Annotated in this window: 52 protein-coding genes and 1 pseudogene (1 of these 53 cut by a window edge); 36 read left to right on the top strand and 17 right to left on the bottom strand. The window is 71.6% G+C overall.

The annotated features are described in order from the left end of the window. Positions 1–1,029 carry the 5' portion of an ABC transporter substrate-binding protein gene (locus ABZ860_RS25120; RefSeq protein ID WP_357224404.1) on the bottom strand. Its footprint begins 300 nt before the window's first position, so the window shows 1,029 of its 1,329 coding nt (coding positions 1–1,029); its start codon is at positions 1,027–1,029; the stop codon falls past the left edge of the window. 2 nt (positions 1,030–1,031) lie between these two features. Continuing rightward, complete coding sequence (locus ABZ860_RS25115) at positions 1,032–2,294, bottom strand: ABC transporter substrate-binding protein (RefSeq protein ID WP_357224402.1); 1,263 nt, start codon at positions 2,292–2,294, stop codon at positions 1,032–1,034. 135 nt (positions 2,295–2,429) lie between these two features. On the opposite strand from ABZ860_RS25115, the gene ABZ860_RS25110 reads away from it, so the two are divergent. The 3 genes from ABZ860_RS25110 (at position 2,430) to ABZ860_RS25100 (ending at position 6,198) form a co-directional block, all read left to right on the top strand. Continuing rightward, a complete protein-coding gene (locus ABZ860_RS25110) occupies positions 2,430–2,936 on the top strand; it encodes a PadR family transcriptional regulator (RefSeq protein ID WP_357224399.1) in 507 nt (168 codons plus the stop codon). A gap of 156 nt (positions 2,937–3,092) precedes the next feature. Beyond that, entirely contained in the window at positions 3,093–3,848 is a 756-nt protein-coding gene (locus tag ABZ860_RS25105; RefSeq protein ID WP_357224398.1) for an ABC transporter ATP-binding protein, read from the top strand. Between the two features lie 76 nt (positions 3,849–3,924). Then, a complete protein-coding gene (locus tag ABZ860_RS25100) occupies positions 3,925–6,198 on the top strand; it encodes an FtsX-like permease family protein (RefSeq protein WP_357224397.1) in 2,274 nt (757 codons plus the stop codon). A 70-nt stretch (positions 6,199–6,268) separates the two neighbouring features. Here the strand turns inward: ABZ860_RS25100 and ABZ860_RS25095 are convergent, their stop codons facing one another. The 3 genes from ABZ860_RS25095 to ABZ860_RS25085 all read right to left on the bottom strand — a co-directional run bounded on the left by ABZ860_RS25095 (position 6,269) and on the right by ABZ860_RS25085 (position 10,668). Then, positions 6,269–6,859: a superoxide dismutase family protein gene (locus ABZ860_RS25095; protein ID WP_357224394.1), complete on the bottom strand. Its 591-nt coding sequence runs from the start codon at positions 6,857–6,859 to the stop codon at positions 6,269–6,271. Between the two features lie 166 nt (positions 6,860–7,025). Beyond that, positions 7,026–8,771, bottom strand: a complete 1,746-nt coding sequence (treS, locus tag ABZ860_RS25090) for a maltose alpha-D-glucosyltransferase (protein ID WP_357224392.1) — start codon at positions 8,769–8,771, stop codon at positions 7,026–7,028. 208 nt (positions 8,772–8,979) lie between these two features. Beyond that, positions 8,980–10,668, bottom strand: coding sequence for an asparagine synthetase B family protein (locus ABZ860_RS25085; protein ID WP_357224390.1), 1,689 nt, complete (start codon positions 10,666–10,668; stop codon positions 8,980–8,982). Positions 10,669–10,920: 252 nt separating this feature from the next. Between ABZ860_RS25085 and ABZ860_RS25080 the strand changes: the two genes are divergently transcribed. Beyond that, entirely contained in the window at positions 10,921–12,942 is a 2,022-nt protein-coding gene (locus ABZ860_RS25080) for a glycosyltransferase (RefSeq protein ID WP_357224388.1), read from the top strand. A 10-nt stretch (positions 12,943–12,952) separates the two neighbouring features. Here ABZ860_RS25080 and ABZ860_RS25075 read toward each other — a convergent pair whose 3' ends face one another. Continuing rightward, positions 12,953–13,882 (bottom strand): zinc-binding dehydrogenase, encoded by a 930-nt coding sequence (locus ABZ860_RS25075; protein WP_357224386.1) that lies wholly within the window; start codon positions 13,880–13,882, stop codon positions 12,953–12,955. Between the two features lie 116 nt (positions 13,883–13,998). On the opposite strand from ABZ860_RS25075, the gene ABZ860_RS25070 reads away from it, so the two are divergent. The 6 genes from ABZ860_RS25070 (at position 13,999) to ABZ860_RS25045 (ending at position 20,376) form a co-directional block, all read left to right on the top strand. Continuing rightward, on the top strand, positions 13,999–14,667 hold the full coding sequence (locus ABZ860_RS25070) for a TetR family transcriptional regulator (protein ID WP_357224384.1): 669 nt from the start codon (positions 13,999–14,001) through the stop codon (positions 14,665–14,667). Further along, positions 14,664–15,356, top strand: a complete 693-nt coding sequence (locus ABZ860_RS25065) for an anticodon-binding protein (RefSeq protein WP_357224381.1) — start codon at positions 14,664–14,666, stop codon at positions 15,354–15,356. The genes ABZ860_RS25070 and ABZ860_RS25065 overlap by 4 nt, the downstream gene beginning before the upstream one ends. A 176-nt stretch (positions 15,357–15,532) precedes the next feature. Next, the gene (lysA, locus tag ABZ860_RS25060) at positions 15,533–16,891 is read left to right on the top strand and encodes a diaminopimelate decarboxylase (protein WP_357224518.1); all 1,359 of its coding nucleotides are present in this window, start codon (positions 15,533–15,535) and stop codon (positions 16,889–16,891) included. A gap of 42 nt (positions 16,892–16,933) precedes the next feature. Further along, positions 16,934–18,241 carry a homoserine dehydrogenase gene (locus ABZ860_RS25055; RefSeq protein WP_357224379.1) on the top strand — a complete coding sequence of 436 codons (1,308 nt, stop codon included), beginning with the start codon at positions 16,934–16,936 and terminating at the stop codon, positions 18,239–18,241. Between the two features lie 520 nt (positions 18,242–18,761). After that, positions 18,762–19,361 (top strand): hypothetical protein, encoded by a 600-nt coding sequence (locus tag ABZ860_RS25050; RefSeq protein WP_357224376.1) that lies wholly within the window; start codon positions 18,762–18,764, stop codon positions 19,359–19,361. Continuing rightward, entirely contained in the window at positions 19,354–20,376 is a 1,023-nt protein-coding gene (locus ABZ860_RS25045; protein WP_357224374.1) for a hypothetical protein, read from the top strand. The genes ABZ860_RS25050 and ABZ860_RS25045 overlap by 8 nt, the downstream gene beginning before the upstream one ends. Before the next feature lie 37 nt (positions 20,377–20,413). Here ABZ860_RS25045 and ABZ860_RS25040 read toward each other — a convergent pair whose 3' ends face one another. Continuing rightward, positions 20,414–20,776 (bottom strand): GntR family transcriptional regulator, encoded by a 363-nt coding sequence (locus ABZ860_RS25040; protein ID WP_357224372.1) that lies wholly within the window; start codon positions 20,774–20,776, stop codon positions 20,414–20,416. Further along, complete coding sequence (locus ABZ860_RS25035) at positions 20,770–21,753, bottom strand: hypothetical protein (protein ID WP_357224370.1); 984 nt, start codon at positions 21,751–21,753, stop codon at positions 20,770–20,772. The genes ABZ860_RS25040 and ABZ860_RS25035 overlap by 7 nt, the downstream gene beginning before the upstream one ends. Positions 21,754–21,976: 223 nt before the next feature. Here ABZ860_RS25035 and ABZ860_RS25030 point away from each other — a divergent pair, with 223 nt between their 5' ends. From ABZ860_RS25030 to ABZ860_RS25015, 4 genes are all read left to right on the top strand, one after another. Continuing rightward, positions 21,977–23,458: a glycosyltransferase family 39 protein gene (locus tag ABZ860_RS25030; RefSeq protein ID WP_357224367.1), complete on the top strand. Its 1,482-nt coding sequence runs from the start codon at positions 21,977–21,979 to the stop codon at positions 23,456–23,458. Positions 23,459–23,662: 204 nt separating this feature from the next. Then, complete coding sequence (locus ABZ860_RS25025) at positions 23,663–24,373, top strand: polysaccharide deacetylase family protein (protein WP_357224364.1); 711 nt, start codon at positions 23,663–23,665, stop codon at positions 24,371–24,373. Between the two features lie 121 nt (positions 24,374–24,494). Continuing rightward, positions 24,495–25,610, top strand: coding sequence for a glycosyltransferase (locus tag ABZ860_RS25020; protein ID WP_357224362.1), 1,116 nt, complete (start codon positions 24,495–24,497; stop codon positions 25,608–25,610). Further along, on the top strand, positions 25,607–27,268 hold the full coding sequence (locus tag ABZ860_RS25015; RefSeq protein ID WP_357224359.1) for a glycosyltransferase: 1,662 nt from the start codon (positions 25,607–25,609) through the stop codon (positions 27,266–27,268). Before ABZ860_RS25020 ends, ABZ860_RS25015 begins: the two co-directional genes overlap by 4 nt. Positions 27,269–27,299: 31 nt before the next feature. On the opposite strand, the gene ABZ860_RS25010 is transcribed toward ABZ860_RS25015, so the two are convergent. Further along, a complete protein-coding gene (locus ABZ860_RS25010) occupies positions 27,300–28,850 on the bottom strand; it encodes a glycosyltransferase (protein ID WP_357224357.1) in 1,551 nt (516 codons plus the stop codon). 187 nt (positions 28,851–29,037) lie between these two features. Here ABZ860_RS25010 and thrC point away from each other — a divergent pair, with 187 nt between their 5' ends. The 22 genes from thrC (at position 29,038) to ABZ860_RS24900 (ending at position 51,572) form a co-directional block, all read left to right on the top strand. After that, positions 29,038–30,096, top strand: coding sequence for a threonine synthase (gene thrC / locus ABZ860_RS25005; protein WP_357044286.1), 1,059 nt, complete (start codon positions 29,038–29,040; stop codon positions 30,094–30,096). Positions 30,097–30,139: 43 nt separating this feature from the next. After that, positions 30,140–31,066 carry a homoserine kinase gene (thrB, locus tag ABZ860_RS25000; protein WP_357224355.1) on the top strand — a complete coding sequence of 309 codons (927 nt, stop codon included), beginning with the start codon at positions 30,140–30,142 and terminating at the stop codon, positions 31,064–31,066. Between the two features lie 413 nt (positions 31,067–31,479). Beyond that, on the top strand, positions 31,480–33,468 hold the full coding sequence (rho, locus tag ABZ860_RS24995; RefSeq protein WP_357224353.1) for a transcription termination factor Rho: 1,989 nt from the start codon (positions 31,480–31,482) through the stop codon (positions 33,466–33,468). 255 nt (positions 33,469–33,723) lie between these two features. Beyond that, complete coding sequence (gene rpmE / locus ABZ860_RS24990; RefSeq protein ID WP_079317149.1) at positions 33,724–33,942, top strand: 50S ribosomal protein L31; 219 nt, start codon at positions 33,724–33,726, stop codon at positions 33,940–33,942. A gap of 107 nt (positions 33,943–34,049) precedes the next feature. Further along, positions 34,050–35,096, top strand: a complete 1,047-nt coding sequence (gene prfA / locus ABZ860_RS24985; RefSeq protein ID WP_357224350.1) for a peptide chain release factor 1 — start codon at positions 34,050–34,052, stop codon at positions 35,094–35,096. A gap of 144 nt (positions 35,097–35,240) precedes the next feature. Next, the gene (gene prmC, locus ABZ860_RS24980) at positions 35,241–36,095 is read left to right on the top strand and encodes a peptide chain release factor N(5)-glutamine methyltransferase (protein ID WP_357224348.1); all 855 of its coding nucleotides are present in this window, start codon (positions 35,241–35,243) and stop codon (positions 36,093–36,095) included. A gap of 104 nt (positions 36,096–36,199) precedes the next feature. Next, positions 36,200–36,808, top strand: a complete 609-nt coding sequence (locus ABZ860_RS24975) for an L-threonylcarbamoyladenylate synthase (RefSeq protein WP_357224345.1) — start codon at positions 36,200–36,202, stop codon at positions 36,806–36,808. A 144-nt stretch (positions 36,809–36,952) separates the two neighbouring features. Beyond that, positions 36,953–39,790: a hypothetical protein gene (locus ABZ860_RS24970; protein WP_357224342.1), complete on the top strand. Its 2,838-nt coding sequence runs from the start codon at positions 36,953–36,955 to the stop codon at positions 39,788–39,790. 196 nt (positions 39,791–39,986) lie between these two features. Then, positions 39,987–40,376, top strand: coding sequence for a hypothetical protein (locus ABZ860_RS24965; RefSeq protein WP_357224341.1), 390 nt, complete (start codon positions 39,987–39,989; stop codon positions 40,374–40,376). A 102-nt stretch (positions 40,377–40,478) separates the two neighbouring features. Further along, positions 40,479–41,747 carry a serine hydroxymethyltransferase gene (gene glyA / locus ABZ860_RS24960; protein WP_357224338.1) on the top strand — a complete coding sequence of 423 codons (1,269 nt, stop codon included), beginning with the start codon at positions 40,479–40,481 and terminating at the stop codon, positions 41,745–41,747. Positions 41,748–41,804: 57 nt separating this feature from the next. Continuing rightward, positions 41,805–43,217: an MraY family glycosyltransferase gene (locus tag ABZ860_RS24955; RefSeq protein WP_357224335.1), complete on the top strand. Its 1,413-nt coding sequence runs from the start codon at positions 41,805–41,807 to the stop codon at positions 43,215–43,217. Positions 43,218–43,363: 146 nt separating this feature from the next. Continuing rightward, positions 43,364–43,786 carry a hypothetical protein gene (locus ABZ860_RS24950; RefSeq protein WP_357224334.1) on the top strand — a complete coding sequence of 141 codons (423 nt, stop codon included), beginning with the start codon at positions 43,364–43,366 and terminating at the stop codon, positions 43,784–43,786. A gap of 62 nt (positions 43,787–43,848) precedes the next feature. After that, positions 43,849–44,064, top strand: a complete 216-nt coding sequence (locus tag ABZ860_RS24945) for a hypothetical protein (protein ID WP_079320510.1) — start codon at positions 43,849–43,851, stop codon at positions 44,062–44,064. Between the two features lie 132 nt (positions 44,065–44,196). Continuing rightward, complete coding sequence (atpB, locus tag ABZ860_RS24940; protein ID WP_079320509.1) at positions 44,197–44,985, top strand: F0F1 ATP synthase subunit A; 789 nt, start codon at positions 44,197–44,199, stop codon at positions 44,983–44,985. Positions 44,986–45,068: 83 nt separating this feature from the next. Continuing rightward, complete coding sequence (gene atpE, locus ABZ860_RS24935) at positions 45,069–45,290, top strand: ATP synthase F0 subunit C (RefSeq protein ID WP_079320508.1); 222 nt, start codon at positions 45,069–45,071, stop codon at positions 45,288–45,290. Between the two features lie 29 nt (positions 45,291–45,319). Beyond that, the gene (locus ABZ860_RS24930; protein ID WP_357224332.1) at positions 45,320–45,865 is read left to right on the top strand and encodes a F0F1 ATP synthase subunit B; all 546 of its coding nucleotides are present in this window, start codon (positions 45,320–45,322) and stop codon (positions 45,863–45,865) included. Next, the gene (locus tag ABZ860_RS24925) at positions 45,865–46,674 is read left to right on the top strand and encodes a F0F1 ATP synthase subunit delta (RefSeq protein WP_357224330.1); all 810 of its coding nucleotides are present in this window, start codon (positions 45,865–45,867) and stop codon (positions 46,672–46,674) included. The genes ABZ860_RS24930 and ABZ860_RS24925 overlap by 1 nt, the downstream gene beginning before the upstream one ends. A 24-nt stretch (positions 46,675–46,698) precedes the next feature. After that, positions 46,699–48,348: a F0F1 ATP synthase subunit alpha gene (gene atpA / locus ABZ860_RS24920; RefSeq protein ID WP_357224328.1), complete on the top strand. Its 1,650-nt coding sequence runs from the start codon at positions 46,699–46,701 to the stop codon at positions 48,346–48,348. A 3-nt stretch (positions 48,349–48,351) separates the two neighbouring features. Next, positions 48,352–49,251, top strand: a complete 900-nt coding sequence (locus ABZ860_RS24915) for a F0F1 ATP synthase subunit gamma (RefSeq protein WP_357224326.1) — start codon at positions 48,352–48,354, stop codon at positions 49,249–49,251. A 1-nt stretch (position 49,252) separates the two neighbouring features. After that, entirely contained in the window at positions 49,253–50,680 is a 1,428-nt protein-coding gene (atpD, locus tag ABZ860_RS24910) for a F0F1 ATP synthase subunit beta (protein ID WP_357224323.1), read from the top strand. 71 nt (positions 50,681–50,751) lie between these two features. After that, positions 50,752–51,153, top strand: a complete 402-nt coding sequence (locus ABZ860_RS24905) for a F0F1 ATP synthase subunit epsilon (protein ID WP_079320504.1) — start codon at positions 50,752–50,754, stop codon at positions 51,151–51,153. Positions 51,154–51,173: 20 nt separating this feature from the next. After that, a complete protein-coding gene (locus ABZ860_RS24900) occupies positions 51,174–51,572 on the top strand; it encodes a DUF2550 domain-containing protein (protein ID WP_357224321.1) in 399 nt (132 codons plus the stop codon). A 16-nt stretch (positions 51,573–51,588) separates the two neighbouring features. Here ABZ860_RS24900 and ABZ860_RS24895 read toward each other — a convergent pair whose 3' ends face one another. From ABZ860_RS24895 to nucS, 8 genes and pseudogenes are all read right to left on the bottom strand, one after another. Further along, a complete protein-coding gene (locus tag ABZ860_RS24895; protein ID WP_357224319.1) occupies positions 51,589–52,206 on the bottom strand; it encodes a cob(I)yrinic acid a,c-diamide adenosyltransferase in 618 nt (205 codons plus the stop codon). Between the two features lie 77 nt (positions 52,207–52,283). Next, positions 52,284–52,724 carry a hypothetical protein gene (locus ABZ860_RS24890; RefSeq protein ID WP_357224527.1) on the bottom strand — a complete coding sequence of 147 codons (441 nt, stop codon included), beginning with the start codon at positions 52,722–52,724 and terminating at the stop codon, positions 52,284–52,286. Beyond that, a pseudogene (locus ABZ860_RS24885) lies at positions 52,725–52,892 on the bottom strand (helix-turn-helix domain-containing protein); the annotation flags it as partial. 213 nt (positions 52,893–53,105) lie between these two features. Continuing rightward, entirely contained in the window at positions 53,106–53,723 is a 618-nt protein-coding gene (locus tag ABZ860_RS24880; protein ID WP_357224515.1) for a response regulator transcription factor, read from the bottom strand. Positions 53,724–53,788: 65 nt separating this feature from the next. After that, entirely contained in the window at positions 53,789–55,078 is a 1,290-nt protein-coding gene (locus ABZ860_RS24875; protein WP_357224318.1) for a sensor histidine kinase, read from the bottom strand. Further along, complete coding sequence (locus ABZ860_RS24870) at positions 55,075–55,917, bottom strand: ABC transporter permease (protein WP_357224317.1); 843 nt, start codon at positions 55,915–55,917, stop codon at positions 55,075–55,077. Before ABZ860_RS24870 ends, ABZ860_RS24875 begins: the two co-directional genes overlap by 4 nt. Further along, complete coding sequence (locus ABZ860_RS24865) at positions 55,914–56,795, bottom strand: ABC transporter ATP-binding protein (RefSeq protein ID WP_357224315.1); 882 nt, start codon at positions 56,793–56,795, stop codon at positions 55,914–55,916. The genes ABZ860_RS24870 and ABZ860_RS24865 overlap by 4 nt, the downstream gene beginning before the upstream one ends. 87 nt (positions 56,796–56,882) lie before the next feature. Continuing rightward, complete coding sequence (gene nucS, locus ABZ860_RS24860; protein ID WP_357224313.1) at positions 56,883–57,557, bottom strand: endonuclease NucS; 675 nt, start codon at positions 57,555–57,557, stop codon at positions 56,883–56,885. Positions 57,558–57,671: the final 114 nt, after the last annotated feature.

Below are 57,671 nucleotides of genomic sequence, written 5' to 3'. Positions count from 1 at the left end.
CTCCACCAGCGCCTGCGCGCCCTTGTTGTCCTTCATCACCACGGCGACGTCGCCGCCGAGGATGACCGGAGCGGTGTCGCCGGCCTTCGGGAACGGCATGATCTTGGCTTCCTCGCCGACCTTGGCGCCCGACTGGCCCAGGGAGGCGGCGACGAAGTCGGCCTCGATGACCATGGCGGCCTTCTTCTGGGCGTACACCTGCGTGACGCAGGTCGGGAAGTCGGTCTGCAGCGCGCCCGACGAGCCGCCGAGCATGAACTCCTTCTTGCCGAAGATCTGCGCCAGCTTCTCCAGCGCGGTCTTGACCGAGGCGTCGGTCCACGGGATCTCGTGCTTGGAGAGCTTGTCGTAGTTCTCCGGGCCCGCGGTGGACAGGTAGACGTTCTCGAACAGGTCGGTCAGCGTCCAGCCGGAGGCGGCGCACAGCGCGAACGGCGAGACGCCGGAGTCGGACAGCGTCTGGGCGTTCTTGATCAGGTCGTCCCAGGTGGACGCGGGCTGCGCGCCGGCGTCGTCGTAGGCCGACTGGCGGTACCAGACGAGGGACTTGTGCGCCGCCTTGACGAGCACGCCGTACACCTGGCCCTTGGCGGAGCCGAGCTCCTTCCAGTACGGGGTGTAGTTCTGGTCGATCTGCGCCTGCACCTCGGCGGACAGCGGCTTGAGCGCGTTCTCGTCGGCGTACTGCTGCACCAGGCCCGGCTGCGGCAGGATCGCGACGTCCGGAGGGTTGCCGCCCTGGATGCGGGGGCCGAGGTAGGCGCCGGTGTCCTCACCGGTGGAGGCGTAGGTGACCTTGGCGCCGGTCTTCTCCTCGAACGCCTTGAGCACCTTCTCGAAGTTGGCCTGCTCGTCGCCGGTCCACTTCGCGGCGACCTCGACCTTCACACCCTCCAGCGGCTTGGCGGCGCCGCCGCCGGCGGCCGGGGCGCTGCCCGAGGCCGCGGGCGTGCTGCCGGAGTCGCTGCCGCACGCGGCGGCGGCGGCCAGAGCGAGGCACGCGACCATGATGGGGGGGAGTTTGCGCATATCTATCCTCCGAACTGGATGACCTCGCCGAGCCCCTGTTTCAGGTCGGCGACGGTCTCGTCTACGGGTTTGTCGAGGGTGAGCGCGCCGGAGACGGCGCTGGAGATCAGCAGGCTGACCTGGTTGTAGTCGGCGGTGACCGGCCTGGGCCGGGCCGAGACGATCGCCTCCTTGAGCGCGGGCAGATAGGGGAAGCGCTCGATGAGCGCCGGGTCGTCGTACAGCTCCGCCCACACCGGCGGGAACGAGCCCTCGGTGAGCACGAGCCGCTCGTTGTCGAGCCCGGTGAAGTAGCGGATGAAGTCGAGCGCCGACTTCTGCCGCTTCGAGAAGGCGCTGATGGCGAGGTTGTAGCCGCCCAGGGAGCTCGACCCGGGCCCGTTCAGGCCGGGCAGCCGGGCGACCGAGAACTTCCCGGCCAGTTTCGAGTGGGCGGCCGGTCCGTACGCGTGGGGCCAGTTGCGGGCGAACAGCAGCCGCCCCTCCTGGAAGGCGAGCCGGGACTCCTCCTCCTTGTACGTCAGCGCCTCACGGGGGATCCACCCCTCCTTGACGCCGCCGGCGAGGAAGTCGAGCGCGGCCCGCGCGCTGCCGAGGTCCATCGTGACCGTGCGGGCGTCCGGGCTGAGGATCGACCCGCCCGCCGACTGGACGGCCTCGGCGAAGTTGACGGTCAGCCCCTCGTACGGCAGGAACTGCCCGGCATATCCCCCGATGTGATACTTCGCGCTCAGGCGGGAGGCCTGCTCGCGCAGCTCCGCCCAGGTCTTGGGCGGCTTGAGATGCTCCTTCTTCAGGATGTCCGACCGGTAGTAGAGCAGGCCGGCGTTGCTGGTGTACGGCGCGGCCCATAGCCTGTCGCGGTAGATGGCGGTGTCCGCGACGCCCTTGAGCAGCTTGTCCAGGGGGAACAGGCTGCGGTCGAGCGGCGCGATCCAGCCCGCGTCGGCGAACTCCGCCGTCCAGATCACGTCGAGCGCGAGCACGTCGTAGACGTCGTTGTGCGCCTGCAGGTTGGCCACCATCTGGGCGCGCTGCTCGTCGGCCGCCTCGGGCAGCTCGAGCAGCGACACCGGCTCGTCCGGGTGCGCCTGGTTCCACCGGTCCAGCAGCGGGCGGAGGTACGCGGTGGTGTCCCTGCCGATCGCCAGTGTGATCGGCCCGGTGCCGTCGCTGCCCACCGCGGACTCGGCGCCGGTGTCGGCAAGCCCTGCGCACCCGGCGACCAGGAAGGTAGCCAGGACGGCGACGGCTCGGCGAACCATGTGGCCTCCGCGTGAAAAGCCGGTTACATACGTGTTAGGTAGGTGCATGCATGTTATGCATAGCGATAATGTGAGCGTCAACGGATGAGCTCGTAACGCTCCGATAACTGCTCGACATGGCTGGGGGGTGGGCGCGTGCGGCAGTCGCTGCTGGCGCTCCTTGCGAAGGAACCTGCCCACGGATACGAGCTGAAACAGGCACTCGAAACGATCTTCGGTGGCGCCTACCCGTCGCCCAACATCGGCCAGATCTACGTGACCCTGGGCCGGCTGGAGAAGGACGGGTACGTCCGGGCGGTCGACGTCGAGCAGGCCAACCGGCCGAACAAGAAGGTCTACTACATCACCGCCACCGGCAGGGAGGCGCTGGAGACCTGGGTCGAGGAGCCCACCGAGGGCCCCCGGGTGCGTGACGAGTTCTTCATGAAGCTCGTGCTGGCGCCGATGACCGGGCTGTCCGACCGCATGGCTTTGGTGAACCGGCAGCGACGGCACTACCTTGCGCTCATGAGGGACCTTCGCGAGCTGGCCGAGCGCACCGACCCGGCCAACCGCGTCGCGCTGCTGCTCATCGAGGGAGCCATGCTCCACCTGCAGGCCGACCTCGACTGGCTCGAACGCTGCCAGGAGGACCTGCCATGAGCGAGCGGAGCGAGCGAATCGGTGAGCACGGGGCGTTTCGCGAATGCGACCCCGAGCCGCCAGGCGAGGGGGTGGCATGAGCGAGCGGAGCGAGCGAATCGGTAAGCACGGGGCGTTTCGCGAATGCGACCCCGAGCCGCCAGGCGAGGGGGTGGCATGAGCGAGCGCGCCGACGCTCCCGTCGTACGGGCCGTCAACGTGGTGAAGATCTACCAGACGGGCGGGCTGCCCGTGCCCGCCGTACGCGGGGTCGACCTGACCGTCGAGGCGGGCGAGTTCGTCGCCATCATGGGCCCGTCCGGGTCGGGCAAGTCCACCCTCGTCCACATGCTCGGCGGCCTGGACACGCGCACCAGCGGCGAGATCTGGCTGGACGGCAGGCGGGCGGACACGCTCTCGGAGAGCGGGTGGGCGGTGCTCCGCCGGCAGAAGATCGGCTTCGTCTTCCAGTTCTTCAACCTGGTCGCCAACATGACCGTTGCCGACAACGTCGAGCTTCCCGCGCTGCTGGGCGGCGTCTCGCCCCGGCAGGCCAGGGAACGGCGCGAGTATCTCCTCGGCGAGCTCGGCCTGGCCGACCGCGCCGAGGCGTCGCCCGCGCAGCTCAGCGGGGGCGAGCAGCAGCGGGTCGCGCTGGCCCGCGCGCTCGCGAACCAGCCCCGGCTGCTGCTCGCGGATGAGCCGACCGGCAACCTCGACAGCCGCAACACCCGCGACGTGCTGCGCCTGCTCGGCCAGGTGCACGGGCAGGGCCAGACGATCGTGCTGGTCACCCACGACGCGCGAGTGGCGAGCATGGCCGACCGCGTCGTCAGCCTGCTCGACGGCCAGATCGTCGACGACGGCGCGATCCCGAAGTCGCGCCGGCGCCCTTTGGGAGCGGCCGGAGACGTCGTGGAGCTGCGCAGTTGAGACCGTCCGGCCACCAGGCTCCCCCGGCCGCAGGTGCGAAGAGTCCGGAAAGCCCGGACCGGCGCGAGGGGGCCGCTTGATCACGACGAGGACCGCGGAGCTGCGGTGGATCCGCGCGGACCTGCGGGCGCGCCGGGCCCAGGCCGCGCTGACGGTCCTCGCGGTGGCGGGGATCGTCACCGCCCTGATCATCGCGGCCACGCTGCTCGAGGACGGCACCAACCCCTGGCGCGGCCTGTTCGAGCGCAGCAACAGCGCGCACATCTGGATCCACAGCAAGGACGTCCCCGACGTGTCCGCGCTGCGCCGTCTGAACGGCGTGACCGACGTCGCCGGACCCTACCGCAGCGCGCCCGCCACGCTGGTCACCCGCGGCCGGCGGGTGCCGATCACTTTGCAGGAGACGCCGGCGGCCTTCCCCGCCGTGGCCCGCCCGCTCCTGCGCGAGGGGCGCTGGCTCGACGTGCGCACCCCGAACGGCGTGGTCGTCGAACGGTCGTTCGCCCGCGCTCTCGGCCTGCGGCCGGGCAGCCCGTTCACCGTGACCGGACTGAACGGCGCGACCCACTCGCTGACCGTCGCCGGGCTGGCGGAGAGCGGGGACCAGGGGTTCTATCCGGAGTGGACCCCGGGCCTGGCCTGGACGCTCGCGCAGACGCTGAACGTGGTCGAGCCCGCGCCCGGCCGCACCGAGACCGTGACCGGGCTACGGCTGGCCGACCCCGCTACCACCGATCTCGTCGTCCAGAGGGCCGTCTTCACCATGCGCAACCAGGTGCAGCGGGTGACGACCTGGCGCGAGGTGCGGGCCTCGATGGAACTCGACAACCGGCTGCTCGGCCTGCTGCTCGCGCTGTTCGGCGGCGCGGGCCTGGTCGCCGCCGCGCTGGCGCTCGCCAACGCCGCCGGAGGCCGGGTGCTGATGCAGTTGCGCGACATCGCCACGCTCAAGTCGCTCGGGTTCACCCGGGGCCAGGTGGTCCGGATGCTCGTCGCCGAGCACGGCACGCTCGGGTTGCTCGGCATCGCCATCGGCGCGGTCGCCGCCCGGCTGATCACGGCGTACGCCCTGGGGGAGACGGTCGTCGTGCCGCTGTCGGCCGGCCCGCTCGGCGCGATCATCGTGGGGACGTCGCTGACGGTGCTGGTCGCGGTGCTGATCCCGGCCTGGCGCGGCGGGCGCACCCCGCCGATCCCGGCCGCCCCGGCGGGGCCGCCGCGCGGGCACCTGTCGCGGCTCGCCCGGGTGGCCCTGCTCGTACGGCTGCCGCCCGCGCTCGTCCTCGGCGCCAGGGACGCCTTCACCCGCAGGACGCCCGCCGCGCTCACGGTGTGCGGCGTCGCCATCCCGATGATGATGATCACGATAGGGCTCGGCTGCTGGACGACCCTGGACGACTTCATCCGCCACCCCGAGAGCGTGGGTCAGGCGGCGGCGCTGACCGTGCGGCCGGGCGAGCTGACCGCCGAGGAGGCGCGCCAGCGCGCGATGGCCGACCAGGACGTGGTCGCGGCCTACCCCGGCGCCGAGCTCGACGCGCTCGTCCCCTGGCAGACCAGGACCGTGCGGACCAGGGCCCTCGGCCTGTCCTCCGACCCGTACCCCTTCCCGGTCGTCGAGGGCCGGATGTTCGCCGACCGGGGCGAGGCGGTCGCCGGGCAGGGCCTGCTCGACCTCCTCGGCGTACGGATCGGCGACCGGGTCCGCATGACGATCGGGGGCACCCCGCTGATCGTGCGGATCGTGGGCCGGGTGGTCGAGCCCGAGCAGGACGGCGAGGTGCTGTCGTTCGGGGTGGACAGCCTGGCGGCCAAGGACGCGCTGCCGCCCCAGTTCTACGCCTTGGTGCTGCGGCCCGGCGCCGACGCGGCCCAGGTGCGCGCCCGCCTGCAGGGGCAGGGGCTGGAGGTGGCCCAGGCCGTCAACCCGGCCGACCGGCTCGCGGTCATCCGCGTGATCATCGTCGCGCTGGTCGCCGTGCTGGCCCTGATCGGGCTGGCCAGCCTGCTGACGGCGAGCGCGCTCGGGCTGCGCGACCACGTCTTCGACCTGGCCGTGCTCAAGGCGATGGGCCTGACTCCCCGCCAGGTGATGGCCACGCTGGTCACCGCCACCGGCCTGCCCGCGGCGGTGGGGGTCGTGCTGGGGGCCGCGGCGGGGGCGGCGTGGTCGCGGTGGCTGATCGACCTGGAGGGCCGCGGCAGCGGCGTCGGCGCCGGCATCGGCCGCGCCCCGACACCCGGCGTGCTCGCCGCGACCCTGCTGATCGCGATCGGCGCCGCGTTGCTGGTGGCGCTGATCCCCGCCAGGCGGGCGGCGCGGGCGCAGGTGCCCGTCACCGCCCGCTGAGGGAACGGCGGACTGTGCCGCGCCCGGCGGAGCCGGCGCGGCCCCGCCGGTCTTCCACGGGCCGTGCCGTTCAGCCCCTCCTGAAGACGCCGCAGGCGATCCGGCCGCCCGAATCGCCGGCCTTGAGCGTCTCGGCGTCGGGCCCGGCCGTCCCCGAACGGCTGTAGCGGCCGGGGACGTTCGCCTGGTTGTCCGGCTTGGCATGGACGACGATCGAGCTGCCGTCGCCGCTCAGCAGGTCTTCCACCCTGAATCGGTCGGTGACGACGGCAGCCCTGCCCACGCCGTCGCCGCGGACCAGGAGATCGGGCAGATCCCCCGCGTGCCCGGGGTGCGAGCCCGAGCCCAGGTGCGGGCCCGCGCTGAAGAAGGGGCTGCCGGTCGCCGGGTCGGTCGAGTTCGGGTCGCAGACGGCTTTGTCGTGGATGTGCACGCCGTGGAATCCGGGCGGCAGAGCGGTGGTCACGATCTTCACCTCGGTCCCGCCGTTCTCGTCGTTCTCCACGTGGACCGTCCCGACGTTCTGACCCTGCGCGTTCCTGAGAGTCGCGGAGGCGTCGATGTCGCGCGGCCCCGCCGCCGTCTGTGCCGTGGCGATCCCCGAGACGGCCGCGCCCGCGACCAACGCGGCGGCCAAAGACACGTAGGTATGCCGGAGCATGAGGCTCCCCCTCTCGCCGATGCGAGCGATCCGCCCGTCTACGTCACGGTAGGCACGTCGGGCGGAGGGGGCGGGCCAAGACGGCGTCAAGTCTGCCGTGAGTGCGACGACGCCCCGCCCAGGGGCCCGCGAAGGGCCCAAGGGCGGGGCGTGCCGGGTGTCCGGATCAGGACGACGGCCGCAGGGACAGCCAGTAGAAGCCGTAGCCCGGCAGCGTGAGCAGGTAGGGCAGGTCGCCGACCGTCGGGAAGGAGACCCCGCCGCGGCACTCGACCGGGGTGACGCCGGCGAAGCGCCGCAGGTCGAGCTCGACCGGCTGGGCGAAGCGCGACAGGTTGTTCACGCACAGGACCACGTCGTCGCCCTCCTCCCGGAGGAAGGCCAGCACGCTCGGGTTCGGCGACCACAGCTCGGTGTAGCTGCCGGTGCCGAAGATCGGGTGCTCCCGTCTGATCTGCAGCATCCGCCGGGTGAAGTGGAGCAGCGACGACTCGCTCTTGATCTGGGCCTCGACGTTGACCGACTGGTAGCCGTACACCGGGTCCATGACCACCGGCAGGTACAGCCGGCCGGGGTCGGCGTCGGAGAACCCGGCGTTGCGGTCAGGGGTCCACTGCATCGGCGTGCGGACCGAGTCGCGGTCCTCCAGCCAGATGTTGTCGCCCATGCCGATCTCGTCGCCGTAGTACATGACCGGCGAGCCCGGCATGCTGAGCAGCAGCGCGGTGAACAGCTCGATCTGGTCCCTGTCGTTTTCCAGCAGGGGGGCCAGGCGCCGCCGGATGCCGAGGTAGGCGCGCATGCGCGGGTCCTTGGCGTACTCCGCGTGCATGTAGTCGCGCTCCTCCTCCGTCACGGTCTCGAGCGTCAGCTCGTCGTGGTTGCGGAGGAAGATGCCCCACTGGGCGCTTTCCGGCAGCTTGGGGGTGCGCGACATGATCTCGGAGATCGGCTCGCGGCTCTGCCGGCGCACGGCCATGAAGATGCGCGGCATCAGCGGGAAGTGGAAGGCCATGTGGCACTCGTCGCCGCCCACGGTGGGGTCGCCGAAATACTCGACCACGTCCTCCGGCCAGCCGTTGGCCTCGGCGAGCAGCACCCGGTCGGGGTAGAGCCGGTCCACCTCGGCGCGGATCCTCCTGAGGTAGTCGTGCGTCTCCGGCAGCCCGGCGCAGGAGGTGCCCTCGCGCTCGAACAGGTAGGGCACCGCGTCCAGCCGGAACCCGTCCACGCCGAGGTCGAGCCAGAAGCGGATGACCTCCATCATCGCTTCCTGGACGGCCGGGTTGTCGTAGTTCAGGTCGGGCTGGTGGTGGAAGAACCGGTGCCAGTAGTACTGCTTGCGCACCGGGTCGTACGTCCAGTTCGACTCCTCGGTGCCCACGAAGACGATGGGGACGCCGGAGTACTTGTCGGGGTCGTCCGACCAGACGTAGAAGTCCCCGTACGGGCCGTCCGGGTCGGTGCGGGACGCCTGGAACCACGGGTGCTGGTCGCTGGTGTGGTTCATGACGAGGTCGGTGATGACCCGCAGGCCGCGCTCGTGCGCGGCCTCGATCAGCTTCACGAAGTCGCCGAGGTCGCCGAACTCCGGAAGGATCTTGAGGTAGTCGGAGATGTCATAGCCGCCGTCCTTGAGCGGGGACTCGTAGAGCGGCAGCAGCCAGAGGCAGTCGACCCCGAGCCACTTGAGGTAGTCGAGCTTCTCGATCAGCCCGCGCAGATCGCCGGTGCCGTCGCTGTTGGAATCCTTGAAGCCGCGGACCAGTACCTCGTAAAAGACCGCGCGCTTGTACCAGCGGGGGTCCTGAGAGGTGAAGTCGGTGATCTCCGGCAGATCGCCGGAGGCCGCACCGATGGTGGCGCCGAACGACCCGGGAACCGGGTCAGGGCAGGGCGCAGCAGCGTTCATCTGGTTCTCGCTTGGGAAAGAAGGAGCGTGTTGTCAGGTCACACCCGAGCTTTGAAGCTCACGCCATGATGTTTGGCTCTATTTGACCAAAACTACCACCAGAAGTGGCCTGACCGAAAAGGCTGACGCCGGTTTGACATGCAGTTTTTACCTGTTTTCAGGTGATCACGCACTGCTACCGCACGGACGCGCCCCAGGACTGTGCGGGCTACCCGCCCGACGGCGCAGGCCAGGGCGGGGTGAGGTCGCCGAGCACGTCCTCGTAGTCGGCCAGCCAGGCCCCGAACGCCACCAGGGCGCGCAGCCAGAACCGCGAATTCCACGACCCGAAGGCGGTCAGGGCGTCCGGCCCGCCGGCGATCGCGTCCAGCATCTGGGGCGACATCAGGCCGGGGATCCGCGCGGCCCTGACCAGCATCCGGTGGTTCCACTCGCGGGCGACCGGCCCGTTCGAGCGCAGCGGCACCCGGCGGTTCGGCATCAGCGGGGTGTTGGTCGAGGGCAGCGCCGCCACGCGGGGGTTGGCGGCCCGGAGGACCTCCCGGTAGAACTTGCCGCCCTCCTTGCGTACGACCGGCACCGACAGCGCCGCGTCGAAGAACTCCGGGTGCAGGAACGGGAAGACCGGGGTCGCCTCGGGGCCGACGAGGTTGACCGGGGACCGGGCGATGCCCCGCACGGTCCGGGTGTGGAGCACGCTCAACGGCAGCTCGGCCCGGTGCCCGTGCAGCATGGAGGTCGCCCGGGTGAACGCCGTACGGACCCGGTCGTCCATCCACGTGGCGGCGGCCTCGCCGAGCACGGGGATGTGGGCCTCGCCGGTCGCCAGCGCCTTCAGCAGCGCCTCGCGGCGGGACGCGCCAGTCCCCGCGCCGACGGCGTCCGCCGTGATCAGGAAGTTCTTCATCAGCGGGCCGCCCGCCAGGCCGTCCACCAGCGCCCGGCCCGCGCCGTGCACCTCCCGGGCGAAGGGGGAGTACCACGCGTGGTGGCTGGTGAGGAACTCCAGGCGGCGGGCCGCCCACAGCGCCTCCTGCGGGTAGGCGGCCGGGTCCTGCGGCATGATCCGGTGGGGGATGCCCAGCTCGCGGGTGATGTAGCGGGCGAAGTCGATGTCGTTGTCCAGCCCGTCGTCGGGGCTGGTGGTCCACGACTCGACGTCCATCTTCCTGGCCACCGCCACGCTGGCCAGCAGCCGCGAGTCGTAGCCGCCGCTCACCGGCACCAGCACCCGCTCGTACGGCTTGAGCGCGTCGTGCAGCAGCGCGACCAGGTCGCCGCCCGTCACGCCCCGGTCCACCGGCTCCTCCCGCACCCAGCGCGGGGCCCGCCGGTCGACCCGCAGCCTGCGCTCGCGCCGCGACCAGGTCAGCGCGGTCGCGCCGGGCAGGCGCCGGATCTGGCGGTACGGCGTGTCCTCAAGGAGCGGGTAGGTGAGCGTGAGGATCGCCGCCCACGCCTCCCAGTTCACCTCGTAGGGCCGCCGGGCCAGCGCGAGGAGCGGCTCGATCAGCGAGGAGAAGTAGACGGCGTCGCCGTCCTGGAGGTAGTAGACGTCGGCCAGGCCGAGACCGCCCGTGTGCAGGCTCACCGTCTCCGGCTCGTCCACCAGGCCCGGGGTCTCGTACGTCTCCGCGACCCGCAGCCACGCGTTCGCCCGGGGCTCGCCCCCGGTCTGCGGCGTGCGGCCGCCCCACGCGTACGCGGTCGCCCGGGCTCCCGTGGCGTACGGCGTCAGCGGAGCCGAGGCGAGCAGTGCGGCCTCCGGAGCGGTGTGCACCGCCTGGACGGCCGGCCCCGACCGTGCCAGCAGGTCGAGCGTTGCCTGCTCGAAGGGCCCGACGGCCCCGCAGACGTACGACCTGGCCTGGAATCGCGGCCACTCACCCTTGCGCACGGTTTGCCCTCCCTTGAACCGCAGCCGAGTCTACGGACCTCCCGGCCGCCCCGCTCAAAAGGAGCCGGCCCGGTTAGCCGCTGGTGTCGTCGTCGTTTGGCCGTGAGGTTCGTGCTGGTTGGTCGCGGAGTGGCCGGAGTGTCGGCCGCGGGGGATGTGGCGAACGAGGTCTCGGCTCTGCCTGAGAGCGATCAGGGCGTTCTGCGAATATTGTGACTCTGGTCCTGAAGGTCTACCGCGGAGTCACCCCCTATGAGCGAGGTAAGCGAGCCGGCAGCCGGACAGCCCGAGCGGAGCGACCCGGCGGCGCTGCGGCAGGCGCTGGCGGAGGCGGTGGAGCGGGCCTCCGGCGCGGCGGAGCTCGCCCGGCTGATCGGCGACTACCAGCGGCGGCTGGAGGAGGTCGCGCGCTCGGAGGCCGAGGCCCTGACCAGGATGCGTGAGGCCGAGGCGCGGCTGAAGACGGCCGAGCGGCAGAACGCCCAGCTCGCCAAGCAGCTCGCCGAGCAGAAGTACCAGACCGAGGTCGCCAACTGGAAGCTCGCCTCGCTCCAGGAGAGCCGGTGGATCAAGCTCGGCGACGCGATCCACAGCAAGAAGCCCGGCACGGTGGCCAGGACGCTCAAGGCGCCGGTCAGGAAGCGCCCCGCGCCCAAGCGCTCGGACTTCAAGCCCGAGATCCCCGCCGTGCCCGAGGTGAAGGCGGCCCCCGCCGCGCCCGAGCCCAAGGCCCCGCAGGTCTCCGCGCCGCTCGCCGAGTCGTTCGTGGTCCCCAAGGGGCCGACGGCCCGGCCGTACATGACGGTCGCCGCGATCGTGGACCGGCAGACCGAGGCGCTGCTGCGCTACGAGTGGCGGCTGGTGACCAACTTCGGCCCGGACAACTGGGAGGCCATGCTCGACCAGCAGCGGCCGCACGTGCTGTTCGTCGAGTCCGTACGGCCCGGCCCCCGGCAGGGCAACGGCGGGCGCTGGCTGGAGGCGCTGGCCGGGGAGACGCGCGCGCTGCGCGACCTGGTGGCGGCCTGCCACAAGCGGGGGGTCAAGACGGTGTTCTGGCACTCCGGCGGCGCGGTGTCGCGGGCGGTGCCGGCGGCCGAGCACTTCGAGTACGTGCTGGCGACCACCGAGGCCCGGGCCCGCGAGTGGCGCTCGGCGCTGCGGCATGACCGGGTCGGCGTGCTTCCGCACGCGATCCAGCCCCGCGTGCACAACCCCATTCCCGCCGAGGGCGGCAGGACCGGGGAGATCGTCACTCTCGGCACGGTCACCCCTCCGGCGGGCGGCGCGGCCTGGCAGTCGCTGGCCGGGCAGGACGACGACCCCACGCCGTACGACGACGTGCTGACGGCCTACCGGCAGCCGGCCCTGGTGATCGCGGGCGCCGACGCCGAGCCGCGGGTGATAGGGGAGGTGGCGGCCTGCGGCACCCCGGTGCTCCAGGTGCGGGCCGGGGCCAAGGGCGAGGAGATCCTCGCGGCGGCCGAGATCCTCATGGCGGACGCCGGACACCTGGACAGGGAGGCCCACCTCGCCTGGCGGGCCCGCACCAGCGTCACCCCGCTGCTCGACCCGATCCTCGACACCCTCGGCGTGCCGAGCGTGCGCAACAGCGGCGTGATCACGGCGATCACCGCCGTCTCCGACCCGGCGGAGCTGGACCGTCTGCTCGCCCAGGTCACCCGTCAGGTCGAACGGCCCGGCCAGATCGTGATCGTGGCGGACGGCCTGGACGCGGGTCTGGTGGACAAGACGGTCCGCCAGGCGTGCCCGGACCTCGACGTCGTCGTCCGGGCCACCCAGGAGCCGATCACGCGGGGCGCCGCGCTCGACCGCGCGGTCAGGCTCGCCGAGGGCGACTACGTGGCCGTGCTCGACGCGAGGGACCTGTACGGCGAGCACTACCTGGCCGACCTCGTCCGGCACTTCGCCTCCACCGACGCCGAGGTGCTGGGGAAGGCGTCGTTCTACGCCCATCTGCCGGGGACCGGCGCCACCCTGCTGCGCCAGCCGGGGGCCGAGCACCGGTTCCTGCCCGAGGTGGCCGGCGGCACCGTCCTGGCCCGCCGTCAGATCCTCACCGACCTCGGCTTCGCCGACGTCTCCGAGGAGTGGGGCGAGGTCCTGATGCGGCAGTGCCGTACGGACGGGGTGCGGGTCTACTCGGCCGACCGCTACTCCTACGTCTGCGTCCGCGACTCGGCGGAGGGCTCGCTGCTCGGCTCGGCGCGCCTGGAGGGCTACGTCCCGGCCGAGCCTCTCGCCCTGTTCTAGCCCACCGGCCTCACCCGAGGTCGAGCACGGCCTTGCCGTGGAGGCGGCGGCCGAGCAGGAGCGCCACCGCCTCCTGCGCCTTCTCCCAGCCGCCGCGCCAGGAGATCCCCGGATCGAGACGGCCGGACGCGACCTGCCCGGCGAGCCAGGTGAGGTCGGGAGCGAGCCCGCCGCAGGCGAGCAGGAAGAACGTGACCACCGAACGGTCATGACGGGCCTGGTCGCCGAAGAACGCGCCGAACGGGAAGGTCTCCGGCTCGCCGGTCACATGTCCCACGGCCACCAGGGTGCCGCCCTCGGCCAGCCTGTCGTACGCCTCCACGAGGGTGGGCCCGCCCACCATGTCGAGCACGCCGTGCACCGGGTCGCCGAGGGCGGACGGCCGGTCGACCACCTCGTGCGCGCCGAGCGCCCGCAGGCCGTCGCCGTGCGCCCCGGGATCGCCGGTGGACGCGATCACGTGGGCCCCGCCGAGCCGGGCCAGTTGCACGGCGTACCTGCCGACCCCGCCGGTGGCGCCGGTGACCAGCACCCTCCTGCCGAGGACGGGGCCGAGCCGGTGCAGGGCGCGCAGCGCGCTGCCGGCGGCCACCGGGATCGTGCTGATCGCGCCGAGGTCGGCGTTCGCCGGAAGCGTGCCGATGTGAGAGGTGTCCACGGCCCGGTACTCCGCCCACGCGCCGTCGGCGCCGAGCGTCACCACGGGGGTTCCCGCGGCGGGGCCGGACCCGTCGGCGGCGGCCCGTTCGACCACCCCGGCCGCGTCCCATCCCGGTATGGCGCCGTCGGGGGCGTTCTCGATGCCGAACCTGACCTCGCCGTAGTTGAGCGAGGTCGCGGTCACCCGGACGAGCGCCTGATGCGGGGCGGGCTCGGGGTCCGGAGCCTCGCCGAGCCGTAGGCCGGCGGGCGCGGACCTGTCGACGAGCAGAGCGCGCATGAGTCGTCCCTTCGAGAAAGTGCCACTCGGTGGCAGAATCGCTGCGGCCCCTCACTATGCCACTCGGTGACATTTGCCCTCAAGCGGCACTTTGCGGCGAGGCTAGACTGGCCGCGATGACCACCACCGCCGTTCCGGCCGACGAGCTCCCGCTGCGTGAGCGCAAGAAGCTGCGCACCCGCCGGGCGCTGGTCGACGCGGCCCTGGAACTGTTCACCGAGCGGGGTTTCGAGGCGACGACCCTCGACGACCTGTGCGCGGCCGTGGAGGTCTCCAAGCGCACCTTCTTCCGCAACTTCGGCAGCAAGGAAGACGTCGCGCTGACGCCCGCCCAGGACATGTGGGCGGCGTTCCTCGACGAACTGGAGCGGTGCGAGCCCGGCGCCGGGCGCCCCGTCATCGAGCTGGCGCAGGACTGCCTGCTCGCCGCCGTCGGCCGGATGACCGACGACGGATGGGCGCGCCAGGTCCGGCTCGGCGAGCGGCTGGCCGCGCGGATTCCCTCGGTGGGGGCGTACGGCCTGCACTTCTGCGACCGCACCACCCGTGAGGCGCTCGCGATCCTGCGCCGCCGTTTCGATCTGGGCGGCGCGGACGACCTGCGGGCGAGACTCGTGCTCGACATGCTCATCGCCGCCTGGCACGCCGCTCTGGAGTCCTGGACGTCCATGCCGGGCGAGCCCGGGGCCGCGGATCTGGCCGCGTGCCTGCGAGAGGCGTTCGCCGCGATTTCCGGGTGCCTCACGCTGACCGCCGCGCCCAAGGACGCCCCGGCCTCGCCATGATCATGGAGGCGCTGCGCGCCGTGCTCGGCGCGCCGCCCGTGCCGCAGGGGTCGTGGGAGCGGGAGGCGCTGTTCGCCTCCACCGCCGCGCTGCGGGCGACGGCGGAGCCCCCGGCCGAGGCGGCGGAGCGGCTGGCCGCTCGGCTGCGCGCGGTGCCGGGGGTGCGGCGCGTGGACGTGCGCCCGAACGGCTTCCTCGTCATCGGCGTCGCCGTGCCGGGAGAGATCGTCGATGACGTGCTGGCCCTGCCGCTCACCGTGTCTGCGCCGGCGAGGGGTGCCGCGGCACCATGGCCCGATTTCCCGCGCACCTGGGACAACCCGGGTTTCGCCGTCCGGTACGCGTACGTGCGGGCGGGCGCCGTGCGGCGGTGGGCACGCGAGCTCGGCGTGAGCGTCGATGCGGTGGCGCGGCTCGAGCTCCTCGACGGGCCGTTCGACCGGGCCGTGCTGCGGGTGCTGGCCGAGCTGCCGAGCAGGAGGGACAGCCGGGATCCGGGGTGGGCGGCATATCTCGAACGGCTGGCCGAGGTCTACCACACCGCCGTCGAGCGCGCGTCCCCGATCCCCAGAGGCGACGAGCCGCCGTCGGAGGTCCACGCGGCCCGGGTGCGGATGGGGGACGCGGTACGCAGGGTGCTCGGCGAGGGACTGGCGGAGCTCGGTGTCGCCCCACCCGGCAAAATCTGAACAAAACCAGCGGCTGGCTGAAAGTGCTGTCGCCGATGACCTGGGGATGTGAATATCTTCCGTCGAGGCCGTCTCGCAGGGTGAACAGCGGGCGCGAGTGAATCGCCGGGTCGGCTAGCCTCGTTCGGGTGAGTCGATTCGCCCATCCTGCCGGCGACCTGCACGCCGCCTCAACGATCGTCGCCGTGACCGCCGGACTGCCCGAGGAGCGTCCGCATCACGTGCCCGCGGATCTCAACGCGCTCGAACCGGCCATTTGGCCGCGAACGTCCGGCCGGGCCGACGGCGCCGTCACGATCGGCGGAATCGACGTGCGCGACCTGGCGAAGGAGTTCGGCACGCCTCTGTACGTCGTCGACGAGGAGGACTTCCGCTCACGCTGCCGCGAGTACCGGTCCGCCTTCCACGACGGCGAGGTCCACTACGCCGCCAAGGCGTTCCTGTGCCGCGAGGTCGCCCGCTGGATCGACCAGGAGGGCCTCGGCCTCGACGTGTGCAGCGCCGGTGAGCTCGCCGTGGCGCTCAGCGTGGGCTTCCCGCCCGAGCGGATCACGATGCACGGCAACAACAAGTCGCTCGCCGAGCTGGAGAAGGCCGTCCAGGCCGGCGTGGGCCACATCGTGGTCGACTCGTACGAGGAGATCGCCCGCCTCGGCTTCCTCGCCGACGAGCACGGCGTGCGGCCGAAGGTGATGATCCGGGTGACCGTGGGCGTCGAGGCCCACACCCACGAGTTCATCGCGACCGCTCACGACGACCAGAAGTTCGGCCTGTCGCTGAGCAGCGGCGCCGCCGCCGAGGCGGTGCGGCGCATCCTCGCGCTGCCGCAGCTCGAACTGGTCGGCCTGCACTCCCACATCGGGTCGCAGATCACCGACACCGGCGGTTTCGAGGTCGCGGCCCGCCGCCTGGCCCGGCTGCTGGTCGAGATCAAGGAGGAGCACGACGTGGTGCTCCCCGAGCTGGACCTCGGCGGCGGATACGGCATCCCCTACGTGGTGGGCGACGACTCCCTGGACGTCAAGGTCATCGCGGACGGCCTGCGGGAGATCGTCACGAAGGTGTGCGAGTCGGCCGGACTGCCGGTGCCGCGCCTCACGGTCGAGCCGGGCCGCTCGATCGCCGGAGTGTCCGGCGTGACCCTTTACGAGGCCGGCACGGTCAAGGACGTGGAGGGCCTGCGCACCTACGTGAGCGTGGACGGCGGCATGAGCGACAACATCCGCACGGCCCTGTACGGCGCCGAGTACACCGCCGTGCTCGCGTCCCGCGTGAGCCAGGCGGCGCCGATGCTGTCGCGCCTGGTCGGCAAGCACTGCGAGAGCGGCGACATGGTCGTGCGCGACCTGTACCTGCCGGGCGACCTGGCCCCCGGCGACCTGATCGCCGTCGCCGGCACGGGCGCCTACTGCCGGTCGCTGGCCAACAACTACAACTATCTGCCCAAGCCCGCCGTCGTCGCGGTGTCCAACGGCCAGGCGCGGGTCATCATCCGCAGAGAGACCGAGGACGACCTGCTCAGGGGGCAGCTGTGACCGGCCGTCCCGGACAGTCCGGCGGCGAAGCGAGGAGGGGTCGTGAGTAAAGCCAAACCGGCGCTCAGGGTCGCGCTGCTGGGCTGCGGCGTCGTCGGGTCGCAGGTGGTGCGTCTGCTCCAGGGTCAGGCCGACGACCTGGCCGCCCGTGTCGGCGCCCCTCTGGAGCTGGCCGGCGTCGCCGTACGCAGGATGGGGCGCAAGCGGGACACCGACGTGGACCCCGCCCTGCTCACGACCGACGCGGAGGCCCTGGTCACCCGCGACGACGTCGACATCGTCGTCGAGGTGATCGGCGGCATCGAGCCCGCCAGGTCGCTGATCCTCGCCGCGATGGCGCACGGCAAGTCCGTGGTGAGCGCCAACAAGGCGCTGCTGGCCGAGGACGGCGCGACGATCCACCGGGCCGCCCGCGAGAACGGCGCCGACCTGTACTTCGAGGCGAGTGTCGCCGGGGCGATCCCGCTGCTGCGCCCGCTGCGCGAGTCGCTGGCCGGCGACCGGGTGCGCCGCGTGCTGGGCATCGTCAACGGCACCACCAACTACATCCTCGACAAGATGGACTCCACGGGCGCCTCGTTCAACGACGCGCTGGAGGAGGCCCAGGCGCTCGGGTACGCCGAGGCCGACCCCACGGCCGACGTCGAGGGCTTCGACGCCGCCGCCAAGGCGGCGATCCTGGCCGGCATCGCCTTCCACAGCCGGGTGACGGCCGCCGACGTGCACCGCGAGGGCATCACGGAGATCACCGCGGCCGACGTCGCCTCGGCCAAGGGCATGGGGTACGTCATCAAGCTCCTGGCCATCTGCGCCCGCTCAGACGACGGCCGGTCGGTCGGCGTCCGGGTGCACCCCGCCATGATCCCGAGGTCGCACCCTTTGGCAGGTGTGCGCGAGGCGTACAACGCCGTGTTCGTGGAGGCCGAGTCGGCCGGGCGGCTGATGTTCTACGGCGCGGGCGCGGGCGGCGCGCCCACCGCCAGCGCCGTGCTGGGCGACATCGTCGCCGTGGCCCGCAACCGCCTCGCCGGGACCCGCGGGTCGGAGGAGTCGACGTACGCCGACCTCAAGGTCCACCCGATGGGCGACAGCGTCACCCGCTACCACGTGTCGCTCGACGTCGCGGACAAGCCCGGTGTGCTCGCCCGGGTGGCCGAGATCTTCGCGAGCCACGACGTGTCGATCCAGACCGTGCGGCAGGAGGGCCGTGGCGACGACGCCCAGCTCGTGCTGGTGACCCACCGGGCCAGCGACGCCGCCCTGTCGGGCACGATCAAGGACCTGCGCGACCTGAACATCGTGCGCGCGGTCGCGAGCGTCATGCGGGTCGAGGGCGACGACACGCCCTGACGCCGCGACGGCTCTGTCTGAGGGGACTCCCGGGTGCTCGACCTGGGAGTCCCTGCTGCTGCGGCGGTGATCGTCAGCGCTTCGGCCCGCAGGGGGACCAGCGCCGTTCCCGTGTCGGCCTGCGCCGCAGGGGCGAGGCCGGGCACGGCGGACAGCGAGGCGGGCAGCGCGGCCGGCGCAGCGATCGACGCGGCCAGCGTCGCCGTCACGATCACGCCTACACCGACCTGCCGCATGTAAGGCCTTCCTCGTCACCGTGCCGTCGTTCCGCAGCCACGCGGCCGATCTCGCCTGTGAACGACCCACGGCAGGGTAGGGCACCCGGGCGGCCTCTTGCCGTCGCCGCGCCGTGATCAGCCGTAACCGTGGACGTCGGGCCGCGCGTCCCCGCCGGTCGTCATCTGATCACAAAAGGTCTCCAGACGCCGACGGAAGAACCCTGCCGTGCGCCCCGGACCGGCCAGGATGTCACCGACCGCGGCCCGGACGGGGCGGTCGCATCGACGGAGGAGATCGGCAGATGGGCAAGAGGAGTGTCGCCGCGCCGTCGGCCGGCATCGCAGGACTGGCGCTGATGACGGCGCTGACGGTGACGTCGACGGCGTCACCCGCCGGGGCGGCCACCTGCCCGGCGTCGACCACCTGTCCCACGACGGTCACCTTCACCGTCAACGCCCCCGACGGCCTGACGATCACCGTGCCCGACGGTCCGGTGAACATCGGCAGCGGCGCGCCGGGAGGTCAGATCAGCGGCACGCTGGGGCCGGTCACGGTGTCCGACCAGCGCGCCGCGCTCGCCGCGACGTGGGTGGCCACGGTGTCGGCCGCCGCGGGCGGCTTCACCACCGGCGGCGGCACCCCTGCGGAGACCGTGCCCGACACCGCGGTTCTCTACTGGTCGGGCACCGGGACGTACACCGGCGGTGTCCCCGCCGACTTCAGTCCGGGACAGGCGACCGCCGGGGACGCCGAGTCGCTGAACGTGTCGCGCACCGCGTTCAGGAAGGTGAGCGGCTCCGGCGTCAACTCCGCCACGTGGAACCCGACCATCGTCGTCAACGTCCCCGCCCAGGCGGTGGCGGGCACCTACACCGGCACGGTGAACCACTCCGTTGCCTGACCGCCCAACCCCGAGGATCATCGTCGCAGGACTGATCGCGATCGTGCTGCACGCGGCGGTCGTCGCGTCGGCGGCGGCCGCCGGCGACGAGCAGCGGCAGCGCCCGGAGAGGTTCGGCATCCGGCTGCTGGAGATCCCCGAGAACCGTCTTGACGACCCGCGCGCGCACGCGTTCATCGTCGACCACGTGAATCCCGGCACCACGTTCACCCGGCGTCTCGAGGTCTTCAGCACCTCGTCGGAGCGGCAGCACGTGAACGTGTATCCCGCCGCGGCCCGGATCGGCGACGACGGCTTCACGTTCGCCCCCGCGCGCACCGCCAACGAGCTGACCTCGTGGATCACGCTCGACCGGACGTCGGTGGACCTGCCGCCACACGGCCACGTCCCGGTGACGGCCACCGTCGCGGTGCCGCCCACGGCTTCCAGGGGAGAGCGCTACGCCGTCATCTGGGCGGAGATCTCCTCGGCCTCGCCCGGCCCGTCGGGCAACATCGCGCTCGTCAACCGGGTCGGCGTCCGCACCTACCTGGACGTGGGCCCGGGCGGCGAACCGCCGACGACCTTCAGGATCGGCGAGGTGACGGCCGGGCGCGCCGACGACGGGCGGCCGCGGCTTTCGGCCCAGGTCGGCAACACGGGGGAGCGCGCCGTCGACCTGGAGGCCGAGGTGCGGCTGTCGGAGGGGCCGAGCGCGCTCAGCGCCGGGCCGTTCCGCAGCACCCGCGCCACCACCCTGCCTCCCGGCGGCCACGGTCAGGTGACCGTGCTGCTGGGCGACGACCTGCCCGCCGGGCCCTGGAGGTTCCGGCTCACCCTGCGCAGCGGCCGCGTCAGCCGTACGGCCACCGGGACGATCACCTTCCCCGCGGCCGGAGAGCGGGCGGCGGCGGAGCGCGACCCCAGCCTGCCGGTCCTCGCCGCCTGCGCCGCCACGGCCCTCGCCGCCGCGGTCCTCCTGGTCGTGAACCTGCGCCGGTTCCGCCGCCGCCCCCTGGACGGCGAAGCCGCCTGACCCGTACGAGGACCACAGCTCCTGGGCGAGGGGCGGATCAGCGTTCGGCCAGGGCTCTGCGGACCGCGTCGAGGGCCTCCTCCTCTGAGGCCCCGAGGTGCCGCACGGCCCCGGCGAACTCCTCGGCGGCCTCGCGCAGGCGCAGGAGGCCGCCCTCGGCCGCGAGATCGGTGATCGTCGCGGCGCGGCCCCGGCGCAGCTCGACCAGGCCCTCGTCGCGCAGCTGCTGGTAGCCGCGCAGCACGGTGTGCAGGTTGATGCCGAGCGCCGCCGCGACGGCCCGAGCCGACGGCAGCTTGTCGCCGGGGACCGCCGCGCCCCTGGCGACCGCCGCGCGCACCGAGGCCGCCACCTGGTCGGCCAGGGGCTGAGCGGAGGACGGGTCGACGACGATCAGCACTCGGCGGCTCCCCTGGCGCGGACGAGGGACGCGTTGACCAGCGCGGCGGCCGCCTCGGCGTCGCGGGTCGAGTACAGGAACTCCCGCCCGTCCGTGAGCCGCAGCGCCAGCACAGGCCCACGGCCGCTCACGTATCCCCACCCCTTGCTGCTTCCGATCATGCCGAGCCCCCTGCCGGACGCCTCCGGCCGCACCGAGGCGAAGAGCACCGTGTCGTACGGCACGACCCGCCGCAGGCCGCCGAGCCCCGGCAGGCTGACCTCGACGCCGCTGCCGTCGATGCGGAGCCGGGTGCGCGCCGAGAGGACCGCGATGAGCCCCATCAGCCCCATCAGCACCGTCCCCTGCCAGGAGCGTGACAGATTGAAGAGCCCGAACCAGCCGAAGGCGAGCATCGCCGCCCCCTGCAGGAGCGAGCGTGGATACCAGGCGGACACGGCGTAGACGGCCCGCTGGGCCGGCGCGAGCGGCAGCAAGGGCACTCCCCGGGGCGGTGCGGTGCGCGCGCCGGGGGAGGGCGGCAGGGGACCCGCCAGCCACCAGCCCGCGACGCCTCCGAGAAGGGTGAGGGCGATTTCGGCCGGAGCCTGCCACGCCGGCAGGGCCGTGGGCCCCGCGGAGTCGATCAGTGCCGTCACCGCGACACCGTTCCCCGCCGCCATCGAGACGCTCGTGGCGAGGGAACACGCGACCAACCAGCGCTGCAACCCGGGCCAGCGCCAGTAGCGCGTGAACGCGGCGAGGAACACCACCTCGAAGGCTCCCGCGGAGAGGGCGGCCGACCTCAGCCACTGACCCCATCCAGGCGCGTACCGCGGCTCCCAATCGGAGACGTAGGCCCGGGCGGGCAGCCGGTCCCGGAAGACGGCGAAGAGCAGGAGGAGAAAGAGGAGGGCGAGAAGCGGTGGCAGGACGGTCAGGACCAGGCGGCGCGGCCGGCCGGGTCGCCCGGCGTCGTACTGGGGGGAGTCGTACACGAGCCACCTCCCAAACTGTTTGAGTGTCACTATAACAATCAAACAGTTTCGCGGGGAGTCCCCGCTGAGATCTCGTACGGTGGAGCCCGGCATGTCCGGAACGGATGGCTTCGGGAGACCGGCGGGGCAACGACTCGATCGGATAACGGCCCGCCGATCCGCGTGTCCGTGCGTGTTCGATGTCCTTGATGTCGCCGAGATGATCAGTTCTGTAGGGGGAAGCGTGGTTACGGGCGAGGCGGTCCGGACGTCCGGCCAGGGGACGGGCGCCGAAAGGAAGGACTGGCCCCGCTGGACGCCGCTGCTCGCGGGCCTGCTGGCCACCTGTGTCGCCGTCTCCGGCACCACGGCGTCGCTGTCGGCCGACGAGGTGGCGACCTACAGCGCCGCGGTGGCCCGGCCGCTGAGCGGGCTGTGGGGACTCGTCCAGCAGATCGACGGCCACTTCCTGCCCTACTACCTGCTCATCCACGTCTGGTCATGGCTGGGGGAGGCCGAGTGGTGGCTGCGCCTGCCCTCGGCCCTCGCGGCCGGCGTGGCGGCGGGCTTCCTGGCCGACCTCGGCCGCCGGCTGGCCGGTCCTCGGGCGGGCGTGCTGGCCGCGGCGCTGTTCGCCGTGCTGCCGTCGGTGTCCTATCACGGCGCCAACGCCCGGCCGTACGCGTTCGCGGCGGCGGCGGCCGTCGTCTCCGCCTGGGCGCTGCACCGGGTGGCCGAGGCGCCCACAGGCGCCCGGATCCGCTGGTACGCGGCGTCGGTGGCGCTGCTCGGCTGCACGCACCTGTTCTCGGTCCTGGTGCTCCCGGCCCAGTTCCTGGCCGCGCTGCTCGTCCTGCCCCGCCGTACGTTCCTGACCAGGATCGTCCCCGCGACGGTGGTGGGGTGCGTCCCCCTCGCGGTCCTCGCCCTGGTGGGCTGGGGCGAGCGCCACGCGATCAGCTGGATCCAGCCGCACGGGCCCGACGTGCTGCTGAAGTTCCCCAAGCACGCGGCGGGCTCCGACCTCGCCGGGCCGCCGCTGTTCGCCCTCGCCGTCGTGGGAGTGGTGATCCTGCTGCGCAGGTCGGTCCCCTGGGGCGTCCTCGCCGGCGGCTGGCTCGTCCTCCCGCCCGTGTTGCTTCTCGTGATCGACGCGCTGGTGACCCCGGCTTATGTGGACCGTTATGTGTTCGTCACGGCGCCCGCCCTGGCCCTGGCGGGAGGCGTGGCCCTGGCCTCGGTCCGCCTGGCCCCCCTCCCCTTCGCGCTGGTCTGCACGCCCGTCGTCCTCGCCGTCGCGCTGCTGGGGCTGCCCGCGCAGGCCGACTACCGGCAGCGCAACGGCCACTACGACGACTTCCCCGGCGCGGTCGGGGTGATCCGGGCCCGGGAGCGCCCCGGCGACGCGATCGTGTACGGCCAGAGCCGGCTGCGCACCGGCTTCGTCTACTACGGCCGCGAGGGACTTCCCGAGGACGTGCTCCTCAGCGGACCGGGCCCGGGCTTCGAGTACGCGGAGCGGGACGACCTCGCCGAGGCCCTGGCCGGGCGCCGCCGGGTCTGGGTGGTCTGGCGGGGGACGAAGCAGGCCGGGCTGACGGGCAAGAAGATCCCCAAGGTGGCCGCCGTCCGCGCGGCCGGATACCGCCTCTCGACGGCCTGGCACTCCGCGGAACTGCCGGGACTGACCGTCGCGCTGTTCGAGCGCGTCCGCGGCAAGGGCTGAGAGCTGTGGACCGTTTCATTACGGTTGGACATCACGCGCAAGAGTAATTGCCAATTGTGAGTAAAGTTTCTCTCCATGCGACTTACGGTGAAGAGACTTCTGCCGGCCTGTCTCCTAACCGCGGCGTCGATCGCGGGACTCCAGCACCCGGCCGCGGCAGCGGCCCCCGCGCACACGACACATCAGGGAGCGCGGGCGGCCGGGGTGCCGACCGTGGTCCTCACCTTCGACGACGGCACGGCCGACCATCTCGCCGTCGCCAGGATGCTGAGCAGGCGCGGCCTCAAGGGCACCTTCTACATCAACAGCGGCCGCCTCGGCAGGCGCGGCTTCCTGAGCGTGGCAGCGCTGCGGGCCATCGCGAAGGAGGGCCACGAGATCGGCGGCCACACCCTCCACCATCCGCATCTGCCGGAGCTGTTCGACGCCGCGCAGCAGACGGAGATCTGCGACGACAGGCGGGCGCTGCTGAAGCTGGGCTTCGCCGTGCGCTCGTTCGCCTATCCGTTCGGCGCCTTCGACGAGTCGGGCAAGCGGATCGCGATGAGCTGCGGCTACAACAGCGCGCGCGACATCAACGGCCTGTACCGGCCGGACAGCTGCCAGGCCTGCCCGGTCACCGAGACGATCCCGCCCGCGGACCCCGCAGCCGTACGCGCCACGAGCCAGACCCGCCTGCCGCGTACGGCCCGCACGCTGCGTGAGTTCGTCACCCGCGCCCAGCATGAGGACGACCCCGGCGTGGTGACCTTCGTCTTCCATGAGATCAAGAACGGCCCGCGGGACGAGTACGCGACGGCGCCCAAGGAGTTCGCCGCCTTCATCGACTGGGTGGCCCGGCAGCGGAAGGCCAAGAAGATCGACGTGAGGACGATGGGCGACATCGTCGGCGGGGGCGTTTCGCCCGTCCCGTGATCCCGCCTGCCGCGCCAGGTCACAGCGAGTCGTCAGGGCGACCACGACGGTCACAGGGATTCACAAGGTTCGGCTGATAAAAGTTCACCAGCCTGTAAAACGGACGCGCGGGAGGGACACCGTGACGGTGACGACCGGCATGTGCTCGCCGTACGGCTTCACGCGCAGCCCCGCCGAGGAGACCGCGACGCTGTCCTGGAGCGACGACCGGTGGACGGTGGAAGACCGGCCGCTGGCCGTCCCCCTGCAGGCCGCCGACGTCGCCGCCCTCCGGCCGCTGCGCGGGCTTCGGGTGCAGTGGCCGGAGGAACCCGCCGCCGAGGCGCTGCACGCCGTCGCCGGCCTGGCCGCCGCGGGGGTGCCGCTCACCTGTCACGACCCGCCGGGGTGGGTGCGTGAGGCCGATCCCGTGCTCGCCGGCCTGGCCGCGGCCTGGACCCCCGAGGCCGACGACGGCAGGCCCGACTCGGTCGCCGACCTGCGCAGGGAGGAGCACAGCGTGCGCCTGCGCAGGCACGCGCTGCGGGCCGCGGGCGTCGGCACCGGCCTCGCCCCGGTGACCGTCGTCATGGCCACGCGGCGGCCCCACTACGTCGGCCACGCGCTGCGGCAGCTCGCCCGCCAGCGCGGCGTCGGTCTGGAGGCGATCGTCGCCCTGCACGGGTTCCCCGCCGAGCGGGTGCGCGAGGAGGTCGAGCGGTTCCCCCATCCGATAACGGTGGTCGAGGCCGATCCGGACGCGCCGCTCGGGACGGTGCTCAACACGGCGGCGGCACGGGCGTCGACCGGCATCATCGCCAAATGGGACGACGACGACTGGTACGGCCCCGAGCACCTGGCCGACCTGCTGCTCGCCATGGCCTATTCCGGGGCGGAGCTGGTCGGGACCGCGCCGGAGTTCTTCTACCTCCAGCCCCTCCACACGACGATCCGCCGCGTCGACTACAGCAGCGAGGTGTGGGCCGACCACGTGGCGGGCGGCACGATCCTGCTCGGCCGCGAGATCTTCGAGCAGGCCGGCGGCTTCGGGCCGCTGGACCGCGGGGAGGACGCGCACCTCCTGCGCGCGGTCGACGCGGTCGGCGGCCGCGTCTACCGCACCCACGGCCTGGGCTACGTCCTGCGGCGATCGGTCGGGGCCGACCACACCTGGAACCTTCCTCTTGCCCACTTTCTGCGAGTGGCCGCGTACCAATGGCGCGGCTTTCGCCCGAGTGTGATTGTGGAAGCACCATGACGCTACGTATCAGGGGAAATGACTACACCGTCCTCCGGCCGCCCGCCCTCGGGTCGTCGTGGACGCCCCGCCTGCGGGTCAGCGTGGTCATCCCCGCGTACGCCGACCAGGCCAAGCTCGACCTCACGCTCGCCGGGCTGGCCAGGCAGACGTACCCGGCCGACCTGCTCGAAGTGATCGTGGTCGACAACGGCAGCGAGCCGCCGCTGCGCCTTCCGGAGATCCGGCCCCGCGACACGCGGCTGCTGGTCTGCGCGGCGCCGGGCCGGGCGAGGGCGCGCAACACCGGGCTGGCCGCCGCGACGGGCGACGTCATCCACTGGATGGACTCCGACGTCGTCCCCGAACCGGAGGAGGTGGAGGCGCACATGCGCTGGCACCACCTCGCGCCCTACCTGTCGGTCACCTCCTACCTGCGCTTCACCACCGCTCCGCTGCCCGGCCCCGCGGACGTCGCGGGAGCCGAGGACCTGGCGAGCCTCTTCGAGCCGGCCGAGCCGCACGCCTGGATCGAGGACCTGGTGCAGCGGTCGGACGGGCTGACCCGGTCGCCGCGGCCGTTCAGCATCCACATCGGCGGCGCGTCGTCGGTCTCCGCCCGGCTGTTCGAGCGGGCCGGGCCGATGGACCCCGACATGATCCTCGGCCAGGACACCGAGATGGGCTACCGGCTGGCGCAGGCGGGCGCGGTCTTCATCCCCGACCCGCAGGCCAGGGCCTACCACCTGGGCCCGTCCATGCGCATGCGCGACAGCGCGCCGATCAGCCGGGTCAGCCACGCCCTGGTCACCGACCGCGTCCCCGGCTACCGGTGGCTGCGCACCCATCCTTCGCGGCAGTGGAAGGTGCCGCAGGTGGAGGTCCTCGTGGACGCCACCGCGGGATCGTACGACGACGTCAGGGCGACCGTGGACGGCGTGCTGGCCGGCACGGTGACCGACCTCGCCGTGGTGCTGACCGGTCCCTGGGACGAGCTCGCGCCCGAGCAGCGCGCCCCGCTCAAGGATCCGCGCCTCGATCTCGTGCTGCTGCGGGCCCACTACACCCACGAGGGCCGGGTGCGGCTGGCCACGGCGGCGTCCGACACCCGGTCGCCGTACCGGCTGCGCATCCCGCCCGGCTGGGTGCCCGAGGAGGACAGCCTCGGCCGGCTGCTCGACGTGCTGCGCGGACGGGAGCGCGGGCTGGTGAGCGTGCTCCTGGCCGAGGGCCCCGAAGGCGTCACCGCCGCCCGCCTGGAGCGCACCGAGGCGTTCTCCCGGGCCGCCCTCGTCGCCGAGGAGGGCGAGGACCTCGACGACGCCGTGGACGAGATGTTCGGCACCTACTGGGTCGACGGCGAGACCTCGGGCTTCCGGACCGCCGAGGAGGCCCCGGCCTATCTCAATCCCCGCGCCGCCTACCGCAAGCGGGTGCAGGCGCAGGCCGAGGTCGAGCGGCTGACCAAGGAGGTCGAACGGCTGCGCGGACAGGTGACCAGATGGCGCGACGAGGCGACGCGGTGGCGCAAGTCCGCCGTCGAGTTCCGCCGGGAGATCGGCACCCTGCGGCGGCAGGTCTCGGCGCTGCGCGGGCAGGTCTCGGCGCTGCACCGCGCCCGGGGTCTGCGTGGCATCGCCCGGGGCCTCAGCCGGCCCTTCACGTTCAAGAAGACCTGACCGCCCTGCGCCGCCGCCGGCCACCGACGGGTCAGGAGCGGCGGAACAGGCCGCGGCGGCGCGCCGGTGCGGCCTCCGGCTCGGGGACGTGCGCCGCGGCCGGTTTCACGGCGGCCTGCGGTGTTGCCGGTTTCCGGGCGGTCTGCTCCGCGGCGGGCGCGGCCGGTTTCGCCGGAGTCCTGGGAAGCTCCTCGAACTCGCTCGCCGCCGCGTGCCGCACGCCGTGGGTCTGGGCGATCACATCGGCCGGGTCCTCGCCCGGCGCGGCGAGCCTGCGGGCGCGCGCGACGGCCTCGGTCCGCTCCAGGGCGGCCGTGCCCCCGCCGGGCAGGTCCAGGACCAGCATGCCGATGCGCTCCTCCAGCATCGCCTTGACCGCCCGCTCCAGCAGCGCCGGAGCCGGAGGGGCGTCGACGGGCGCGGTGTAGCGGAAGGGGACGGGCGCGGCGGTCGGCGCCGCCCGTTCCGCGAACCGCACCCGCGCGTCGTGCCCGAACGCCGCCCTGACCAGGGCGAGGTCGAACGCCTCGGTCCCCGGCGCCCACCTGCGTCCGCCTTCGAGCGGCGACCAGGGACCGGCCAGCGTCACCACGACGTCGGTGAGCGTGCCCCGCAGCACCGCGTCGACCGCCGCGACGATCCGCCGCTCGTCCGCCCCGGTCACGTCGAAGACGACCTCGACGTACGGGACGAGCCAGCGCCGGCCGGGCTCCTTGCGCAGGTCGCGGCGGAGCGGGACCCGGTGCGCCAGGTGGGCCTCGACGAGCCGGACGATCGACTTGCCGTGTTCACCGCGCTGGGCCGGCAGGCCGAGATGCACGGCGCGGGCCTCCACGTCGGGAACGAACACCGCCCCCGCCTGCGCGAGCCGGTAGGCGAACTCGGTGTCCTGGCCGCGCACCACCTCGGGATCGAAGCCCCGGACCTCCTCCAGCAGGGCCCGCCGCAGGGAGACCGTCGGGCCGGTGCAGACCTGGTAGGGGTTCTTGCTGGCCCGCAGGCCGTCGAGGCGGCGGATGGTCTCCTCGGTCGAGCTGGACACCAGGGCGGACGGGTCGAACAGGTCCTCGGGCGAGCCGTGCCGTACGGCCTCGTGCACCTGCCCGGGGGTGAGGGCCGGCTCCTCGGCGAACTTCTTGCCGCCGATGGTGACGAGGTAGTCGGTGAGGTGATGCCACCGGAACAGCGCCTCCAGGTGGTCCCGCGAGATCACCATGTCGGCGTCGAGACGCTGCACGATCTCGCCCTCGGCCGCCGCGATGCCGGCGTTCATCGCGTGCCCGGCGCCCCATCCGCCGGGCGGCACGACCACGACGCGGGTGTTGTCGGGCCGCAGTTCGGGCAGGCGCAGCGGAGGATCACTGCGGTCGTCCACCACGATCACCTCGGTGAGGTGCGCGGGATAGGTCTGCGCGGCCAGCGCGGCGAGCGTCAGATCGAGGCGGTGCTGCCCGCCGTGCGCGGGGATGACGACGCTCGCGCCGAGCGTGGGCGTCCAGCCGCCGATGGGCGGCGGCGTGAGCGGAGAGTAGTCGTTGTGGCGAATCCTCGGCCGGGGCTCCACGCCCGTCAGGTGGGCCAATCCTCGTCCTTCACAGCGATGGTCAAAGGGTTGGTCCACACTAGCGAAACCCACTGACGGTTCCCTAAGGTGACGCCCAATATGTCCATTTGGTGGACAACGGAGTCCGCACGTCAAACGGTTGGCCGTAGACTCGGTGACCGATACCCCTGGTGACACGCGTATGCGCGCGTGGGAGGAGCGACCAATGTTCAGGGCTTGGCGTGGCCTGATCGAGGAGTACCGCGACCGTCTGCCGGTCTCCACGACGACGCCCGTGGTGACCCTGCTCGAGGGCGGCACGCCGCTCGTCCCGGCCAGGCGGGTGTCCCAGATCACGGGCTGTGACGTCCATCTCAAGGTCGAGGGCCTCAACCCGACCGGCAGCTTCAAGGATCGCGGCATGACCGTGGCGATCAGCAAGGCCGTCGAGGAGGGCGCCCAGGCGGTCATCTGCGCGTCCACCGGGAACACCAGCGCCTCGGCCGCCGCCTACGCCGTGCGGGCCGGACTGACCTGCGCCGTCCTCGTGCCGCGCGGGAAGATCGCGATGGGCAAGCTCGCCCAGGCCCTGGTCCACGGCGCCAGGCTGCTCCAGGTCGAGGGCTCGTTCGACGACTGCCTGGAGATGACCAGGAAGCTCGCGGAGACCTACCCGATCGCGCTGGTCAACTCCGTCAACCCGCACCGCCTGCAGGGCCAGAAGACCGCGGCCTTCGAGGTCGTCGACGCCCTCGGCGACGCGCCCGACGTCCACTGCATCCCCGTCGGCAACGCCGGCAACATCTCGGCCTACTGGATGGGCTACAAGGAGTACGCCGACGACGGCGTCGCCACCAAGCGGCCGCGCATGCTGGGATTCCAGGCGAGCGGCGCGGCGCCGCTGGTCGGCGGCAGCCCCGTTACGCATCCGCAGACGATCGCCACGGCGATCAGGATCGGCAACCCCGCCTCCTGGCGGCTCGCCGAGGCCGCGCGCGACGAGTCCGGCGGCGACATCCAGGCCGTGACCGACCGCCAGATCGCCGCGGCGTACAAGCTGCTCGCGCAGGAGGAGGGCGTCTTCGTCGAGCTCGCCTCCGCCGCGAGCGTCGCCGGTCTGCTCCAGGCGCACGAGCAGGGCCTGCTCACGCCAGGGCAGCGGGTCGTGTGCACCGTGACCGGCAACGGCCTGAAGGACCCCGACTGGGCCATCTCCGGCGCCCCGGCGCCCGTGACGATCCCGATCGACGCCTACGCCGCCGCGGCCGCGCTGGGACTCGCCTGACCGGCCCTCTCATTCCCGCCCATCAAAGGGTTCAGGTGACGAATTGACGGACAGTCACGGTGTCGTCGTCCGCGTGCCGGCGACGAGCGCCAACCTCGGCCCCGGTTTCGACAGCCTCGGCCTCGCGCTCGACCTGTACGACGAGGTGGAGGCCGAGATCTCCGGCTCGCCCGGCGTGCGGATCCTCGTGGAGGGCCAGGGCGCCGGTGAGCTGGACGAGGGCGAGGGCCACCTCGTCGTCACGACGATGCGCGCGACGTTCGACCGCATGGGGTTCGCCCAGCCGGACGGCATCGCGCTGCGCTGCCGCAACCGCATTCCGCACGCGCGCGGGCTCGGCTCGTCGTCGGCGGCGATCTGCGCCGGCATCCTCGCGGCCCGCGCCCTCGTACGCGGGCGGGGCGCGGGGGATCTGCCGGACGCCGAGGTGTTCGCGCTGGCCACGGAGCTGGAGGGGCATCCCGACAACGTGGCGCCGTGCCTGGCGGGCGGTCTCACCATCGCCTGGACCGACCAGTCGGGGACGGCGAGTATGGTGAAACTGACTCCGCACGAGGACGTCCGGCCGGTGGTGTTGATCCCGGATTTCCGGTTGTCCACGGAGGAGGCTCGGGGGCTGCTGCCGAAGGACGTACCGCATTCGGACGCGGCGGCCAACGCGGGGCGGGCGGCTCTGCTCGTCGCGGCGCTCACGCAGAGACCGGAACCCGATCTCCTGCTCGCCGCCACAGAAGACCGCCTGCACCAGAGGTACCGCGCTCCCGCGATGCCCCGCACCGCTGAGCTGGTGCGACGGCTCCGCGAGGCCGGGGTGCCCGCCGTCGTCTCGGGGGCCGGTCCGACGGTTCTCGCGTTGACGACACGGGACACCAAGGATTTGATCGCGCCAGAAGTGGGTAATGACTGGCACATCCAGCCAATGAACGTCGACCCGCTTGGTGCGTACGTTCGGTTTCCCGAGACACGCTGATGCTTCTTCGACCTTCAGGGAATAGCTGTGCGCGCTGGTGATGTTAGGCTGATAGCCGCACCAGGTGCCCCCGTGTTGGGTGCGTGCTTGTCATTCGCACATCGCTGCACTTCGCCTCGCGTCCTTCGACGCGGGCAGGGCGATTTCCCCGAAACCGTTTCCTCCAGTCGGCACACCTTCGGGTGGCGTGGCCGGAGGCGGCGTTCTCGGAGACATGCGCGTTCGAACCACCAAGACATCTGGTCGGTGGCGGCAATCCGGGGGATCGCCCCCGGGCACCTACCGCTCGCGAATCCCGAGGGTCGTCGACACATGAGATTCGCGAAGCCCGACCCGGTCTGTCCCGCCGGGTCGCATCACCGGGACGCCTGGACGCACGATTCTGGCGCCCGACCCCTGGGAAGGACCCTTAGTTGAGCGACACCACCGAACTCCTCTCCGACGGCCAGGCCGCCGGCGACACCCCCACTTCCGCCCCGGCCCGTCCGCGACGTCGCTCCGGCACCGGCCTGGCTGGCATGGTGCTCCCCGAGCTTCAGGCCCTGGCGACCAGCCTCGGCATCACGGGGACCGGACGGATGCGCAAGAGCCAGCTCATCGCGGCCATCCAGGAGAAGCAGGGCGGATCGGGAGAGACCGCGGCCGAGCCGAAGGCCGCCGCCGAAGCGCCCGCCGTCGTCGAGCGCCCTGCCCGTGGCCGCCGGGAACGTTCCCGCGCCGCCGCGGCGCCCGCACCCGAGGCCGCGCCCGCCACGCCCGCCGCCGAGCCCGTCGTCGCGGCTCGTGAGGAGCGTCCCGTGGTCGAGGCCGCGCCCGCCGTGGCCGCCGAGGCCGCGCAGAACGGCGTCGCCGCCGTCGCGGAGCCGCAGGCCGAGGCCGCCCAGTCCGAGACCCGCGCCGAGCGGCCCGAGCGCGGCGACCGCCGCGAGCGCCGCACGCGTGGTGAGCGGGGCGAGAGGGGCCGCGAGCGCGACGGCCGCGGTGACCAGCGCGGTGACCAGCGCGCCGCCGACGCGGGAGACGGCGGCCAGGGCCGTCGTGACCAGCAGGGCCGCGGCGACAACCGTGGCGACAGCCGCGCCGACGGGCGTGACGGCCGTGACGGCCGCTCCGACGGGCGCGGCGACAGCCGTACGGACAGCCGCGCCGACGGCAAGGGCGACCAGCAGGGCGAGGACGGCCGCGGGCGCCGTGGCCGCTTCCGCGAGCGCGGCCGCCGTGGGCGCGACCGCTTCGAGGGCAACGAGCCGGTCATCGGCGAGGACGACGTCCTGATCCCGATCGCCGGCATCCTGGACATCCTCGACAACTACGCCTTCGTGCGGACCAGCGGCTATCTTCCGGGTTCGAACGACGTCTACGTCTCGCTCGCCCAGATCCGCCGCAACGGCCTGCGTAAGGGCGACGTCATCACCGGCGCCGTCCGGCAGCCGAGGGACGGCGAGCGGCGCGAGAAGTTCAACGCCCTCGTCCGCCTCGACACCGTCAACGGCATGGACCCGGAGCAGGCCCGTCAGCGGCCCGACTTCAACAAGCTCACGCCGCTCTACCCGCAGGAGCGCCTGCGCCTGGAGACCGAGCCGAACGTCCTGACCACGCGGATCATCGACCTCGTCTCGCCGATCGGCAAGGGCCAGCGCGGCCTGATCGTGTCGCCGCCCAAGGCCGGCAAGACCATGGTGCTCCAGGCGATCGCCAACGCGATCACGCGCAACAACCCCGAGTGCCACCTGATGGTCGTCCTCGTGGACGAGCGTCCGGAAGAGGTCACCGACATGCAGCGGTCGGTCAAGGGCGAGGTCATCCACTCGACCTTCGACCGCCCGGCCGAGGACCACACCACCGTCGCCGAGCTCGCCATCGAGCGGGCCAAGCGCCTGGTGGAGCTGGGCCACGACGTCGTCGTCCTGCTCGACTCGATCACCCGTCTCGGACGCGCGTACAACCTCGCGGCGCCCGCGAGCGGCCGCATCCTGTCCGGTGGTGTCGACTCGACCGCGCTCTACCCGCCGAAGCGGTTCTTCGGCGCCGCCCGCAACATCGAGAACGGCGGCTCGCTGACGATCCTCGCCACGGCTCTCGTCGAGACCGGCTCCAAGATGGACGAGGTCATCTTCGAGGAGTTCAAGGGCACCGGCAACATGGAGCTCAAGCTCAACCGGTCGCTCGCGGACAAGCGCATCTTCCCGGCGGTGGACGTGGACGCGTCCGGCACCCGCAAGGAGGAGATCCTCATGGCCAAGGAGGAGCTGTCCATCGTCTGGAAGCTCCGCCGCGTCCTCCACGCCCTCGACATGCAGCAGGCGCTGGAGCTCCTTCTCGAGAAGATGAAGGAGACCAAGTCCAACGCCGAGTTCCTGCTCCAGGTGCAGAAGACCACGGTCAGCAACGACCGCGACTGACGCCCTTTCGACCGACGCCCCGGACGGCCGCGCCGTCCGGGGCGTCGGCGTGATCCGCCGGTCCGCCGACCCCGGCCGCCGCGGTGGCCGGCCCCGGGAATAGCCCATGGCCTGGGATGGTTGGTGGATCTGGCACACTGGTAGCCGAACCGCAGCGGTACCGGTTCCCGCGCCGCGCATCACAGGTGTGCCGATGCGCCCAGGCCGTATCAGACGGAGCGACCCGGCGACCGCGCCTAGCGTTAGGACTGAGACATGAAGCCCGACATCCACCCGGAGTACGTGGTCACCCAGGTGACCTGCACCTGCGGGAACACCTTCACCACGCGTAGCACCGCCAAGAACGGCGTGATCCACGCCGACGTCTGCTCCGCCTGCCACCCCTTCTACACGGGCAAGCAGAAGATCCTCGACACCGGTGGCCGGGTGGCGCGCTTCGAGGCGCGCTTCGGCAAGAAGGCCCAGAGCAAGTAGCTCCTCCAGGACGCCGGCTCGGGGGCGCCCCTCTCTTGGGGCGTCTCCGGGTCGGCGTTCTTGGTGATTACGGCCTTTACCGAGGAGCTTGAGCAAAGGAGCGTGCGGTGAACCTCGACGAGATCATGAGTGAGTACGCGGATCTGGAACTGCGGCTCGCCGACCCCGCCGTGCACGCCGACCAGAGCAAGGCGCGGACGTACGGCAAGCGCTACGCCGTCCTCACGCCGATCGTCGCGACCTACCGGGAGCTCGAAGGCGTACGGCAGGACCTCGCGGCCGCGCGCGAGCTGGCGGCGGAGGACCCGGCGTTCGCGGAGGAGGCGGCCGAGCTCGAGAGCCGCATCCCGGTGCTGGAGGAGAAGCTCACCCGTCTCCTGGTCCCGCGCGACCCCAACGACGACAAGGACGTCATCATGGAGATCAAGGCGGGCGAGGGCGGCCAGGAGTCGGCCCTGTTCGCCGGAGACCTCCTGCGGATGTACCTCAGGTACGCCGAGCGGGTCGGCTACAAGACCGAGATCATCGACGCGCAGCACTCCGACCTCGGCGGCTACAAGGACGTCACCGTCGCCATCAAGGGCAGGGAGGGCGTCTGGTCGCGGCTCAAGTTCGAGGGCGGCGTGCACCGCGTCCAGCGCGTGCCGGTGACCGAGTCGCAGGGCCGCATCCACACCTCCGCCGCCGGAGTGCTCGTCTATCCCGAGGCCGAGGAGGTCGACGTCCAGATCGACCCCAACGACCTGCGTATCGACGTGTTCCGCTCCAGCGGGCCCGGCGGTCAGAGCGTCAACACGACCGACTCGGCCGTGCGGATCACCCACCTGCCGACCGGCGTGGTCGTCTCCTGCCAGAACGAGAAGAGCCAGCTCCAGAACAAGGAGTCGGCGCTGCGCATCCTGCGCGCCCGGCTGCTCGCGATGGCGCAGGAGGAGGCCGAGGCGGCCGCGATGGCCGAGCGCAAGTCGCAGGTGCGCACGGTCGACCGCTCCGAGCGCGTCCGCACCTACAACTTCCCGGAGAACCGCATCTCCGATCACCGCGTGGGCTTCAAGGCCTACAACCTGGACCAAGTCCTGGACGGCGATCTCGACGCGGTGATACAGGCTTTGCTCGACGCCGAACTCGCGGAGAAGCTGGCCGCTCATTCGTGAGTCCGCGGCGAGCCTGATGAGGGGACGATGGGAGAAGCGGTGGTGGACGTGGTTCGTCGAATGACCGTGGGCCGTCCCGGCGGCCCGTCCGCCCATGACCGGCGATTCCCCGGCCACGCCGCGACGACCGTGCTGTAAGAGACCATGACCTTCCTGCTCGACGAAATCGCCCTCGCCACCGCCCGGCTCGCCGAGGCGGGAGTGCCGTCACCGCGCACGGACGCCGAGGAGATCGCGGCCTTCGTGCACGGCGTCCCGCGCGGCATGCTGCACACGGTCAAGGACGCCGACTTCGACGCGCGGTTCTGGGAGGGCGTCGCCCGGCGCGAGGCTCGCGAGCCGCTGCAGCACATCACCGGCCGGGCCTACTTCCGCTACCTCTCTCTCGAGGTGGGCCCGGGCGTGTTCGTGCCCAGGCCGGAGACCGAGGTCGTGGCCGGCTGGGCGATCGACCGGCTGCGCGAGATGGACGTCGCCTCTCCCGTCGTGGTCGACCTCGGCACCGGTTCCGGGGCCATCGCACTGTCGATCGCGCAGGAGGTCGCGCTGGCGCAGGTGCACGCCGTCGAGATCGACCCCGTGGCGTACGGCTGGGCCAAGCGCAACATCCTCGAACACGGCCAGGGCCGCACCACCCTGCATCCGGAGGATCTGGCCGACTGCCTGCCGGAACTGAACGGCCAGGTGGACCTGGTCATCTCCAACCCGCCGTACATCCCGCCCGGAGCGATCCCGCGCGACCCCGAGGTGCGCGACTACGATCCCTCGCGGGCCCTGTACGGGTCGGGGGAGGACGGGCTGGACGAGGTGAGGGCCGTCGAGCGCACGGCGCGGCGGCTGCTGCGGCCGGGCGGGTTCGCCGTGGTCGAGCACGCCGACCAGCAGGGCAACGCCGTCTACTGGCTGTTCGCCGAGGAGAACGGCTGGCGCGATGTGCGGTTGCGCCAGGATCTGACCGGCCGGGACAGGTTCGTCACGGCCCGGCTGACCCAGGACTGACTCCGACGGCCCGGCGGGGGCCACGCGGCGGCGGAGCCGGGCGGGACACGTGGAAGGATGGCTTCGTGAGCCGACGGTTTGACTGTGCCGACCAGACTGAGCGGATGACCGGACTGGCCGAGGCGACCTCCTCGGTACGGCGGGGTGAGCTCGTGGTGCTTCCCACCGACACCGTCTACGGGATCGGCGCCGACGCCTTCACCCCTTCCGCCGTCAACGCGCTGCTGGAGGCGAAGGGCCGGGGCAGGGACATACCCGTGCCCGTCCTCGTGGGCACCGTGCGGGCCGCCAACGCCCTCGTGGAGAGCCTCGGGACGTACGGGCAGGACCTGGTGGACGCCTTCTGGCCCGGGCCGCTCACGCTCATCCTCAGGGCCAACCGGTCGCTGTCGTGGGACCTCGGCGACACCAAGGGAACGGTCGCCGTCCGCATGCCGCTGCACCCGGTCGCGCTGGACCTCCTCAAGGAGACCGGCCCGATGGCGGTCTCCAGCGCCAACCGGGCCGGCAACCCGCCGGCGACCACGGTGGACGAGGCCGAGGAGCAGCTCGGCGACTCGGTGGACGTCTACCTCGACGGCGGCCCCTGCGACGAGAACGTGCCGTCCACGATCGTCGACCTGACCACCGCGGTGCCCCGGGTGCTGCGCAAGGGCGCGATCCCCGTGGACAAGATCCGCGGCCTCGTGGGATACCTCGCGACCGAGGAGTGACCGCGATCCGGGCGTGCGTCTTGCATAGTGAGACGCCGTCGCGGCTCTGATCAGGGCGATCGATGCCGTCTGGCTATCGGTCTTCTTTACCGATGCCACCCCGGCTACCGTGAAGTGCGCCGATATCTCTGTGGAGGCGCGCCCATGGCCAAGCTCGACGGGATGGATCCGAAGCTCGTCCGTGAGTTGCTGTCGGAGGTTCAGCACGCCTCGAAGCAGATGGACGGCATCGAGGCCCGGGTCACCCAGTTGACGCGTACGGCCGGCGTCTCGGTGCACGTGACCCACCGGCCGTCGCAGGTGGCCGACGCGTGCTCGACGATGGTCAAGGACGTCACGAACCGCGTGACCCTGCTGGAGAAGAAGGAGAAACAGCAGGGCACAGGCAAGGTACCCACGGCCCACGGAGCCTCCTTCACCGAGGAGAGGGACACCACCGCGCCGGCGGACGATCCGGCGCCGAAGTCCGGCACACAGGGCGACAAGCCCGACCACAAGGCCGACGCGAAGACGGACGAGCACAAGGCCGACGCGAAGCCGGATGCCAAGGGCGACGGCAAGGCGGACGCGAAGCCGGACGCCAGGCCCGAGGGCAACGCGGCCCACGACAAGCAGCACGACAAACAGGACGACACCCGCCCGTCGTCGCATGGTTCCGGCGATGCCGGCACGGCAGCGAAGGGCGAGACCTCCCACCGGGCGCACAGCGCCGCCGACGGCGCGACCCGCGCGAACGGCGACGGCGGTGGGCGTGGCGTGGCCGAAGGGAAGCTGGCGGAAAAGCCCTCCTACGGCACCGTCGAAGGTTCCCTCGCCCAGATGCCCTCCTCGACGCACGGTCCGGCCCACTCCGCCGACACCGCCGGTACGGCCACGGGCACAGGCGCGGGCACGGGCCTAGGTGCGGGCACAGGGACGCCTCCGCCCACCGGTGCGAGCGGCGAGACCGGCGCGGGGATCGGCGGCGGTGCGGGCCAGGCGGGCGCCAACGGCACCGGCGACGCGGGCGCGACCGGCGGCGGCCAGGGACACCAGCCCACGGCCCAGGGACACCAGCCCACCGGCCAGGGCCAGCCGGTCGGCGACGGCCAGGGGGCGGGCCAGAGCGCAGGTCAGACGCAGCCGGTCGGCGACGGCCAGAGCGTGGGTCAGGGCGTGAGCCAGGACCAGCCCGCCGGTCCGGGCCAGCCTGCCGGAGGCGATCAGGTCGTGGGCCGGGATCAGGGTACGAGCCACGTGCAGCCCGTCGGCGACAGCCAGGGCGTCGCTCAGAGCCGGTCCGACGGCGGTTACCAGCCCGTCGCCCAGGGGCAGGACCAGAATCCGGGGCAGGGGACGCCGGCCGATTCGAAGGCGGCGGGGGAGCAGCCCTCCACGGGAGGAAGCGACTCGGCGATCTACGACACCCCTGGCAAGGATCATCCGGACGACATCGATCCCGCCGGCCGGCAGGTGACCGTCGTCGACGGTGTCAAGGTCGTCAGCACCCCGATGAACCAGTCCGGCGCCGAGCACCCGCAGGGCCTCCAGCCGATCGGCACGCCCGGCGTGGACGCGCAGACGGCGACCGGTGCGCACCCGGACGGTCCGCCCGGGTTGGTGCCACCCGCCGAGCCGACCAACCCGGCGGCGAACCAGCCTCCGCAACCCGGCCTCGCGCCCGGCGATCCCATGGGCGCCTACGTCGGCACGCCCGCCGACAACCTCTCCGGTGATCCGCTCGCGGCGGGCGACCCGAACGCTGTGCAGGGGACTCCCGCGAGCCACGGCGCGGTGACGGCGAGCGCCGGCGGTCATGCGTACACGGGCGACACGGCCGCAAGCGGTACGGCGGCCGGGACGTCGCATCCGGCGACCGCGGGGGGTGCCACCGGTACGGCCGATTCGGCTCCTGCGGCGCCCGGGGCGACCGCGACCGCCCGCCCGGCAGGCACCGCCGACGCCGGCGGTACGAGCGGTGCGCCACAGGCGGCAGGTACGTCTGCCACGGCCACCGGCGCGGCGCAACCGTCGGGTGCTGCCGCCACGACGACCGGGACGTCGCATCCGGCGACCGCGGTGGGTGCCACCGGTACGGCCGATTCGGCTCCTGCGGCGCCCGGGGCGACCGCGACCGCCCATCCGGCGGGCACCGCCGACGCCGCACCTGCGACGCCTGCGGCATCGGGCGCGACGGGTACGGTGACCGGCAGCTTGCAGGCGGTGGACACTTCCGGCGCCGGGCACGCCGCGGGCACCACCGGCACGGTGACCGGCAGCCTGCACGCGGCGGGAACGGCGGCCGGAGACGGCCACCCGGCCGCAACGGTGGGGGCCGCGGGCACGACGGGCGCCGGTGGCGATGGCACGACGGGACACACCGGGACGGCCGGTGTGAGCGACAGGGCCGACGACGCGGCCGGGGCGACCGGGCGAGCGTGCGACAACGACTCCGCTACGGGCGCGACCGGGGCGACGGGGGCGATCGGGGCGGCCGGGGACGGCGCGGCGGCGCACGCCTCCGGCGCATACGGCGAGGCGACGCATGGCTCACACGGCGCCGGCTCACAGGGCGCGGGCTCACACGGCGCCGGCTCACACGGGGCGTGGACGCACGGTCACGGCATGCATGGCGCGGGGACGCATGGTCATGGCCTACACGGCGCGGCGACGCATGACGCCGGAACGAACAGCGCGGAGACCGACGGCGGCGTGGAGAGGACTCCGGACACCGGTCAGGCTCCGCCTCCCGACGCCCGATCACTCGCCGCCGCCCAGCCCGGCGACGTGCTCAGCTACCCCGCTCGCCACTCGGGTGACGAGGCCGTGCCGCGCATGCCGGCGGAGCACCATCGGGACATCGAGCCCCTGGACATGCCGGACGTCGGCGTCCCGGAAGGGGAGTGGGGCGAGGGCGACTGGGTGGCCAGGAAGGTCCAGCCCGACGGGGCCGCCGGCCGCGTCGAAGCCGTCGAGGTCGTCATCCGGAAGCCGGAGAAGTGACGCGTGCGAGCGACGTTCCCGCTCGGGCGGGATCGGTCATGGACCGGGACCCGGGCAAGCCAGGAGGAGGCCGGAACGGTGCGGGGCGGGGCGACCCGATGAGCAGAGCCGGGCGGCGGCCCGCCGGAGTTCCCGAGCCAGAGCATCCGATGACCAACGCCGGCCTGGTGGCCGGCTTCGCACAGGAGGCGCGATCGTGAGTTTCGTCGACCCGCCGGCGCCGACTCCGCTGCAGCCGGGGGAGACCCCGCCGGCGCCGTCGAGCACCGACCTGCTCTCGCCTGGCGGGCAGCCGACGGGATGGGTGTTCAACCCGGAGTACCAGAAGCTCGTCGACCTGTGGCTGCAGGTGGTCCCGCTGATGGACCAGCTCACCAAGTCCCTGGACAAGCCGTACGAGATGGCGCGGAGCAGGGACGTGTGGGACGCTCCGGTCGCCGAGCGGTACGTCCAGGACCTCGCCGAATGGCGCAACCGGCTCGGGATGTACCGCCAGGCGGTGCTGACGGCGATCAGCGACCAGGCGGCGGACACGCCGCGCTGGATTCCGGCCAAGGCCGGCGCGCCGCACGCCTTCACCTCCTGAGCATCCTTCGGCAACCTCCTGAACAGCGACGACGCCCGCACCACGGCCCGCGGGCGGTCTACTCTTGGAGCGAAGACCGCCACGGGATTGTGAGCCGGTTCCATGGACAGTTCGGAGCCGTTCTACGGGCCCGATTTCGCCCGGCTCGCCGCGCAGGACCCGGATGTCGCCCAGGTGCTGCTCGACGAGGTCGCCAGGCTGCGCGGCGGGCTCCAGCTCATCGCCAGCGAGAATCTGTCCTCGCCCGCCGTCCTCGCCGCGCTCGGCTCGGCGCTAAACGACAAGTACGCCGAGGGCTACCCGGGCCACAGGTACTACCGCGGTTGCGAGGCGGCCGACCGGGCCGAGCAGATCGCCGTAGAGCGGGCCAAGCGGTTGTTCGGGGCCGACCACGTCAACGTGCAGCCCTACAGCGGCACCACGGCCATCCTGGCGGCGTACGCGGCCCTTCTGCAGCCGGGGGACACCGTCCTGGCACTCGCCCTGGAACACGGCGGCCACATCACCCACGGGTCCAAGGCCAACTTCTCCGGCAGGTGGTTCCACGTCGTCTCCTACGGGGTCCGGCGGGACACCGAGACGATCGACTACGACGAGGTGCGGGACCTCGCGCTGCGCCACCGGCCCCGCGTGATCGTCTGCGGCGCCACGGCGTATCCCCGGCTGATGGACTTCGCCGCCTTCCGCGACATCGCCGACGAGGCCGGAGCCTGGCTGCTGGCGGACGTCGCCCACGAGATCGGCCTCATGGCCGGTCACGCCATCCCCTCGGCCGTGCCGTACGCGGACGTCGTGACCTTCACGACCCACAAGTCGCTGCGCGGCCCGCGCGGGGGAGGCGTGCTGTGCACCGGCGAACTGGCGTCGGGGATCGACCGGGCGGTGTTCCCCTTCAGCCAGGGAGGGCCGCTGATGCACGTCGTCGCGGCCAAGGCGGTGGCGTTCGGCGAGGCGCTGCGGCCCGAGTTCCGGGCCTACGCCGCGTCGGCGGTGGACAACGCGAGGACCCTGGCGGAGGGGCTGGCGGCCGAGGGGCTGCGCCCGGTGTCGGGCGGTACCGACACCCACCTCGCGCTGGTCGATCTGCGCGGCGCCGGGGTGAGCGGGGCGGAGGCGGAGCGGCGCTGCGCCGAGGCCGGCATCCTGCTCAACCACAACGCGATCCCGTACGACCCGGCGCCCGCGACCGTGACCTCCGGGATCAGGGTCGGCACGCTGTGCGCGACCACCCAGGGCATGGGCGCGGCGGAAATGAGGGAGATCGCGTCTCTCGTCGTCCGGGCCATCAGGCAGCCGGGTGCGATAACGTCGGTCCTCGAACGGGTAAAGGGGCTGACCGCGACGCATCCGGCATATCCCCGTCAGGGATAGGGCGATCTATGTCTTTTGCCCGTCACAACCGATCCGCCTATCCAGGAAACTAGGTCCGTGCGCGAATATCTCCTCTTGGCGCTCGTGGCGGCCGCGGTGACGTACCTGCTGGTGCCGCCGGTCAGGGCGTTCGCGCTGCGCATCGGCGCGGCGCCCGAGGTGCGGGAGCGGGACGTGCACACGGTGCCCACCCCACGCCTGGGCGGGCTCGCGATGTTCGGCGGGATGGCGGCGGCGCTGCTGGTGGCGAGCAAGCTGCCGTACGTCGGCGGCGCGTTCGACAGCGGCCAGACGGGCCAGACGGTCATCGGCCTTCTCGCGGCCGGCGGCCTGATCGTCGTCACCGGATTCCTGGACGACTGGCTGGGCATGGACGCGCTCGTCAAGCTGGGCGGCCAGATCGCGGCGGGCGGGCTGCTCGTCTACTTCGGTGTGTACCTGCAGTTCCTCCCGCTGCCCCAGTCGATGGGCGGTTCCCAGGCCCTCGACAGGACCCTGTACACGATCCTCACCATCATGATCGTGGTCGTCGTGATCAACGCGGTGAACTTCGTGGACGGACTCGACGGCCTGGCCGCGGGGATCGTCGGGATCGCGGCGATGGCCACCTTCGCCTACTCGATCGTGCTGCAGCAGACCGCGAGCGGTTCGCGGATCAACGGGACGGCCGCCATCGCGGCCATCCTCATCGGGATGTGCGCGGGCTTCCTGCCGCACAACTTCAACCCCGCGAAGATCTTCATGGGCGACACCGGCGCCATGCTGATCGGGCTGCTGCTCGCCACCTCGCTGATCACGAGCCTGTCGTCGGTCGAGCCGGACGCGGTCGTCGGCAAGATCAACCGGTTCCCGGTGATCCTGCCGCTGGTGCTGCCGATCGCGGTCGTGGTGCTCCCTCTGGCCGACCTGATCATGGCGGTCGTCCGGCGGACATCGGCCGGCCTGTCCCCCTTCGCCCCCGACCGCGGCCACCTGCACCACCGGATGCTCGACATCGGCCATTCCCATCGGCGCAGCGTCCTGATCATGTACGCGTGGACGTTCCTGTTCGCCTTCGCGATCGTCGGCCTGTCGATCGGCCGCGTGCCGCTCATAGTGTTCCCGTTGACGATCGTGCTCGCGGTGGCGGTCCTGGTGATCATGGGCTTGCCCCGGTGGCGATCACGCCGCACCGCGACGCAGGACGACAAGGGCGACCGGAAGATCGGAGCGCATTCTGCCGGGAGCCGCTCGTCCGGCCCCGGCTCCGCCAGACGCGGGACGACGGAGCACGACACGCTCGTCTACCCCGTCGTCCCCCCGCCCGCTTCGCCCGTCACTCCCGGTCATGCCGTTCCGGCCGCCCCCGGCCAGGCGGTTCCCGGCAGGCTCACGGCGCAGGGCCGGCACCCCTATCCGGGGCAGGGCGCCCCGGGTTCCCCGGAGATCCCTCCCACCACTTCCCGGGCCGACACCGGGACCTTCCTCTGAGCCGTCCCCGCAGGTCGACGGCGACCCGAAACGGCAGGTAAAGGTGGCACTCCGGGGCTTGTGATAGCTTTCACTAGCAAGGGGCGAGGCCAACGACGCCCCAGCAGGTAGCAATCGCTCGTTTGACAACCGATTCTGGAGTCCCATTGCAGGCCAACGACGTGCGCGTTCTCAAGGGCGCCGCCGTGCCGACCTTGGTCGTCGGTCTCCTCGCCGCGCTCGTCGCGGTGTTCACGACCGGGGCCAAGGGTGCGTTGGGCGCCGGCATCGGTCTCGTCCTCGTCGCCGTCTTCTTCACCGTCGGCCTGGTCGTCGTCTCCTGGGCCGGCCGGATCTCGCCCATGGCGATGATGGCGGCCGCCGTGCTGGGCTACGTCGTCAAGGTCCTCGCGATCATGGCGACGCTCAAGGCCTTCGAAGACACCACCGCGTTCGACTCCCGCGTGTTCGCGCTGAGCGTCATCGCGTGCACGCTCGCCTGGACCGTCGGTGAGATGCGCGGATTCATGAAACTGAAGATGCTCTACGTGGAGCCCGAGGCGAAGATTCCCGGGCAGGGCCGCGGATGATCACGCGTACGGGGCAGCCCGATATGACTAGTCCGCATGGCTCCTGCTATCGTCAAGGCGCGATGAGCGAACAGGAGCGCAGGCCCGAGACCGACGGCCGCGACTTCGCCGACGCCGCCTGGTCGGTCCCGAGCTATCTGCTGTCCGGGATCCTGGTATGGGGCGGCCTCGGCTGGTTGCTGAGCTGGTGGACCGGCGTGCATGCGTTCATCCCCATAGGCGTCATTCTCGGGGTCGGGCTGGCTGCCTACCTCGTCTATCTGAAGTACGGCCGCTGACAACCGGCCCGCTTCCCACGCTCTTCTGTTGATCCAATCGTTGAAGGGAACGCCCGTGCGCGAGCGTAGCGAACGGACGAACAAGCACATGCTTCGGGCATTCGGCCCCGAGCAGGTACGCGAGGTGGCCAGGTGACCCCCCTCATGCTCGTCGCCGACGACTTCAAGGCGCCGGGACCGTCGATCTTCGACTTTCCTCCGCTCTACGACGGCGCGCCGTACTGGCTGACCAAGCCGGTGCTGATGGCGATCTTCGGTGCCATCGTGGTGTGCGCTCTCGCGTGGAGCGCCTTCGCCAACCCCAAGCTCGTGCCCCGGGGCATGCAGAACGTCGGCGAGATGGGCTACCAGTTCGTCCGTGACCAGGTGGCCCGCCCGTTCCTGGGCAAGGACGCCGAGCGGTGGATGCCGCTGCTCCTCAGCCTGTTCTTCCTGATCCTGCTGTGGAACTTCTTCGGCGTCGTCCCGCTGATCCAGATCCCGGTCGCGTCGCACATCGCGTTCCCCATCGTCTTCGCGATCACCATCTACGTGATCAAGATCTATCTGGGCATCAAGCACCAGGGCCTCGGCGGCTACTTCAAGAACATGATGTTCCCGCCCGGGCTGCCCAAGCCGATCTACGTGCTGCTCGCGCCGATCGAGTTCCTGTCGAACCTGATCATCGCGCCGTTCACGCACGCCGTCCGACTCTTCGCGAACATGTTCGCCGGCCACCTCATCCTGGCCTTCTTCAGCATGGTCGGCTTCTGGTTCCTGTTCGAGAAGCTGACTCCCCTCGGCGCGGGCCTCGGTGTCGTCGGTGTGATCATGACGGTCGCGATGACCGGCTTCGAGATGTTCATCCAGTTCCTGCAGGCGTTCCTGTTCACGATGCTGGCCGCCATGTACATCGGCAACTCGCTGCACGCCGACCACTGACGGATCCTCCAGACCCGACCTTTCGACGTAGACCAGACCGGTGAGGCGACACTCACCGGCCGACCAGTAAAGGAAGAACAGCAATGAGCGTTCTCGCTGAAGTCTCCGGCAACCTTGGCGCTGTCGGTTACGGCCTCGCCGCCATCGGCCCCGGCATCGGCGTGGGCATCATCTTCGGCCAGGGCGTGCAGGCCATCGCCCGTCAGCCCGAGGCGTACGGCCTCATCCGCCAGAACATGCTGCTCGGCTTCGTTCTCACCGAGGCGCTGGCCCTGATCGGCCTCGTCGCGCCGTTCATCTACTGACGTACCCACTCTGAAGGAAGGCTGCACCCATGACTCTGGCAGCTACGTTCCTCGCTGCGGAGGGCGAGAGCCCCCTCCTTCCGCACGCTTACGAGCTGGTCGTCGGCAGCTTCGCCTTCCTCGTCGTCTTCCTCGTCGTCGGAAAGATCCTCACCCCGCGCATCCAGAAGACGCTGGCCGAGCGGACCGAGGCTATCGAGGGCGGCATCAAGAAGGCCGAGGACGCCCAGGCCGAAGCCCAGCGCACTCTGGAGCAGTACCGGGCGCAGCTCGCGGAGGCCCGCCAGGAGGCGGCCCGCCTCCGCGAGGAGGCCCGCGAGCAGGGCGCCGCGATCAAGGCCGAGCTCCGCGAGGAGGCCCAGGCCGAGGCGCGGCGCATCATCGAGGCGGCCCACGCGCAGACCGAGGCCGACCGCCAGCAGGCGTTCACCCAGCTGCGCGGTGAGATCGGGCGTCTGTCCACCGAGCTGGCGAGCCGCATCGTCGGCGAGTCGCTCGAGGACGAGGCCCGCCAGCGCCGCATCGTGGACCGGTTCCTCGAGGAGCTCGAGGGCCGTCCGGAGGCGGTCCGCTGATGCGCGGCCTCAGCAGGACCGCCCTCACGGAGGTCGAGGAGCGGTTCAACACCGCCGCTGCGACCGCCGACCTCGGCGCTCTCGCCGAGGAGCTGTTCGCCGTCGCCGACCTCTTCGACCGCGAGCACGGGCTGCGGCGGGGTCTTTCCGACCCCTCGCGCCCGGCCGAGCAGAAGGAGAGCGTCCTGCGCTCCCTGCTGCAGGGCAAGGTCGGCGACGCCGCGCTGGAGATCGCGGTCGCCGCGGTCAGGGCCAAGTGGTCCAAGGCCGGCGACCTGCCGGACGCCCTGGAGCGCATCGGCGTGATGTCCGCGGCCGCCGAGGCCGAGTCGGCGCGCCGCCTCGACGACGTCGAGGACGAGCTGTTCCGCTTCGGCCGCATCCTCGCCGCCAACCCGGAGCTGCGCCGCGCGCTCAGCGACCCGGCGGTCCCGGCCGAGCGCAAGCGCGACCTGCTCGCCGCGCTGCTCGACGGGAAGGCCGCTCCGTCCACCGTCCGGCTCGTCACGCAGACCGTGGTGCACCCGCGAGGACGTAGCCTGGAGTCGGCGCTGGAGGAGTTCGGCTGGATCGTCGCGCGGGCGCGCGAGCGCCTGGTGGGCGTGGTCCGCAGCGCGGTGCCGCTCTCGCAGCAGCAGAAGCAGCGGCTCGCGGCCTGGCTGCGAGCCACCTACGGGCGAGACGTCCACCTGAACGTCGAGGTGGACCCGGAGGTGCTCGGTGGGTTCTCCGTGAGAGTCGGAGACGACTACATCGACACCACGATCGCCGGACGTATCGAAGAAGTCCGCCGCCGGTTGGCCGGCTGAGGCGAATAGGGAGACAAGAAAGAGATGGCGGAGCTTACGATCCGGCCGGACGAGATCCGGGACGCCCTTGAGCGCTTCGTCCAGGCGTACGAGCCGGAAGGTGCCGCGCGCGAGGAGATCGGGACCGTCGTCGACGCCGGGGACGGCATCGCCCATGTCTCCGGCCTTCCCTCGGCGATGGCGAACGAGCTGCTCGAGTTCGAGAACGGTACGCGCGGCCTGGCGCTGAACCTCGACGTCCGCGAGATCGGTGCGGTCGTCCTGGGTGACTTCAGCGGCATCGAGGAGGGCCAGCAGGTCCGCCGCACCGGCGAGGTCCTGTCGGTGCCGGTCGGCGACGACTTCCTCGGCCGCGTGGTCGACCCCCTGGGCAACCCGCTCGACGGCAAGGGCCCGATCGCCGCCGAGGGCCGCCGCGCCCTCGAGCTGCAGGCCCCCTCGGTGGTCCAGCGCCAGCCGGTGAAGGAGCCGCTGCAGACCGGCCTCAAGGCGATCGACGCCATGACGCCGATCGGCCGCGGCCAGCGCCAGCTGATCATCGGTGACCGCGGCACCGGCAAGACCGCGATCGCGGTCGACACCATCCTCAACCAGAAGGAGAACTGGCTCTCCGGCGACCCGAGCCGCCAGGTTCGCTGCATCTACGTCGCCGTCGGCCAGAAGGGCTCCACGATCGCCCAGGTGCGGGGCCGCCTCGAGGAGGCGGGCGCGCTGGAGTACACCACCATCGTCGCCGCTCCGGCCTCCGACCCCGCGGGCTACAAGTACATCGCCCCTTACACCGGTTCTGCCATCGGCCAGCACTGGATGTACCAGGGCAAGCACGTGCTGATCGTCTTCGACGACCTCACCAAGCAGGCCGACGCCTACCGCGCGGTGTCGCTGCTGCTGCGTCGTCCGCCGGGCCGTGAGGCGTTCCCCGGCGACGTCTTCTACCTCCACTCGCGTCTGCTGGAGCGCTGCGCCAAGCTCTCCAACGAGATGGGCGGCGGCTCGATGACCGGCCTTCCGATCATCGAGACCAAGGGCAACGACGTGTCGGCGTTCATCCCGACCAACGTCATCTCCATCACCGACGGCCAGTGCTTCCTGGAGACCGACCTGTTCAACGCCGGTGTCCGCCCGGCGATCAACGTCGGTGTCTCGGTCTCCCGAGTCGGCGGTTCCGCCCAGGTCAAGGCCATGCGCAAGGTGGCCGGCACGCTCCGTCTGTCGCTGTCGCAGTACCGCGACCTGGAGGCCTTCGCGGCCTTCGCCTCCGACCTGGACGCGGCCTCCCGCGCCCAGCTGGAGCGCGGCGCCCGCCTGGTCGAGCTGCTCAAGCAGCCGCAGTACAGCCCGTTCCCGGTCGAGAAGCAGGTCGTCTCGGTGTGGGCCGGCACCACCGGCGAGCTGGACGACGTTCCGGTCGAGGACATCCGCCGCTTCGAGGCCGAGTTCCTCGACTACCTCGGCACCGCCCAGAAGGGCGTCTTCGACAGCATCCGGGAGACCAAGGAGCTGACGGACGACACGGTGACCGCCCTCAAGGACGCCATCACGGAGTTCAAGAAGGGCTTCACCACCTCCAGCGGTGAGCTGCTCGTCAACGACGAGCCGGTGGAGGCGCTGGACGCCAGCGAGGTCGGCCAGGAGAAGGTCGTCAAGCACGTTCGCAAGGCCGAGGCGAAGTAACCCATGGGTGCCCAGCTTCGACAGCTGCGGCGGCGGATCAAGTCGGTCAAGTCCACCGCGAAGATCACCCGTGCGCAGGAGCTGATCGCCTCGTCGCGCATCGTCAAGGCGCAGCAGCGGATGCAGGCGGCCGTGCCGTACGAGCGGGAGATCACCCACGCGGTGTCGGCGGTCCTGTCGAACACGACCAACGTCGACCACCCGCTCACGGTGGCCAAGGAGCAGCCGGCCACGGCCGGCGTCCTGATCGTCACCAGCGACCGCGGCTTCGCCGGCGGCTACAACGCCAACATCCTCCGTGAGGCCGAGGCGCTGAAGGGCCACCTGACCGGGCGCGGCCTGACCGTGAAGCCGTACGTCGTGGGCCGCAAGGGCCTCACCTGGCACCGCTTCCGCAGCCGGGAGATGTTCGGCGAGTGGGACGGCTTCTCGGACAACCCGACCTACGGCAACGCCAAGGAGATCGCCGACGCGCTCATCACGGCGTTCAAGGCGGAGGACGGGATCGACGAGATCCACGTCGTCTACACCGGGTTCGTCTCGATGCTGACGCAGAACGTGATCGTCAAGCGGATCCTGCCGCTCGAGGTCGAGGAGACGGAGACGCCCCCGGAGGGCATCCCGCCGTACTACGAGTTCGAGCCGACGGCCGGTGACGTGCTCGACTCGCTGCTGCCGCGCTACATCGAGTCGCGCATCTACAACGCGCTGCTCCAGTCGGCCGCCTCCGAGCACGCCGCCCGGCGCCGCGCGATGAAGTCGGCCACCGACAACGCCAACGAGCTCATCCGCGTGTTCACCCAGCAGATGAACCAGGCGCGTCAGGCCGAGATCACCCAGGAAATCAGCGAGATCGTCGGTGGCGCGAACGCGCTGGCTGACGCCGCAGCGGGGAAAGAGTGAAATGACCGCACAGACTGTTGAGACCACCGTGGGCCGTGTCGCCCGCGTCACCGGTCCGGTCGTCGACGTGGAGTTCCCCGTCGAGGCCATGCCGGACATCTACAACGCGCTCACCGTCGACGTCGAGCTCGCCGGCGAGACCAAGACCCTGACGCTGGAGGTCGCCCAGCACCTCGGCGACAACATCGTCCGGGCCATCTCCATGCAGCCCACCGACGGCGTGGTCCGGGGTGCGGCCGTCACCGACACCGGCGCCCCGATCTCGGTGCCGGTCGGCGACGCCGTCAAGGGCCACGTGTGGAACGCCCTGGGCGAGCCGCTCGACGCCGACAAGGCCTCCATCCAGGTCAACGAGCGCTGGCCGATCCACCGTCCGGCCCCGGCGTTCGACCAGCTCGAGGCCCGTACGGAGATGCTGCCCACCGGCATCAAGGTCATCGACCTGCTCACGCCGTACGTGAAGGGCGGCAAGATCGGTCTGTTCGGCGGCGCGGGCGTCGGCAAGACCGTTCTGATCCAGGAGATGATCCGCCGCGTCGCGCTGAAGTTCTCGGGCACCTCGGTGTTCGCGGGCGTCGGCGAGCGCACCCGTGAGGGCAACGACCTCTGGCTGGAGATGGAGGAGGCGGACGTCCTCAAGGACACCGCGCTCGTCTTCGGCCAGATGGACGAGCCCCCGGGCACCCGTCTGCGGGTGGCGCTGTCCGCTCTGACCATGGCGGAGTACTTCCGCGACGTGCAGAAGCAGGACGTGCTGCTGTTCATCGACAACATCTTCCGCTTCACCCAGGCGGGTTCTGAGGTGTCCACGCTGCTCGGCCGCATGCCGTCCGCCGTGGGTTACCAGCCGACCCTCGCCGACGAGATGGGCGTGCTCCAGGAGCGCATCACCTCCACCCGCGGTCACTCGATCACCTCCATGCAGGCGATCTACGTGCCCGCGGACGACATCACCGACCCGGCCCCGCACAACGCGTTCGCGCACCTCGACGCGCAGACCGTTCTGTCCCGGCCGATCTCGGAGAAGGGCATCTACCCCGCGGTGGACCCGCTCGACTCCTCCTCGCGGATCCTCGACCCGCAGATCATCGGTGAGGAGCACTACGCGGTCGCCCAGGAGACCAAGCGAATCCTGCAGAAGTACAAGGAGCTGCAGGACATCATCGCCATCCTGGGCATCGACGAGCTCTCCGAAGAGGACAAGGTCACCGTTCAGCGGGCGCGCCGCATCGAGCGGTTCCTGTCCCACCCGATGTACGCCGCCGAGGCGTTCACCGGCCAGCCGGGCGAGTTCGTGCCGCTGGACGAGACCATCGCGTCGTTCAAGGGCCTGTGCGCCGGCGAGTACGACCACCTGCCCGAGCAGGCCTTCTTCATGGTCGGCGGCATCGAGCAGGCCATCGCCAAGGCGAAGGAACTCGAGCGCTAGGACGCCTTCGACGCCTGTACGGCACGGCCGTGGCCGCGCCGTACAGGCGTCCGTCGAAAGGGAGCTGAGAAGTGGCAAAGCTTCGCGTGGGCGTCGTGTCGCCGGAACGTGAGATCTGGACGGGCGAGGCCGACATGGTCATTGCCAAGACCGTGGACGGCGAGATCGGTATTATGCCGAACCACGCTCCCGTTCTCGGTGTCCTCGTCGAGGGCGGGGTGCTGCGCGTCAAGCGCGGCGACGAAGGCGACCTCGTGGCCGCGGTGCACGGCGGATTCATCTCCGTCGCCGACAACGACGTGTCGATCCTGGCGGAGGCGGCCGAGCTCGGCTCCGAGGTCGACGTCGCGCGGGCCAAGGACGCGCTGCAGCGTGCTCAGGCCTCGATCGAGGCCGACCAGGAGGACGCGGACGCACGACTGCAGGCCAAGCGTGCGGCTGCCCGGCTGCGGGCGGCCGGCGAAGAGGTCTGACAACAGGAGGAGGGCGGCTAGTGGCGGCGCTTGGGATACTCGCGGGCGTCTTCGCCGTGGCCGCGCTCCTCGTCATCCGGGGTTTCGTCCTGGCACGGGCCCGGGGAACGATCGTCTGCCGGGTACGGGACGGCCAGGGGGGCTGGAAGAGCGGGGTAGCCCGCTACGCAGGGGGAGAGCTCCACTGGATCCCGTTCCTGGGACTCGGCCTGAGGCCGCGCCACGCGATCGCGAGGCGCGGCCTCACCGTTTCCAGCCGGAGGATGCTCGACACGGGTGAGGGCCCCGCCGGCTACTGGACCGTCGTCTGCTCCGCCGAGCGCGGTCCGCTGTCCCTCGCGATGAGCGAGGACGCCCTCACCGGCTTCCTCGCCTGGCTCGAGTCCGCCCCGCCCAGCGCCCATCTGGACGCCGCGTAGACGTCCCTGGGGCGGGTCAGCGGGTTCCGCCGGGCTTCCAGAGGATCTCGTCGCCGGCGGAGGCCACGCGGCAGAGGATGAACATCAGGTCGGACAGGCGGTTCAGATACTTGGCCGTCAGGGGGTTCACGTCGTGGTGCGCCTCCAGCGCCGCCCACGCCGACCGCTCGGCCCGCCGTACGACCGTGCGGGCGACATGGAGGAAGGCCGTGGCGGGTGCGCCGCCGGGCAGGATGAAGCTGCGCAGCGGCTTCAGCTCCGCGTTGAACCGGTCGCACTGCTCCTCCAGCCAGGCGATGTACGGCTCCTCGACCCGCAGCGGCGGAATGTATTCCCTTTGCGTGACTCCGTCACGACCCGGATCCTTGACGACCGGGGTGCACAGGTCGGCGCCGACGTCGAACAACTCGTTCTGCACCCGGCTCAGGACGGCCGTGACGTCCTCGGCCAGGCCGCCCGTGGCGAGAGCGACGCCGATGGCGGCGTTGGCCTCCTCCACGTCCGCGTAGGCGGCCAGTCGGGGGTCGGTCTTGCGGGTGCGGCTCATGTCGCCCAGTGCGGTCGTGCCGTCGTCGCCCGTCTTCGTGTAGATCTTGGACAGGACGACCGGCTTGTCGTTGTCGGCTCGGGTCATGCCGCTCAGCGTAGTCGCCGCACCCTGCGTCATCCGGCGGGGCCGCCGCGCGGGTCACCGGGCGGCGGCCGCCGAGGTCACTGGGCGGAGGCCGCCAGGGGGCCGTCGGAGCTGAAGGTGCGGCGGAAGATGTACACGGCGGTCTCGATCAGCTGATCCGTGGGCGGGGACGGTTCGGTCATCACCCACTCGATGAGTAACTCGGTGATGGCCCCGATGAGACCGAGTGCCAGCAGGTGGAGGTCGAGGGGAGGCATGCGGGCCGCGCCCCGCGCCGAGGATTCGATGACCTTGGTGAACGAGGCCACCGCCTGCTGACGGGCGCCGCTGAGCACGTTGCCCGCCCGCCGGACCTCCAGGTGCATCAGACGGGCGCGCCGCACGTCCTTGGTGACGAAGCGGATGTATTCGGCGATGCCGGCGACGATCCGGTCGTCGAGCGTGGGCGGGGCCGTGTCGATGGCCTCGGTGACCGACGCCAGGGTCTCCTCGATGCACCGCTCGTAAACCGCGCGCATCAGGTCCTCGCGACTGGAGAAGCATTCGTAGAAGGCGCGATTGGAGATGCGCGCCGTCGCGCACAGCCTCTCGATGGTGGTGGCGTGGAAGCCGGGTTGGGCGAACAGGGTGTATGCGGCCGATATGAGCCTTTCCCTCCTGTCTGCAAGCCTTTCGGCAGCCGACATCCCCCGATAGTCCCGTCCCGCCACTTTTCACCTCACCCTGTCATGGTCCCCCCAGAAGTCCCCATTATGAACGCAAGATCCTTTTTGCGGAAGTGCTGGGAAATAAGCACTTCGGGGCTATGCCAAAGACGCTCATTAGCTTGACAAGGCCGTCAAGAGGTCAGCACGCTTACCAATTGGGATACACAGACCGCGCTGCAATTGCATCGGCAATTACAGCAGCCCGCGCGCCAGGGCTGTCGTCACCGCGGCGGTGCGGTCGGAGACGTCGAGTTTCGCGAAGACCCGCAGCAGATGCGTCTTCACCGTGGTCTCGCTGATGAACAACGCCTTGCCGATCTCGGCGTTGGTCAGCCCCCGCGCGACCAGGGCCAGCACCTCCGTCTCGCGCCGGGACAGCGCGGTCGCGGCGGGGGCGCGCAGGCGGGTGACGAGCTTGGTGGCCACCGAGGGCGACAGCACGGTCTCCCCACGCGTCGCGGCGGTGATCGCGGCGAGCAGGTCGGCCCGGGAGGTGTCCTTCAGCAGGTAGCCGGCGGCGCCCGCCTCGACGGCCCGCACGATGTCCTGGTCGGTCTCGTAGGTCGTGAGCACGATCACCCGGATCTCGGGCCGGGCCGCCAGGATGCGCGTCGTCGCGCTCACGCCGTCTCCGCCGGGCATCCGCAGGTCCATCAGGACGACGTCGGGCGTGAGCGCCGCGGCGCGGGCCACGGCCTCCTCGCCGGATCCCGCCTCCCCGGCCACCGTGATCGCCGGATCGGACTCCAGCATCCCGCGCAACCCCTCCCGTACGACGGGATGGTCGTCGACGATCAGCACGCGGACCACGGGGTCACCGGGCGCGGACGGGACGGACGGTGCGGGCGTGGCGGGCATGGCGTGCTCCGTGCGGCTCAAGGGAGTGTCGTGTCGGGTTCGGCGGGGGCACCGGGATCGGCGGCGGGGGAGGGCAGGGTGACCGTGAGGGTGGTGCCCCGGCCGGGGAGGCTCTCGACGCCGAAGGCGCCGCCCTCCTGCTCGACCCTCGACCGCATCGCCCGCAGACCGTATCCGTGCTCGGCGCCCGTGCGGAACCCGGCGCCGTCGTCGCCGACCCGCAGCGTGACGTGGCAGGGGCCGTAGTCCAGGGTCACCGCGACCGACGAGGCTTCGGCGTGCCTGCGCACGTTGGCCAGGCCCTCCTGGGCGGCCCGCAGGAGCACCACCTCGACGCCGGCGGGCAGCGGCCGCGACTCGCCCTCCACCGTGAACGTCGCGTCGATGCCCGCCTCCTCCCCGAGCCTGCCGGTGACCCGCCGCAGCGCCTCCTCCAGCGTGGAGCCGTCGAGCGGCGCCGGGGTGAGCGCCTCGATCAGTCCGCGGGCCTCGGTCAGGTTCTCCCGCGCGGTCCGTACGGCGAGGGCGAGATGGCGCGAGGGGTCAGGCTGGGCCTGGGCCGCCTGGACGAGCATGATGATGCTCGACAGCCCCTGGGCGAGGGTGTCATGGATCTCCCCGGCCAGCCGCTCCCGCTCGGCGAGCGCGCCTCGCTCGGCCGACAGGCGCGCGATCTCGGCGCGGCTCGACTCCAGCTCGACGATGAGCTGGGCGCGCTCCGCGCTCTGCTCGATGATCCGGGTGATCCACGGCCCGAAGACCAGCGTGAACGTGAGGATCAGCGCCATCGAGCCGATGAACATCACCACCTCGTCCCGGTCCCACCGGGCGTTCACCAGGAACCGGCAGACCGGGGCGATGTTGAGGATCAGCACGACCGCGACGGCGCGCCGCACCCGCAGCATCATGAACGCCTGCGGACACAGGGCGAACAGCACGAACGACACCGACGACACCAGGAGCGTCGCCGGGATGAAGACCGCGACGACCAGGGCCCAGTAGAGCAGGGCCCGGCGGTCCTCCTCGCCGTCCAGCATCATCGACCGGCGCCCCAGCAGCACGTACGCCACGGTGAGCACCGCGAGCCCGCCGACGGCCGTGGCCCTGGCCGCCACCGGCGCGTCGGTCATGGCGGCGAACACGGCGGTGACGGCCAGGGTCAGGCCGAAGAGGAGCTCCCCTCCGGCGAAGGTCTTCCAGGCGTGCGCGTCCGTGGCGGTCCCTCCGGGCCGCTGGCAGGCGGCGCCCGGCGCGGGGCCCCGCCAGCTGGAGGACCGTCCGGCGCCGCGCTGCGCGATCGGGCTCATCCGTCGCGCCGCCCCTTCCAGCGGAACGTCGTCACGCACAGCACGAGACCGCCGACCAGCCAGGCGGCCAGGACCAGGGCGACCTTGCCCAGCTCGTACGACCCGGTCAGCTCCAGGGCGGCCCCCGCGTCGCCCAGGAAGACGGACCGGAACCCCTGGCACATCCACTTCAGCGGGAAGATCGAGGCGGCGTTGACCAGCCAGTCGGGCAACTCCGTGATGGGGATGAAGACCCCGGAGACGAACTGCAGCACCACGAACGGCAGGCTGATCACCGCGGTCGCGCTCTTGCCCGAGCGGGGCAGGCCGCTGACCGCGATGCCGAGCACGGACGCGGCCGACACGCCGAGCACGAACACCCAGGCGAACGTGGCCCAGGTCGACATCTCGGCCGGCAGTTCCAGGCCGTAGAACAGCACGGCGATGGCGAGCAGGATGGCCACCTGGAGCACCGTCATGACGAGCACGCTGGCGATCTTGCCGATGAAGTACGCCGCGCGCGGCATCGGGAGTCCGACGAGCCGCTTCAGCGTGCCGTCCTCCCGGTCGCCGGCGATGCCGATGCCGAGGTTCTGGAACCCCGTGCCCATCACGCCCGAGCCGATCAGGCCGGCGGTGTAGAGCTGGGCGACGGTGACGCCGGTCCCCTTGGCGCTGTCGGAGAAGATCGAGGCGAACAGCACCAGGAACACGATCGGCAAGGCGAAGGTGAAGACGACGGCGTCCCTCTCCCGGAACAGCACCTTCGTCTCGACGGCCGCGCGGGCCAGCGCGATCCTGAGCGGGGACGGCAGGGGTGCGGCCGCACGCGGGACGACGGCCGCGGGGGTGGCGGTCATGACGCACTTCCAATCGTGACGGCGGTCTCCGCGACGCCCCCGGCGAGCGGATCCGCGGAGTCGATGAGGCGGAGGTAGACGTCCTCCAGGGTTGGGCGGGTGACGGAGAGCCCGGGGATCTCCCCGTCGTACCTGCGCGACAGCTCCAGGACGGCCGCGGTGGGGTTGTCGGTCTCGAGCTCGCCGTCCGCCCAGCTCACCCTGGCCTTCGCGGTGGCCCGGCCGCCCAGCGTGGCGGGGTCGCCCTCGGCCACCACGCGCCCCTGCGCCACGACCGCCACCCGGTCGGCCAGCGTCTCGGCCTCCTCCAGGTAGTGGGTGGTCAGCACGATCGTCGTGCCGTCGTGCGCCAGCCCCTCGATGAGCTCCCAGAACCGCCGCCGCGCCTCGGGGTCGAAGCCCGTCGTCGGCTCGTCGAGGAACAGCAGCTCGGGACGGCCGATGACGCCGAGGGCGACGTCCACCCGCCGCCGCTGGCCGCCGGAGAGCTGGCGGATGCGTTTGCCCGCGCTCTCGGTGAGCCCGACCTGTTCCATGAGCTCGTCCGGATCGCGGGGGTCGGCGTAGTAGGTGGCGAAGTGGCGCAGGGTCTCCCGTACGGTCAGCTCTGCCCGGTCGTCGGCGGTCTGCAGCACGATGCCGATGCGGGACCGCCACTCGCGGGTCGGCCGGGCCGGGTCCTGCCCCAGCACGGTGACCTCCCCCGCGTCGCGTTTGCGGTAGCCCTCCAGGATCTCGACCGTGGTCGACTTGCCGGCGCCGTTCGGGCCGAGGACGGCGAAGACCTCGCCGTGCTTGACGTCGAGGTCCAGGCCCGCGACGGCCTGGACTTCGCCGTATCGTTTCGTCAGGCCCCGTACGCGTATGGCGTGTTCCATGCCCCAAGAATCCACCGCGGAAGGATCACGGAACACCCTCGATCGGACGATGATCCCTGTCCTCCGTACGGTGGACACGGGCCGGGGTCAAAACAGCGTCGGATTCTCCGGCTCGATGCCGCGCAGGGCGTCGTAGTCGAGCGTCACGCACTCGATGCCGCGGTCGGCCGCGAGCACGCGGGCCTGCGGCTTGATCTCCTGGGCCGCGAAGATCCCCTTGACCGGGGCCAGCCGCGGATCGCGGTTGAGCAGCTCGAGGTAGCGGGTGAGCTGCTCCACGCCGTCGATGTCCCCGCGCCGCTTGATCTCCACCGCGACCGCGCCGCCGAGGTGGTCGCGGCACAGGATGTCCACGGGGCCGATGGCGGTCATGTACTCCCTGCGCACCAGCGTCCAGCCGTCCCCGAGCGTGGTGATGTGCTCGGCGAGCAGTTCCTGCAGGTGCGCCTCGACGCCGTCCTTGCGCAGGCCCGGATCGACGCCCAGCTCGTGGCTGGAGTCGTGCAGGATCTCGTCGATCGTCAGCACCAGCTTCTCGCCGGTCTTGCCGTGCACCACCGACCAGGTGAGCACGCCGTCGATCGTCTCCTCGCGGACCTTGCAGGGAGGGTTCATCCAGTTCAGGGGTTTGAACGCCCGGTCGTCCGCATGAATGGAGACCGAGCCGTCCGCCTTCATCAGGATGAGCCGGGGGGCCATGGGGAGATGGGCGGTGAGCCGTCCCACGTAATCCACGCTGCACCGCGCGATGACCAGCCGCATGTGCGCCAACCCTACCGGGGTTACGGAGGTCCCGAGGCGTTCTGGGACACTGTCGGCCATGGCGTGGACGTCGCGGGCGCTCGCAGTCGCGGGGCCCGGCGGCTCGGCACGGCC

Origin of the sequence: Microbispora sp. NPDC046973 (assembly GCF_040644495.1) — a bacterium.
Classification (GTDB): Bacteria; Actinomycetota; Actinomycetes; order Streptosporangiales; family Streptosporangiaceae; genus Microbispora.
This window is presented reverse-complemented; position numbering and strand designations above follow the sequence as displayed.

Bases quoted from the DNA above. Each gene is read 5' to 3' on its own strand.
- ABZ860_RS24875 (WP_357224318.1), bottom strand. From the start codon at position 55,078: ATGAGCCCGATCGCGCAGCGCGGCGCCGGACGGTCCTCCAGCTGGCGG.
- rpmE (WP_079317149.1), top strand. From the start codon at position 33,724: ATGAAGCCCGACATCCACCCGGAGTACGTGGTCACCCAGGTGACCTGC.
- ABZ860_RS25065 (WP_357224381.1), top strand. From the start codon at position 14,664: ATGATCATGGAGGCGCTGCGCGCCGTGCTCGGCGCGCCGCCCGTGCCG.
- ABZ860_RS24925 (WP_357224330.1), top strand. From the start codon at position 45,865: ATGCGCGGCCTCAGCAGGACCGCCCTCACGGAGGTCGAGGAGCGGTTC.
- ABZ860_RS24930 (WP_357224332.1), top strand. From the start codon at position 45,320: ATGACTCTGGCAGCTACGTTCCTCGCTGCGGAGGGCGAGAGCCCCCTC.
- ABZ860_RS24895 (WP_357224319.1), bottom strand. From the start codon at position 52,206: ATGACCCGAGCCGACAACGACAAGCCGGTCGTCCTGTCCAAGATCTAC.
- treS (WP_357224392.1), bottom strand. From the start codon at position 8,771: ATGAACGCTGCTGCGCCCTGCCCTGACCCGGTTCCCGGGTCGTTCGGC.
- atpA (WP_357224328.1), top strand. From the start codon at position 46,699: ATGGCGGAGCTTACGATCCGGCCGGACGAGATCCGGGACGCCCTTGAG.
- ABZ860_RS25070 (WP_357224384.1), top strand. From the start codon at position 13,999: ATGACCACCACCGCCGTTCCGGCCGACGAGCTCCCGCTGCGTGAGCGC.
- nucS (WP_357224313.1), bottom strand. From the start codon at position 57,557: ATGCGGCTGGTCATCGCGCGGTGCAGCGTGGATTACGTGGGACGGCTC.
- ABZ860_RS25075 (WP_357224386.1), bottom strand. From the start codon at position 13,882: ATGCGCGCTCTGCTCGTCGACAGGTCCGCGCCCGCCGGCCTACGGCTC.
- ABZ860_RS24970 (WP_357224342.1), top strand. From the start codon at position 36,953: ATGGCCAAGCTCGACGGGATGGATCCGAAGCTCGTCCGTGAGTTGCTG.
- ABZ860_RS25015 (WP_357224359.1), top strand. From the start codon at position 25,607: ATGACGCTACGTATCAGGGGAAATGACTACACCGTCCTCCGGCCGCCC.
- ABZ860_RS25080 (WP_357224388.1), top strand. From the start codon at position 10,921: ATGAGCGAGGTAAGCGAGCCGGCAGCCGGACAGCCCGAGCGGAGCGAC.
- ABZ860_RS25095 (WP_357224394.1), bottom strand. From the start codon at position 6,859: ATGCTCCGGCATACCTACGTGTCTTTGGCCGCCGCGTTGGTCGCGGGC.
- ABZ860_RS25105 (WP_357224398.1), top strand. From the start codon at position 3,093: ATGAGCGAGCGCGCCGACGCTCCCGTCGTACGGGCCGTCAACGTGGTG.
- ABZ860_RS24975 (WP_357224345.1), top strand. From the start codon at position 36,200: ATGACCGGACTGGCCGAGGCGACCTCCTCGGTACGGCGGGGTGAGCTC.
- ABZ860_RS24890 (WP_357224527.1), bottom strand. From the start codon at position 52,724: ATGCGCGCGGTTTACGAGCGGTGCATCGAGGAGACCCTGGCGTCGGTC.
- atpD (WP_357224323.1), top strand. From the start codon at position 49,253: ATGACCGCACAGACTGTTGAGACCACCGTGGGCCGTGTCGCCCGCGTC.
- ABZ860_RS24915 (WP_357224326.1), top strand. From the start codon at position 48,352: ATGGGTGCCCAGCTTCGACAGCTGCGGCGGCGGATCAAGTCGGTCAAG.
- ABZ860_RS24865 (WP_357224315.1), bottom strand. From the start codon at position 56,795: ATGGAACACGCCATACGCGTACGGGGCCTGACGAAACGATACGGCGAA.
- atpE (WP_079320508.1), top strand. From the start codon at position 45,069: ATGAGCGTTCTCGCTGAAGTCTCCGGCAACCTTGGCGCTGTCGGTTAC.
- ABZ860_RS25050 (WP_357224376.1), top strand. From the start codon at position 18,762: ATGGGCAAGAGGAGTGTCGCCGCGCCGTCGGCCGGCATCGCAGGACTG.
- prmC (WP_357224348.1), top strand. From the start codon at position 35,241: ATGACCTTCCTGCTCGACGAAATCGCCCTCGCCACCGCCCGGCTCGCC.
- ABZ860_RS24870 (WP_357224317.1), bottom strand. From the start codon at position 55,917: ATGACCGCCACCCCCGCGGCCGTCGTCCCGCGTGCGGCCGCACCCCTG.
- ABZ860_RS24945 (WP_079320510.1), top strand. From the start codon at position 43,849: ATGAGCGAACAGGAGCGCAGGCCCGAGACCGACGGCCGCGACTTCGCC.
- thrC (WP_357044286.1), top strand. From the start codon at position 29,038: ATGTTCAGGGCTTGGCGTGGCCTGATCGAGGAGTACCGCGACCGTCTG.
- ABZ860_RS25115 (WP_357224402.1), bottom strand. From the start codon at position 2,294: ATGGTTCGCCGAGCCGTCGCCGTCCTGGCTACCTTCCTGGTCGCCGGG.
- glyA (WP_357224338.1), top strand. From the start codon at position 40,479: ATGGACAGTTCGGAGCCGTTCTACGGGCCCGATTTCGCCCGGCTCGCC.